We start from the raw sequence: 54,262 nt of genomic DNA, 5'->3' as shown, positions 1-54,262 counted from the left end.
CGAGACTCACGGGGGGAACTTCCTTCGCACGACCGCGATCGATCGCGGCCTGATCTTCGGGGGTGGGTACGCCGGCCTGGAAGGGCGGCATCGGCGGAGTCTAAGCGAGTCCGCACAGATGGAACAACGCCCAGCATCCCACCGGGGTTCCTCCGGGTGCGACCCTCCGCGCCGTCACGCCCCGAAGAGCCCCTGTTGTCCGCTTCCTGGCGCGCCGCCGCCCTGCTGCGGCGGCACGAGGCCGAGGTGGGCCCAGGCCGCGGGCGTCGCCACCCGGCCGCGCGGGGTGCGCGCGAGCAGACCCTCGCGGACCAGGAAGGGCTCGGCCACCTCCTCCACCGTCTCGCGCTCCTCCCCCACCGCGACCGCCAGCGTGGACAGGCCCACCGGGCCCCCGCCGAACAGCTTCAGGAGGGCCTGGAGCACGGCCCGGTCCAGGCGGTCCAGACCGCGCGCGTCGACCTCGTACACCCCGAGGGCCACCGAGGCGATCTCGGGGGTGATGACCCCGTCGGCCTTGACCTGGGCGTAGTCGCGGACGCGGCGCAGCAGCCGGTTGGCGATGCGCGGGGTGCCGCGGGAGCGGCCCGCGATCTCGGCGGCGCCGCCGGAGTCGATCTCCACGTCGAGCAGGCGGGCCGAGCGGTGGATGACCCGCTCCAGCTCGGACGGCTCGTAGAACTCCATGTGCCCGGTGAAGCCGAAGCGGTCGCGCAGCGGGGGCGGCAGCAGACCGGCCCGGGTGGTGGCGCCCACCAGGGTGAAGGGCGGCAGCTCCAGCGGGATGGCGGTGGCGCCGGGGCCCTTGCCGACGATGACGTCGACGCGGAAGTCCTCCATCGCCATGTAGAGCATCTCCTCGGCCGGGCGCGACATCCGGTGGATCTCGTCGAGGAAGAGGACCTCGCCCTCCTGGAGGGAGGAGAGGATCGCGGCGAGGTCGCCCGCGTGCTGGATCGCGGGGCCGCTGGTGATGCGGATCGGGGCGCCCATCTCGGCCGCGATGATCATCGACAGGGTGGTCTTGCCGAGGCCGGGGGCGCCCGAGAGCAGCACGTGGTCGGCGGTGGCACCGCGGGCGCGGGCCGCCCGCAGGACCAGGTCGAGCTGTTCGCGGACCTTCTCCTGGCCGACGAACTCCTCCAGGTCCTTGGGGCGCAGCGCCGCCTCGACGGCGGTGTCCTCGCCGTCGGCGTCGGCCCCGACCAGGCGGTCACCCGCCGTCGCGGACAGATCCGCCGTGTCGGAGCTGTCTTCCCAGTTCATGACGTGTGCCTCGGATCGTGGTCGCGATGGGTGGTGCGGGGGCGGGCTCAGCGGGCGCGGTTGAGGGTCTGCAGGGCGGCCTTCAGGAGCGCGCCGATGTTCGGCTGCTGGGCGGCCTCGGCCTGCGGCGCCACCGCGGCGACCGCCTCGTCGGCCTCGCGGGTCGCGTACCCGAGCCCGATCAGGGCCGCGTGCAGCTGGTCGCGCCAGCCCGAGGTGACCGGGGCGCCGACCGCCGGGGCGGTGCCGACGGGCGCGCCGAGCCGGTCCTTCAGCTCGATGAGGAGCTTCTGGGCGCCCTTCTTGCCGATGCCGGGCACCGCCGTGAGCGCCTTCTCGTCGCCGGTGGCGAAGGCGCGGCGCAGCGCGTCCGGGGTGTGCACGGAGAGCACCGCCTGGGCGAGCCGGGGGCCGACGCCGTTGGCGGTCTGGAGCAGCTCGAAGACCTGCTTCTCGTCGTCGTCGGCGAAGCCGTACAGGGTGAGCGAGTCCTCCCGGACGACCAGGGAGGTGGCGAGCTTGGTGTGCTGGCCGACGCGCAGTTCGGCCAGGGTGTTGGGCGTGCACTGGAGGGCCATGCCGACGCCGCCGACCTCGACCACCGCGGTGTCGGGAGCGAGGGCGGCGACCGGGCCGCTGACGAAGGCGATCATCGGGTGACCTTCCGGACGGAGTGCTGGGCGTGGGCCTGTTGGAGCCGGTTGAGCGCGGGGGCGCGCCAGATGTGGCAGATGGCGAGGGCGAGCGCGTCGGCCGCGTCGGCCGGTCTGGGCGGCGCTGCGAGCCGGAGCAGCCGGGTCACCATGGCGCCGACCTGCGCCTTGTCGGCCCGGCCGCTGCCGGTGACGGCGGCCTTGACCTCGCTGGGGGTGTGCAGGGCCACGGGGATGCCGCGCCGGGAGGCGCACAGCATGGCGACCGCGCTCGCCTGGGCGGTGCCCATCACCGTGCGCACGTTGTGCTGGCTGAACACCCGCTCCACGGCGACGAATTCGGGCCGGTGCGCGTCCAGCCACTCCTCGATGCCGCGCTCGATGGCGACGAGGCGGTGGCCCAACTCGGCGTCCGCCGGGGTCCGTACGACGCCGACGCCGAGCATCGTCAGGGGGCGCCCCGCGACTCCCTCGACGACACCCACGCCGCACCGCGTCAGACCCGGGTCCACCCCAAGTACGCGCACGGCCCCTCCCCTCGGTGATCTTTGACTTCCCGCCAGGCTATCCGCTGCCACTGACAACGGCGGCGGGCCGATGGGACGTGTCCCATCGGCCCGCCGAAACCGCTCGGAGCGCGGCAGCGCTACGCGTCGACCTTCTCCATGACCTCGTCGGAGACGTCGAAGTTGGCGAAGACGTTCTGCACGTCGTCGCTGTCCTCCAGCGCGTCGATCAGCTTGAAGATCTTCCGGGCGCCCTCTTCGTCCAGCTCGACCTGCATGGTCGGGACGAAGTTGGAGTCGGCCGAGTCGTAGTCGATGCCGGCCTCCTGGAGCGCGGTGCGGACCGCGACCAGGTCGGTCGCCTCGGAGATGATCTCGAAGGACTCACCGAGGTCGTTGACTTCCTCCGCACCCGCGTCCAGAACGGCGTCCAGGACGTCGTCCTCGGAGAGCTCGCCCTTGGGCAGGACGATGACGCCCTTGCGGTTGAAGAGGTACGAGACCGAGCCCGGGTCGGCCATGTTGCCGCCGTTGCGGGTCATCGCGACACGTACGTCGGATGCGGCACGGTTGCGGTTGTCGGTGAGGCACTCGATGAGCACCGCGACACCGTTCGGGCCGTAACCCTCGTACATGATCGTCTCGTAGTCGGCGCCGCCCGCCTCAAGACCGGCACCGCGCTTGAGCGCGGAGTCGATGTTCTTGTTGGGCACCGACTGCTTCTTGGCCTTCTGCACGGCGTCGAAGAGCGTCGGGTTGCCGTCGATGTCGGCGCCGCCGGTGCGGGCCGCGACCTCGATGTTCTTGATCAGCTTCGCGAAGAGCTTGCCGCGCTTGGCATCGATCACGGCCTTCTTGTGCTTCGTCGTAGCCCATTTAGAGTGGCCGGACATCTGCCTGTCTCCTTCGCGTAACCCATTCTGCGTCGTTCGGCAGAGATCCTACCGGGACCCGGCCCACCCGTCGCCCGGCCCTCTCGGAGTGCCGGGCGGACGTTCCTCACGCGGCGGCGCGCACCATGTCGACGAACAGCGCGTGCATGCGGTGGTCGCCGGTCAGCTCGGGGTGGAACGAGGTCGCCAGCGCGTTCTTCTGGCGGACGGCGACGATGTGGCCGCCGTGCTCGGCGAGCACCTCGGCCTCGGCGCCGACGGACTCGACCCAGGGGGCGCGGATGAAGACGCCCTCCACGGGGCCCACGCCCGCGACCTCCACGGTCGCCTCGAACGACTCGTTCTGGCGGCCGAAGGCGTTGCGGCGGACGATCATCTCGATGCCGCCGATGGTCTCCTGGCCCGAGCGCGGGTCGAGGATCTTCTCGGCGAGCATGATCAGCCCGGCGCAGGTGCCGTACACGGGCATGCCCGCGCGGACCCGCTCGCGCAGCGGCTCCAGCATGCCGAAGAGCGCGGCGAGCTTGGAGATGGTGGTGGACTCGCCGCCGGGGATGACCAGGCCGTCCACCTCGGCGAGCTCCTCGGGGCGCCGCACCGGCCTGGCCACGGCGTCCGCCGCGGCCAGGGCGATGAGGTGCTCCCGTACGTCGCCCTGGAGGGCCAGGACACCGATCACTGGGGTGTTCATGGGTGACTACCAGCCGCGGTTGGCGTAGCGCTCGGTCTCGGGCAGGGTGTCGCAGTTGATGCCGACCATGGCCTCGCCCAGGTTGCGGGAGGCGTCCGCGATGATCTTCGGGTCGTCGAAGAAGGTGGTGGCCTTCACGATGGCGGCGGCGCGCTTGGCCGGGTCGCCCGACTTGAAGATGCCGGAGCCGACGAAGACGCCCTCGGCGCCGAGCTGGCGCATCAGCGCGGCGTCGGCGGGGGTGGCCACGCCACCGGCCGAGAACAGCACCACGGGGAGCTTGCCGAGCTCGGCGACCTCCTTGACCAGCTCGTAGGGGGCGCGCAGCTCCTTGGCGGCGGCGTACAGCTCGTTGTTGTCGAAGCCGCGCAGCTTGGCGATCTCGTTCTTGATCTGACGCAGGTGGCGGACGGCCTCGACGACGTTGCCGGTGCCGGCCTCGCCCTTGGAGCGGATCATGGCCGCGCCCTCGGCGATGCGGCGCAGGGCCTCGCCCAGGTTGGTGGCACCGCACACGAACGGCGTGGTGAAGGCGAACTTGTCGCTGTGGTTGACCTCGTCGGCCGGGGTGAGGACCTCGGACTCGTCGATGTAGTCGACGCCGAGGGACTGCAGGACCTGGGCCTCGACGAAGTGGCCGATGCGGGACTTGGCCATCACGGGGATGGAGACCGCGCCGATGATCTCCTCGATCATGTTCGGGTCGGACATCCGGGCCACGCCGCCGTCCTTGCGGATGTCGGCCGGAACCCGCTCCAGGGCCATGACGGCGACGGCGCCCGCGTCCTCGGCGATCTTCGCCTGCTCGGCGTTGACCACGTCCATGATCACGCCGCCCTTGAGCTGCTCGGCCATGCCGCGCTTGACGCGCGCGGTGCCGATGGCGGGGCTGTCGGACTGGGGAGTGCTGGAAGACGTGCTGGACACGGAGCGACCTCACGGGGTGAAGAAGGGATTCTGCTGTCCCCGAGAGAACCCTGGCCGACCAGTCCACATCAAGGGCCAATGCGCACCCGGTGGATCGTTTTCGCCGCTCGGCCCGGCGCGGTCGACGCGGGGGTCAGCTGCCGGGGCGGTCGGCGAGCGCGGTCGGAGGCTCGTCGTCCATCTCGAAGGCGAGCGGGAACGGCGCGTGGCCCGCGAGCCGGAACCAGCGCACCGTGCGGTGCGTGCGCAGCGCCCGCGCGGCCCGGACGGCGTCGTTGTGGAAGCGCCGCGCCATCGGCACCCTGCGCACCGCCTGGGCCAGCTCCTCGGCGGCCTCCACGCCGCCCGGCGCCTCCCGTACGGCGTCGACCTGCGCGGGCTCCCCGAAGACCGCCCGCAGCGCCTGGCTGAGCTCGCTCTCGGCGACCTCCCGGTGCTCCTCCTCCGCCTGGCGCGCCGCGTGCGCGGCCTCGTACAGGACGATCGAGGCGGCCGGGTCGAGCACCCCGCTGGTGGCCAGTTCCTGGGTGACCGACGCGCGGCGCAGCAGTTGGGCGTCCAGGGCGGCCCGGGCGGCGTCGATGCGGGCGTGCAGCCGGTCGAGCCGGCCGGCGGTCCAGCTGAGATAGAGGCCGATCGCGACGAGGGCGACGACGATCCAGATGAGGGTTGCGGTCACGGGCCGCAAGGCTACCGGGGTGCTGGGCGGGGCCATCGCGCCCGTTCGCGGCGGGCCGCTTCGGGAAGGCCGGAAACCGTGCGGAAGGCTGGGCCCCGCGGAGCACGCAGTCGAGGGGCAGGGGGAACGGGCCGTGGACGCAGACCGGTTGAGAAGGGCGGGGGGCCGGTCCGGTCCGGGGGCCGCCGTGCGGGGCGGTGACGCGGGACGTCTGATCGCCGGGGCCCTCGGCGGCTCGGACATGCGGGTGGAGCGCGGGCCGGGCTGGGCGCACACCCGGTTCACGGTCGGCGGAGCGGGCGTGCCGCTCGGCGTGGACGTGCTGGCCGACCTTCGCCGCCCACCGGCCACCGTCGCCTTCCTGCTGCCGGGCGGGGGCCTCAACCACGCGGCGGACTTCTTCACGCCGCGCGACCGCAACCTCGCCCACCACCTGCGCGACCACGGCTGTCTCGTGGTGGGCGCCGGCCCGCGCGAGGACCTGGCGTCGGCCGCCGACATCACGGCGCGGTGGGGCCTGGCCGCACACGTCCGCGACGCGCGTTCGGTGATCGACGCCGTGACGGGCGCGCTGCCCCTGCCGTACTGGTTCGTGGGCCATTCGGCCGGGGCGGTGCTGGCCCTGGACCTGGCGTCCCGCGACCCCTCGGACCGGCTGCGGCGCGTGGTCGCGCTCGACACGACGGGCCCGTACGAGGGTGAGCTCGCGGCCCGCGCCGCCCGGGCGCGGGCCGCCTTCCAGGACCTCGTCGACCAGGGCTCCTACGTCAACGACCCAGGTCTGAAAGGGCTGTTGGAGCGCGCCGTGGCCGATCCCGGCGGGGCGAGCGCGGTGCCCCGGCCGCCCGATCCCACCACCCGGTTCACCCATGCGGGGCTCGCGCACTTCGCACTGATCCGCACCGGCTCGCTGCCGGGACCCGCCAACTGGATCTACCGGCAGGGCTTCAGCGCCGGGACGTACGCGTTCGGCGCGACGCCCGCCGACGACCGGTTCGCGCTCACCCGCACCCCGCTCACCGTGTGGGCCCGGGCGGCGGCCGCACTGGGCAGCGGGCTGGTGCCGAACGCGCTGCTGCGCGACCTGATGTCGGTCTGGGCCGACGACGGGAGGGGGTACGCCGTCGACTGGGCGGCGATCCAGGCCGAGGTGGTCTGGGTGAACACGGAGCTCGGCCGGGGCGACCACCCCCGGGGCGCCGAGCTGATCCGGGCCGGCGGCAACGACCGGGTCGGCTTCCGCACGGTGGCGGGGTACGGCCACGGCGACCCGGTGTGGGGCGGGACGGCGGCCACCGATGTGTGGCCGCTGCTCACCGCGCGCTGAGGGGGCGGGGTCAGTCCCGGGCCAGCCCGAACCGCGCCCGGAACCCGGTGCGTTCGTCCGTCGCCACCGCGGCCGCCCCGTGCGTCACCGTCTCGTACACCGCGAGGATGTCCGCGCCGACCGTCGCCCAGTCGAAGCGCCGCACATGGGCCGAGCCGCGTTCGCTCAGGCCCGCGCGGCGGGCCGGGTCGGCGAGCAGGCGGACCGCGGCGGCGGCCAGCGCGTCGGCGTCCTCGTTGGCGAAGAGGTCGCCCGCCGCGCCCTGGTCCAGCACCTGTGCGAAGGCGTCCAGGTCGCTGGCCAGCACCGCGGCCCCCGCCGACAGCGCCTCGACCAGGATGATCCCGAAGCTCTCGCCGCCGGTGTTGGGGGCGACGTACACGTCGACGCTGCGCAGCAGCCGCGCCTTGTCCTCGTCGCTCACCATGCCCAGGAACTCGACCCGCGAGCGCATCTCGGGCGGCAACGACGCCACCGCCTCCTCCTCGTCGCCCCGGCCCGCGACCAGCAGCCGCGTCTCCGGGCGCTCGGCGAGGATCGCGGGGAGCGCCTTCATCAGGACCGGCAGGCCCTTGCGGGGCTCGTCGATGCGGCCGATGAAGCCGAGGGTCTGGCCCTGCCACTCCTTCTTCGGCTCGGCCCGCGCGAAGAAGTCGACGTCGACGCCGTTGGGGATCACCACCGCGTCGCCGCCGAGGTGCTCCACGAGCGTGCGCCGCGCGTACTCGCTGACCGCGATCCGCGCGCTGATCTTCTCCAGGGCGGGCTGGAGGATCGGGTACGCCGCGATCATCGCGCGCGAGCGGGGGTTGGAGGTGTGGAAGGTCGCCACGATGGGGCCCTGCGCCGCCCAGCAGGACAGCAGCCCGAGCGAGGGCGAGGCCGGCTCGTGGATGTGGATCACGTCGAAGGTGCCGTCGTGCAGCCAGCGCCGCACCCGCGCGGCCGACAGGAACCCGAAGTTGAGCCGCGCCACCGAGCCGTTGTACGGGACCGGGACGGCCCGGCCCGCCGAGACGACGTAGGGCGGCAGCGGGGTCTCGTCGTCGGCGGGGGCGAGCACCGACACCTCGTGGCCGAGGCGGATCAGGTGTTCCGCCAGGTCGCGGATGTGGAACTGGACGCCGCCGGGGACGTCCCACGAGTACGGGCAGACGATGCCGATCTTCACGGCCGTCGCTCCTCCAGGTCCGCGAGCCACAGGCGTTGCAGCATGTGCCAGTCCTCCGGGTGGTCGGCGATTCCGGTGGCGAAGGCATCCGCCAGCGCCTGGGTCATCGAGGCCGTTTTGGAGGCCCGGTCGCCCGTCTCGGGCACCTCGACGGGCGGGTGCACCCGGCCCTTCATGACCGGCGACTCGTCGTACCAAAGCGTCACCGGGAGCAGCAGCGCGCCGGTCTGCTGGGCCAGCATCGCCGGTCCCGCGGGCATCCGGGTCGCCTCGCCGAAGAACTTGACCTCGACGCCGGAGGCCGACAGGTCGCGGTCGGCCACCAGGCAGACCAGGCCGCCCGCGCGCAGCCGCCGGGCCAGCGTGCCGAAGGCGGAGCCGCCGGTGTGCGGCAGGACCTCCATGCCGAGGCCCTCGCGGTAGGCGACGAAGCGGTCGTACAGCGTCTCGGGCTTGAGCCGCTCGGCGACCGTGGTGAAGGGCGTGTCCAGCTTGGTGGTGACCCAGGCGCCCGCGAGGTCGTAGTTGCCCATGTGGGGCAGGGCCAGGACGACGCCGCGCCCGGTGGCGAGGCCCTCCGTCAGGTGGTGGACGTCCTGCGGCACGAAGCCGTTCTTCATCCGCTCCTTGCTCCACGCGGGCAGCCGGAAGGACTCCATCCAGTACCGCATGTAGGAGCGCATCCCGGCCCGGGAGAGCTCCGCGAGCCGGTCCGGGGTGGCGTCCGGGACGACCCGCGCCAGATTGGACTCCAGGCGCAGCACGCTCTTGCCGCGCCGCTTCCACACCTGGTCCGCGATGCGCCGGCCGAGCCCGTTCGCGACGGGTTCGGGCAGCTTCTTGACGGTGGACCAGCCAAGGCCGTACAGCGCGTCGGTCAGCCTGTCCTTCATGCGCCCGCCTCGCCCGCGGCCCGCGCGTCGGCCTCGGCGGACTCCCTGCGGACCGTCACCACCCGCTGGATCAGCGTGATCAGGCTGCCGACCGCGACGATCCACAGCGCGATCGGGAGCAGCACCTGGATGCCGGGCACACCGAAGGCGTGCAGCCCGGCCAGGCCCGCGGCGACCAGCGAGATGACGAGCCGCTCGGCGCGCTCGACCAGGCCGTTGACCGCGACGGGCAGCCCGATCGCCTCGCCGCGCGCCTTGGTGTACGAGACCACCTGGCCGCTGGCCAGGCAGAAGATGGCCACCGCGCAGAGAACGTTGTCGTCGCCCCGCCCGGCGTACCAGAGGGCGAAGCCGCCGAAGATCGCGCCGTCGGCGACGCGGTCCAGCGTCGAGTCGAGGAAGGCGCCCCAGCGGCTGGAGATCCCCGCCTGGCGGGCCATGTTGCCGTCGACCAGGTCGGAGAAGACGAACAGGGTGATGACGATCGTGCCCCAGAAGAACTCTCCACGGGGGAAGAAGACCAGCGCACCCGCCATCACTCCGGCCGTACCGATGAGGGTCACGGCGTCGGGGCTCACCCCGCGGCGGAGCAGAAACGCGGCGAACGGTGTGAGGACACGCGTGAAGAATGCACGCGCGTACTTGTTCAGCATGGCCTTCCCGAGGGGTCGGTGTGGCCGCGCGGCCCCTGCTGGCCACCGGCCGACCCATCGTAGCCACGACTGCGGGGCCGCACCGCCGGGCACCCGCCGGGTGACCATCGGGCCACGGTCCGCGTGCGGGCGCGTACGACGTATGGACGCACCGTGACCGGAGTGGAAAGCTCGAATTACCGCGGGCGTCGCAGATGCCGCCTCGGCACGCGGAGTCCGCGTGTCCGCGCCCCCCTCACCACCTCACCGCGCACGAAACCGGGAGGAACGGACATGGGCGACAAGGCGAACGCACACCCCGGGGCCGCCGGCAGGGCCACAGCGGCCGACCACCCCGCATCCGTACGGAACGTGGTGCTGGTCGGCCACAGCGGGTCCGGGAAGACCACCCTGGTGGAAGCGCTCGCGCTGGCGGCGGGGGCCGTCAACCGCGCGGGCCGGGTCGAGGACGGCGGGACCGTCTCCGACTACGACGAGATCGAGCACCGGCAGCAGCGCTCCGTGCAGCTGTCGCTGGTCCCGGTCGAATGGGGTGGTTTCAAGATCAATATCTTGGACACCCCGGGATACGCCGACTTCGTCGGAGAACTCAGGGCCGGTCTGCGGGCAGCGGACGCGGCCCTTTTCGTCGTCTCGGCCGCGGACGGCGTGGACGGCTCGACCCGGATGGTCTGGGACGAGTGCGCGGCCGTCGGGATGCCGCGGGCGATCGTGGTCACGCACCTGGAGGCGGCCCGCGCCGACTTCGAGGCGATGACCGGCATCTGCGCCGAGGCCTTCGGCGGCGACGACCCCGACGCGGTGCTCCCGCTGTACCTGCCGGTGCACGGCGCCGCCGGCCCGGACGGGCACGCGCCGGTGACCGGCCTGATCGGGCTGCTCTCGCAGCGGGTCTTCGACTACGAGTCCGGCGAGCGCAAGGAGACCCAGCCCGACGCGGACCAGCTCCCGCTGATCGAGGAGGCCCGCAACCGGCTCATCGAGGGGATCATCGCCGAGAGCGAGGACGAGACCCTCATGGACCGCTACCTCGGCGGCGAGGACATCGATTTCAAGACGTTGGTCGCCGACCTGGAGCGCGCGGTGGCGCGCGGCACCTTCCACCCGGTGCTCGCCGCGGCCCCGGCCGCCGACGGCGCCAAGCAGGGCCTCGGCACGATCGAGTTGCTCGAACTCGTCACCGGCGGCTTCCCCTCCCCCCTGGAGCGGGCCGCGCCCGACCTCACGACCCCGCAGGGCGCTCCCCGCCCGGCCCCGGCCTGCGCGGTCGAGGGCCCGCTGGTGGCCGAGGTGATCAAGACCTCGTCCGACCCGTACGTGGGCCGGATCAGCCTGGTGCGGGTCTTCTCGGGCACCCTGCGCCCGGACGAGACGGTGCACGTCTCCGGCCACGGCATGGCCGACCGCGGCCACGAGGACCACGACGTCGACGAGCGCATCGGCGCCCTGTCCTCGCCGTTCGGCAAGCAGCAGCGCACGCTGAGCAAGTGCGTCGCGGGCGACCTCGCGTGTGTGGCGAAGCTGTCCAGGGCGGAGACCGGCGACACGCTGTCCGCCAAGGACGACCCGCTCCTGATGGCCCCCTGGGACATGCCCGACCCGCTCCTCCCGCTGGCCATCGAGGCGCACAGCAAGGCCGACGAGGACAAGCTGTCGCAGGGCCTCGCGCGGCTGGTGGCCGAGGACCCGACGATGCGCCTCGAACAGAACCCGCACACCCACCAGCTGGTGCTGTGGTGCCTGGGCGAGGCCCACAAGGAGGTCGCCCTGGAGCGGCTGCGCAGCAGGTACGGCGTCCAGGTCGACGTCGTGCCGCACAAGGTGTCGCTGCGCGAGACGTTCGGTGCGAAGGCGGCCGGGCGCGGCCGGCACGTCAAGCAGTCCGGCGGGCACGGCCAGTTCGCGATCTGCGAGATCGACGTGGAGCCGCTGCCCGCGGGCAGCGGCATCGAGTTCGTGGACAAGGTGGTCGGCGGCTCGGTCCCGCGCCAGTTCATCCCGTCCGTCGAGAAGGGCGTACGGGCCCAGGCGGCGAAGGGCGTGGCGGCGGGGTACCCGCTCGTGGACGTGCGCATCACGCTCCTGGACGGCAAGGCCCACTCGGTGGACTCCTCCGACGCGGCGTTCCAGACCGCGGGCGCGCTCGCGCTGCGCGAGGCCGCCGCCGAGGCCCGCATCCATCTGCTCGAACCGGTCGCCGAGGTCCAGGTCCTGGTCTCCGACGACTACGTGGGTCCGGTGATGAGCGATCTGTCCGGGCGCCGCGGCCGGGTGGTCGGCACCGAACAGGCGGGACCGGGCCGCACCCTGGTGCGCGCCGAGATCCCGGAGATCGAGATCGGCCGGTACGCCCTCGATCTGAGGTCCCTATCGCACGGCACCGGACGGTTCAGCCGCAGCTACGCGCGGCACGAGCCGATGCCGCCACAGCTCGCCGACAAAATTCGCGAACAGGCTGAAGAAGGACGGTAGTTGACAAGTCATCAGAAAGCCGCCTGCCACAATTGTCTTGCGGTGGGCGGCATTCCGATGTCCCCTGACGGGCAGGCTGTGACCCCGATACCCTGTGGTCCCAGCTCAGCAGGTGTGCGGGGTGCGGTGGTCGGGAACAGGCCGCAGAGCGACGGTGTGCGGCGATGGGGGCGGCAGTGACGACGGAAGAGCCATTCTTCGACTTCTTGCCCAGGCCGCAGGTGCCGCTCCAGGGCTCCGCGGGCCAGACGGCGGCGACCCAGGCGCTGGCCTCGGCCGCGTACCGGGACAGCCCGGTCGAGGACATACTCAAGGCCAACGGCGAGTGGCACGAGTCCGAGGTGAAGAAGGGCAAGCTGTCCCTCTTCGAACCCAACCTCGGCGAGGCGTTCTCGCGCGCCGTGCAGTCCCGGATGCTCGGCGCCACCCGCAAGGGCATCGTCCAGTCCTTCGGCATGGAGCCGCAGACCGTGGTCGAGCACTGCCTCGCCTCGATCCGCATCCGCAAGGAGCGCGACACCCGGCTCACCCTGGTCATGGTGGTCTTCGGGCTCCTGTTCCTGCCCGGGCTGCTGATCTGGCTCGGCCTGTTCCAGCTGCGCCGCACCCTGGCCGGGGCCAAGGACCGGCGGGCCGGGGCGATCGGCACGATCCTGCTCGCGGCGGCCGGGATCCTGGCCGTGATCTTCCTGATCAAGCTGCCGTTCCAGGGCGTGCTCGCCCTCTATCTGCGCGCGATGATCGTGGCCCCGATCATCGGCTGGTACTGGGCGAAGGTCATCTGCGAGAAGACCGCACGCGACCTGCGCTCCCGCTGGGACAGCCTGCTCGGCGGCGGCGGCCTCGGCGCCAAGATCCCCGAGGCGGTCCCCAAGAGCTCGGCGGCGGGCTCCGCGGAACAACTGCGCCAGTCCCTGGTCAAGCTGGCCGCCGAGGACCAGAGCAACATCGCCTTCTACGCCGGGCCCAAGGGAATACTGGGCATGGGCACCCGCTGGGGCAGCTGGCAGCTCGCCGAGGAACTGGAGCCCAAGGAAGCGGGCAAGGAGATCCACGGCTTCCGCAGCTGGGACGTCATAAAGGCGATCCAGGACCGGCTGCGCATGCTGGAGCGCGGCCCGCTGCACACCGGCGGCTTCCCCACCCCCTCCATCAGGAACTGGGTGGTCTCGCCCATCGGCGAGGGCGCCAAGGAGGTGTCACGGCCCAGCGGCCAGGACATCGACAACTTCCAGGTGCGCCAGCACGAGATACAGCGGATCTGCAACGAGCAGCAGTTCTCCAGCGGCAACCGGCACTACCTCGGCGTGCAGTTCACGCTCTGGGACGGCCAGCTGGTCATCACCATGATGGTCACCGTCACCGTGCTGCACGAGACGCTGCGGATCGAGGTGACCGGGCACGCGCTCGGTCCGGTGCACGCGCTGTTCACCACCAAGCCCTCGCCCAAGACCAAGGAGGTCGACAAGACCTTCCGGTTCTGGGAGAAGAAGACGGTGCAGCTCCCCCTGGTCGACGCCACCGAGGTGGTGCGCCTGGCCGCGCGGGCCCCGCTGACCTGGTACCCGCCGCTGCTCGACTACCTGGGCGGCAAGATAGCGCTGCCCGAGCCGTTCGGGCTGCGGCACGCCTGGGCCGACAAGCCCTGGCGCCACCGCTTCATGGCCGACGACGCGATGCGCGCCGCCACGCCCGTACTGCGGGTGGTGCACTCCGCGGCCATGAAGGTGCTCGACGAGCACGGAGTGAACACCGACCGCTTCACCAACCGCTCGATGATCCTCAGCGGCATGGTCCAGGACCCGGCGCCGCGCAAGGCGGACCTGTACGACGCGTGAGGACTAGTCCTCGGGCCAGGCGTCGGCCAGCATCTTGCGGGTGTCCGCGAGGAGTTGGGGCAGCACCTTGGTGTGGCCGACGACCGGCATGAAGTTGGTGTCGCCGCCCCAGCGGGGCACGATGTGCTGGTGCAGATGGGCGGCGATCCCGGCACCGGCCACCGTGCCCTGGTTCATCCCGATGTTGAACCCGTGCGCCCCGGAAGCGGCGCGCAGCGCGGTCATGGCCCGCTTGGTGAGCTCGGCGAGTTCGAGCGTCTCGGCCGCGTCCAGCTCGGTGTAGTCGGCGACGTGCCGGTAGGGCACGACCATGAGGTGGCCGCCGTTGTACGGGTAGAGGTTGAGCACCGCGTACACGTGCTCGCCGCGCTTGATGATCAGCCCGTCCTCGTCCGACTTCGCCGGGATCGAGCAGAACGGACACCCGTCGCCGGATCCCGGGCCCGTCGGCTTGTTCTCGCCCTGGATGTAGGCCATCCGGTGGGGCGTCCACAGGCGCTGGAACGCGTCCTGCGTCCCCACTCCGATCTGCTGCTCCGGCTCAGTCGTCATGATGTGCAGCATATGACTTGGGCCGTCCGCGGCGTCGGCGGGGTGGCCGGGACGCGTACGCGCGAGGGCCCCCGGGAAGCGGGGCTTCCCGGGGGCCCGACGCGTACGGCGCAGCTCAGATCTGGGTCCGCTCGGCCACGATCTTCTCGATCTTCGCGATGGCCTCGTCGCGCGGGATGCCGTTCTCCTGCGAGCCGTCGCGGTAGCGGAAGGAGACGGTGCCCGCGTTCATGTCCTCGTCACCGACGATGATCATGAACGGGACCTTCTGCTTCTGCTGGTTGCGGATCTTCTTCTGCATCCGGTCCGAGGAGGCGTCGACCTCGACCCGCAGCCCCTTCTTCCGCGCCTCGGCGGCGAACTCCTGGAGGTAGGGGATGTGGGCGTCGCCGATCGGGATGCCGACCGCCTGGACCGGGGCCAGCCACGCCGGGAAGGCGCCCGCGTAGTGCTCCAGGAGTACCGCGAAGAAGCGCTCGATGGAGCCGAACAGGGCGCGGTGGATCATGACCGGGCGCTGCTTGGTGCCGTCGGGGCCGGTGTACTCCAGGTCGAAGCGCTCCGGCAGGTTGAAGTCGAGCTGGACGGTCGACATCTGCCAGGTGCGGCCGATGGCGTCGCGCGCCTGGACCGAGATCTTCGGGCCGTAGAAGGCCGCGCCGCCCGGGTCGGCGACCAGTTCGAGCCCCTGCTTCTCGGCCACCTTGCGCAGCGTCTCGGTGGCCTCCTCCCAGACCTCGTCCGAGCCGACGAACTTCTCCGGGTCCTTGGTGGAGAGCTCCAGGTAGAAGTCGTTCAGACCGTAGTCGCGGAGCAGGTTCAGGACGAAGGTGAGCGTCCGGTCGAGCTCGTCGGCCATCTGCTCCTTGGTGCAGTAGATGTGCGCGTCGTCCTGCGTGAAGCCGCGGGCCCGGGTCAGACCGTGCACCACGCCCGACTTCTCGTACCGGTACACGGTGCCGAACTCGAAGAGGCGCAGCGGCAGTTCACGGTAGGAACGCCCGCGCGCATCGAAGATCAGGTTGTGCATCGGGCAGTTCATGGGCTTGAGGTAGTAGTCCACGCCCTCGTCGAGCTGCATGGGCGGGTACATGCCGTCGGCGTACCAGTCCAGGTGGCCCGAGGTCTCGAAGAGCTTCCCCTTGGTGGCGTGCGGGGTGTAGACGAACTCGTAGCCCTCCTCCTCGTGCCGGCGGCGCGAGTAGTCCTCCATGACCCGGCGGATGATGCCGCCCTTGGGGTGGAAGACGGCGAGGCCGGAGCCGATCTGCTCCGGGATGGAGAACAGGTCGAGCTCGTTGCCGAGCTTGCGGTGGTCGCGCTTCTCGGCCTCGGCGAGGAACTCCAGGTGCGCCTTCAGCTCGTCCTTGGAGGGCCAGGCGGTGCCGTAGATGCGCTGGAGCATCGGGTTCTTCTCGCTGCCGCGCCAGTAGGCGGCCGCGTTGCGCATCAGCTTGAAGGCCGGGATGTTGCGGGTGGTGGGCAGGTGGGGACCGCGGCAGAGGTCCTTCCAGCACAGGTCACCGGTCTTGGCGTCGAGGTTGTCGTAGATGGTCAGCTCGCCGCCGCCCACCTCGACGTCGGCGCCGTCGTCGGACGAGGCCGAACCCTTGATGCCGATGAGCTCCAGCTTGTACGGCTCGCCCGCGAGCTCCTCGCGCGCGGCCTCGTCGGTGACGACGCGGCGCGAGAAGCGCTGGCCGCGCTTCTGGATCTCCTGCATCTTCTTCTCGATGGCCTTGAGGTCCTCGGGCGTGAACGGCTTCTCGACGTCGAAGTCGTAGTAGAAGCCGTCCCGCACCGGCGGGCCGATGCCCAGCTTGGCCTCGGGGAAGAGCTCCTGGACGGCCTGGGCCATGACGTGCGCGGTGGAGTGGCGCAGGATGTTGAGGCCGTCCTCGGAGGAGATCTCGACGGGCTCGACCTCCTCGCCGTCCTTCACCTCGTAGGCGAGGTCCTTCAGCTCTCCGGCCACGCGGGCCGCGACGATGGTGCGCTCACCGGCGAAGAGCTCGGCGGCCGTAGTGCCCGTCGTCACCACGCGCTCTTCCCGCTCGGAATCGCGTTGGATGATCACACGGACGTCTGACACCGGACTTCTCCTGCCGTAGGGGGGCGCGCAGCGCGTGTCGCGTACGCGAGACGATCCTACCGAGCCGGTGGGGTGGGCCGCGAAACGGATATCGGGCCGCTCAGCCGGCCGCCCCGTCCGGTTCGGCCCCGCAGGCCTCCTCGAAGAAGTCCAGGTTCTCCTGGAGCGACTTCATCAGGCGGTCCCGCTCGGCGTCGTCCACCTGCACCGGCGTCACCTCCCGCGCCTGCGACAGCCTGCGGAACCCTCCCCTGCTCTCCAGCCGCCCCACGACCCGGATCGGCAGCCCGACCAGATGCGCGTGCCCCGCGATGCGGTACGCCTCCTCGTCCAGCTCCATGCGCACGTGCGGCACCTCGGCCCCGGCCAGCACCCGCAGCCGTACGACGCCGCAGCCGCGCGGCCCCGAGCGGCGCAGCCGCACCACGGCGCCGGTGATCCGCACCGGCAGGGACGGCTCGTCACCCAGGTAGCGGGCGCCGGCCGCGCGCAGGGCCGGCAGGTCGCCGGGCGAGAAGTCGACGGGCTCGGGGCGGGCCGCGCACCCGGCGGGCACCCCGGCCGCCGGGGCCCATTCGAGGGCGACCCGCACGCCTTCGGTGCCGCGGACCAGGGCCACCACGGACTCGGTGAGCTCGCGGCTCACCCCCGCCCGCACGGCCGCGTCGAAGGCCTCCATGCCGCCGGTGGTGCGCTGGTAGTCGACCGCGTCCCGCACCGCGTTGAGCGCGGCGTAGAGGCACACGACCGCCGGCCGTCCGGACTCCACCGGCACGAACGCGGTGAGCCCGCCGCCCGGGCCCGGCTCCACCAGGACCCCCTCCAGCGACGCGAGGGCCTGCCGGTGGTGGCGCGCCCCGTGGTACCCGGCGGTCCCGCGCACCGCCAGCGCGCCCGCGAGCAGCATCCGGTGGGCGGCGCCGCGCAGGTGTTCCTGCTCGCTCCAGGAGGCGGTGCCGGCCGGTCCCTCGGGCACCTCGCGCCACCACCGCACCTCGTCGCTGGGCACCGCGAGCGAGACGAGCACCTGGCGCGCGGAGGGCGCGGCGCTGTGGGCGAGCGCGGTCAGCGCCTCGCCGAGCAGGTCCTCGCTGTCGGGGAAGGCCCGGCTCTCGGGGACCAGCAGACTCGTGCCGGCGCCGATCGCGCCGGGCGGCGTCCAGCGCGTGTAGCGCCCCGCCGCTCCCCCGCGTCGCCGCCACCCGTGCCGGTGGAGCAGCGTCCCGAGCACCGCCGGATCCACCTGGCCGGGAACCGGCAGCGTCCCGCCGGTTTCATCGTCCAACCAGCGCATCAGGGTCTCCCTCCCGCCCCGACCCGCGTCATGATCTCGCAGAGCGCGCGGTCGTCGAAGATCCGCGAGGTCGGTATTCGCACCGTGGTCCTGCGCCGGCCGGTCACCGGGTGCCCGGCCAGATTGGTCCAGTAGCAGCAGTGCCGCAGCGCCAGGCGGTCGTGGCCCGCGCGCAGCCACTCGTCCCGGCTCCTCGGCGCCAGCATCACGACCAGGATCTTGTGCACCGACACGGGAGTGCGGGCCAGCTTCACCAAGTGGTCGTTGTCCAGCGTGAAGGAGAAGGCCCCGCCCGGCGGATGCGGCGGAATCTGGTACGTGCACTTGAGCTGCACCTTGATCGTCACTTCGTCGTCGACCGTGTGGCCGGGAGCGCTGTGGCTCACGTGCCAGTCGATCCCGTTGTCCGGAAAGGGCTGCGACAGCGAACACCCCGCTGCCGCCGCCACCGCGTGCAGGTAGCCCACCTGGAGGGTCTCCATGCAGGCGGTGGTGGCGAGCGAGCCGCGCAGCGGTGCGATCCGCTCGGGCAGCAGACCGTGCCCGGGCGCGGCCGGATCGGGCTGCGCGAGCGCCATGGCTGTCGTATGCCTTCCGGAACTGTGCCCAACTTTCCCCGTGACGGCCCGTCAAACCACAGTCCCGTCACCAGTGTTGTCTCCGCACTCGATGCCCCGCAAACGGCGTATGTCGCAAACGGCCCGGGTATCACGGAATCGGGCAGGGGATGCACGCCATCTGCCAGGAGCGCGCGAGGAGTTGAGTAGACATGACGTGCTGGTACGAGGGTCCCCTGGCGGCGTTCGACACGGAGACCACCGGGGTCGACGTCGAGGGGGACCGGATAGTCTCGGCCGCGGTGGTGGTCCAGGACGGTCCGGGCGCCCGGCCGCGGTCGACGCGCTGGCTGGTCAATCCGGGCATATCCGTCCCGGAGGGCGCCACCGCCGTCCACGGTCTGACCGATGAACACCTCCAGCTGAACGGGCGCTGGCCGGCGCCGGTGATGGACGAGATCGCGAAGGCGCTGGCCGAGCAGTGCGCGGCGGGCCGCCCGCTGGTCATCATGAACGCGCCGTTCGACCTGACGCTGCTCGACCGGGAGTTGAGGCGCCACCGCGCCGCGGGCCTGGCCCACTACCTCGGGCAGAACCCGCTGCGGGTGCTGGACCCGCGGGTCCTGGACAAGCATCTGGACCGCTACCGCAAGGGCCGCCGCACCCTCACCGACCTGTGCGAGCACTACGGCGTGACGCTGGAGGGCGCCCATGACGCGGCCGCCGACGCGCTGGCCGCCCTGGAGGTCGTACGGGTCGTGGGGCGCAGGTTCGCGGGGCGTCTGGAGCGGCTCACGCCCACGGAGTTGCACACGCTCCAGGCGACCTGGCACGCGGCCCAGGCGCGCGGTCTCCAGGCGTGGTTCGCCCGGCAGGGCACCCCGGAGCTGGTGGACACCGCGTGGCCCCTGCGGCCCGAACTCCCGGCGGCGGCCTGAGCGTTGCGACGGTTTCGACAGGCGGCCGACAGCAAGAAGGCCGGTCCGTCGATGACGGACCGGCCTATCCCGGTGGGCGATACTGGGTTCGAACCAGTGACCTCTTCGGTGTGAACGAAGCGCTCTCCCACTGAGCTAATCGCCCGGGAACGCACTGAACAATACAGGCCCCGGCGCCCACCTTTCAAACCGCCTTCAGGCGGCGGGCCAGGCCGCGCCTCCCGGACCGCATCATCAGGGCGTGGTTGGCCCGGAACACCGGGCGGCCGGGCACCGCGAGCCATCGCATCAGCGGCTTGCACACCTCAACCTCCTGCTCGTACACGGCCCGCGTGCCGGAGCCGTGCGCGGTCAGCGTCCAGCGCGCCCAGCCGTCGAGATCGCCGCTCAGCTCGACTTCGAGAACCAGGGCCCGAGGATCGCGCCGTCGCTCGCGGCCGGTGACGAACAGGTCGTACGGGACGAGCGAGCGGAGCCGGCTCGTGGCGGTGCGCTCGTCGACGGGGGTGACCTCGCGGACCTCGCGCCACCAGCGGGGGTACTCCTCGGCGCGCTCCAGGACCGCGTACACGGCGGCGGGCGCACGGGGCAGCTCCCAGACGCTGCGGAAGCGGTAGTGGCACCAGTCCATGCCCCCAGTGTGCTGGCACGGGGTGCCGTCGCGGGGCCCGGGTCCGCCGGAACGCCGAAGGCCCCGGAGATCGAGATGATCTCCGAGGCCTTCGGTCCGGGTGGGCGATACTGGGTTCGAACCAGTGACCTCTTCGGTGTGAACGAAGCGCTCTCCCACTGAGCTAATCGCCCGGGCGCACCGCAAACATTACCGCATGTCAGCGGGGCCTTTGACCACGCCGGGTCACTCGTCGACCCGCCACGGCACCACGAGGCCGAACCGCCACGCGCAGCCGCCCACGAGCAGGGCGACGACGGCCAGCCCGACCGCGGTCAAAGCGATGTTGCGGCGCCGCACCTTGGGGTCGAGCGCCTTCCGCGCGGCCTCGGTGACCTTGCGTCTCGTCCAGCGGAGCACGAGCTGGGCCCATGCGAATTCGGTCGCCCAGATCGCCATGCCGCCGAAGATCACCAGCCAGCCGGGGCCGGGCAGCGGGAGCATCACCACACCCGCGGCCACGACCGCGAGCCCCACCACGAAAACACCGACCTGCCAGCCCAGATGCAGCGGCCTGGACGCCTTGACGAAGGCCGGCGCACGCGAGCCGAGGACCGCCGCGGGCCGTTCGTCACTCCCCGTATCCATGCACCCCAAACTACCGGGCCGGTGTCTCGAAACGGGTTCACCGAAATGGACCTATAACCCAAAGTAATAGTCGGCCGTACGAGCTACGTGAAGGCCTGCAAAAAGGTCAGAGGGGTTTACAACGGCACCGTAGGTGGCATGTCGATTTCGCCGACGTGCGAATCCCCGAGCGCACACTGAGCGAAAGGCCCTGGCGCTTATGAACACCACGGTCAGCTGCGAGCTGCACCTGCGCCTCGTTGTGTCGAGCGAGTCCTCACTGCCTGTACCCGCGGGCCTGCGGTATGACACGGCCGATCCCTATGCCGTGCACGCCACCTTCCACACCGGAGCCGAGGAAACCGTCGAGTGGGTCTTCGCTCGCGACCTCCTCGCCGAGGGCCTGCACCGGCCCACCGGAACCGGCGACGTCAGAGTCTGGCCGTCACGCAGTCACGGCCAGGGTGTCGTCTGTATCGCCCTGAGCTCGCCGGAAGGAGAAGCCCTGCTCGAAGCCCCGGCGCGGGCCCTGGAGTCGTTCCTGAAACGGACCGACGCCGCGGTGCCGCCCGGCACCGAGCATCGTCACTTCGATCTCGACACGGAACTCTCGCACATCCTGGCCGAGAACAACTGAGGCCAGGAAGAGAGCCGCACGGCGCCGTCCGACTCGGGGCGACGGCGCCGCGCGGACAACCACATAACGGCAGTCATCGGCGCCGTCCCCCACGAAAGCCGTCGTGGGGGACGGCGCCGGTGCGCCGCGGGGGCGAGCCGCTAGAGTCGGCCAGCATCGACGGGCGCCCGCCCGCGGCAGGCCAGGGAGCGAATCGTGCTGATCCCTCACGACACCCGGATCGCCCTCGACATGGTGGTCGATCTGGTGAACACGGCACCGGAGAGCGAGGCGACCGACCGCCTCGCGGACGTGGACGCGCTGTACCGCTTCGTGCGGGACCACAGCGTGAGCGGCGTGGAGCGGCTCTCCGCCGGTGACCTCCTGGGCGTGCAGGGGGTGCGCGGCCGGTTCGCCGAGATCTTCGCGGCGCCCGACGCCCGCACCGCCGCCGAGCTCGTCAACCAGCTGGTCGCCGCCGCGGGCACCACCCCCCAGCTGACCGACCACGACGGCTACGACTGGCACGTGCACTACTTCGCGCCCGGCGCCTCGGTGGCCGACCACCTGGCCGCGGACGGCGGCATGGCCCTGGCCTTCATCGTCGTCACGGGCGAGCAGGAACGGCTGCGCAGATGCGAGGCGCCGGACTGCGGGCGGGCCTTCGTGGACCTCTCGCGCAACCGCTCCCGCCGCTACTGCGACAGCCGCACCTGCGGGAACCGGCTGCACGTCGCGGCGTACCGGGCGCGGCGCAAGGAAGCCGCGGGCTGAGCCCGCGCGGGGCCCTCACAGCAGGAAGAGATCGTGCACGGCCGCCATGAGCAGCAGGCAGCCGATCACCCCCAGGAAAATCATCAGGGGTGGCTGGGAGAGCGCGAAGAGACAGCCCCGCGCCTGCGGATCGGGCGCGTCCGGCTTGTCGGTCGGTGCAGGGGTGGAGCCCTGGGAAGTGTCCAGCATCTCGGGGCGATGATGACCCAGCCACAGCGCATGGATATACCAACACGCCCATAAGCAGCGGGAGTTCGCCCGATCTTGTAGCGCGCGACGCGAGAAACGCGCGGGGCGCCCGCGCCCGCGCGCGCCCGTCGTCAGCGACCTCAGATGCCGTGCTTCTTGAGGATGGCCTCGATGTCGCTGAAGTCCTCGCCCGCCGCGGGCTTGGCCTTGGCCGCGGGCTGGGCGGCGGGCGTACGGCCCGCACCGAGCGAGGGCGCGGACGCGGTGGGCGCCACCGCCTCGCGCTGGGCCGCGGCCGCGGCCCTGCGTTCCTTGCGGGTGCCGCCGCGGCGCCGCTCGACGGCCCGCGTCGTCATGAACAGCAGCCAGGCGACCCCGAGCAGCCCGAAACCGAGCCACACACTCGGCTTGAAGACGATGCCGGACACCCACTGCACGACACCGGTCAGGACCAGGCCCACGGGGACCAGCGCGTAGGCGGCGATGCGCGTGGCCGTGAGGAAGCGCCTGCGGTACGCCGTGACGGCGGCGATGCCCAGTCCGGCCGCGGAAACGGCGGAGCAGACGGTCTCGGCAAGCATCCGGTTCCTCCAGGCCTGGGGGGTATGGCTTCTTCCATCCTGCACCGGAACCCGCCGTGCGGGCCATGCCCGGCCGTGACCTCAGGGAGATCTCCGGGGCGACCTCCTCCCCAGGTCCCGGTTGCTGGGAGACTGGACCCCATGAGCGACACCACCCCCGGCAGCGCCGCCTCCCCCGTCGTCCTCGACGTGTGGTGCGAGCTGCAGTGCCCCGACTGCCACAGCGCCCTCGACGACATCCGCGCCCTGCGCGCCCGCTACGGCGACCGTCTCGACATCCGGCTGCGGCACTTCCCGCTGGAGAAGCACAAGCACGCCTTCGCCGCCGCCCAGGCCGCCGAGGAGGCCTTCGAGCAGGGTCGGGGCTGGCCGTACGTGGAGGCCGTGCTCGCCCGCACCGAGGCCCTCGCCGAGCGGGGCGAGTCCGTCCTGGTGGAGACGGCGGCCGAACTCGCCCTGGACACCGAGGAGTTCGAGACCGCGCTGATCGACGGGCGGCACATGCTGATCGTCGACGCCGACCAGGCCGAGGGCAAGGCGATCGGCGTGAGCGGCACCCCGACGTACGTCATCGGCGACGAGCGCCTCGACGGCGGCAAGAGCCAGGAGGGGCTGCGCGCCCGCATCGAGGAGATCGCGGACCGGCTGCTCGGCGCCTAGCTCACAGCAGGTGCTTGTAGAGGTGGTATTGGGTGACCCGGTGGCCCATCGACTCGTACAGGCGGAGCGCCGGGGTGTTGCCCGCGAAGACGTGCAGCGCCAGCGTGTCCAGCCCGTCGGCGAGCGCCGCGCCTTCCGCGAGCAGCATGAGTGAGCGGCCGTGGCCCCGGCCGCGGTGCTCCTCGGCGACCTCGACGTCGAAGACGTACGCACCCTCCCTGGGCGCCGCGACCCGGGCCACCCACACGGTGCCGACCGCACTCCCCCGCTCCTCCAGGACCAGGAGGTGGGTCCCGGCGGTGGCGACGCCGTCCGGCAGCAGGGCGCGGTGCTCCGCCGCCGACTTGGCCCGGGCCGCCTCCTCGGGCACGCCCTGCTCGATCCAGCTGCGCGCGTAGCCCTCCACCGCCGCGCTCCGCCACCGCTCGAACTCGTCCGCCCTCATGGGCCGGCCGCTCACTCCGGTAGGCAACTCCGGTGCGGTGGAGGGGAGTTGCTTGACCATGTTGCGGCTGCGCTCCACGTAGCCGAGGGCTTTGGCCATCCGCAGCGCCGCCTGCGCGTCGGCGGGCAGCGCGAGGCGGACCTGGCCGCAGCCCCAGCCGCGCAGCACCTCCTCGGCGGCGAGCGCGGCCACCGTGCCGCGCCCGCGGCCCCGGTCGGCCTCGTCGATGGCGAGCTCCTCGATGCGGCCCACGGCGGGGCCGAACGAGGCGTCGGTGGCGATCCGGATCCGTCCGACGCGTCGGCTGTTCACACACACGTCGTACGTTCGCGACTTGGCGCCGTCGGCGCCCTGCTGGAGCGGCTCGGTCGGCCGAATGGTGGTGGTCATCAAGGCCGTTGTACCGGTCGCGGAGCCGGCCGTCACCAGCTTTACGGGTCGAGATCCGATCCGGCGCGCTCGTCGAAGATCCGCATGGCCTTCGTGGTGACCGGGCCCGGCGCCGTGCTCAACTGCCGCCCGTCGACCCGGTGCACGGCCTGGACGTCGCGCAGCGTGGAGGTCAGGAAGATCTCCTCCGCGCTCTCCAGGACGTCCAGCGGAAGGACGGTCTCGTGGGCGCCGGTCCACTCGACGGCCAGCGCGCGGGTGATCCCGCCCAGGCAGCCGGAGGCGAGCGGCGGGGTGTGCAGCAGGCCGTCGACGACCACGAAGACGTTGGAGCCGGTGCCCTCGCAGAGCTGCCCCGCGGTGTTCGCGAAGAGGGCCTCCGAGGCACCCGCCGCGTGCGCCCGGGCGAGGGCGACGACGTTCTCCGCGTACGACGTGGTCTTGAGGCCGGCGACGGCGCTGTGCTCGTTGCGGGTCCACGGGACGGTGACCACCGCGGTGGTGTCGGGCCTGCGGGCGGTCTCGCCGAGCGCGACGACCAGGGTGGGCCCGGCGTCCCCGCGGTCGGAGCCGAGCGGCGACAGGCCGCCGGTGTAGGTGATCCGCAGCCGACCGAGCGGCACGGGGTTCGCGGCCAGGACGGCCGCGCAGGCGCGCCGCACCTCGTCGAGGTCCGGGTCGGGCAGCCCGAGCCCGCGGGCCGAGCGGGTCAGCCGGTCGAGGTGGCGGGTGAGCGCGAAGGGACGTCCGGCGGTCGCCTTCACCGTCTCGAAGACTCCGTCGCCCACGGTGAGCCCGTGGTCGAGGACGGACACCTGCGCGGCGTCGGCGTCCCGCAGTGCGCCATTGACCCAGATCTGCATTTACGCGGTCCTTCCACTGTGCCCGCTGTGGGCATGTTCGCCCGACGCTACCGCCAGGAGACGCGAGGCCTTCAGCTCGGTCTCCGCCCACTCCCGTTCGGGGTCGGAGCCCCAGGTGATACCCGCTCCGGTGCCGAAGCGCAGCACACCGCGCGCCCGGTCCACCCAGAAGGTCCGTATGCCGACGGCGAGCTCCGCGGTGCCCCGGTCGGCGTCGACCCAGCCGATGCCGCCGCAGTAGGGGCCGCGCGGCGCGGTCTCCAGGGCCTCGATGATCCGCAGGGCGCTGGACTTCGGCGCTCCGGTGACGGAGCCCGGCGGGAAGGTGGCCGCGAGCAGCTCCCGCCACCCGGCGCCCTCGCGCAGCTCGCCGCGCACGGTCGAGACGAGGTGGACGAGGCCGGGGTGCTCCTCGACCGCGCAGAGCTCGGGCACGCTCACCGAGCCGGTGGCACAGACCCGCCCCATGTCGTTGCGGACGAGGTCCACGATCATCACGTTCTCGGCGTGGTCCTTCTCCAGGAGGTCGGCCGCGGTCCGCCCGGTCCCCTTGATCGGCCCGGACTCCACGGTGCGCCCCGTGCGCCGCAGGAAGAGCTCGGGCGAGGCGGTGGCGATCTCCACCCCGTGCGCGGGCAGCCGAATCGTTCCCGCATAGGGCGCCGGGTTGCCGCGGGCGAGCAGCGCGGTCAGCGCGTCCACGTCGGCCGCGGCGGGGTCGGGCAGCGGGGCGGTCAGCACCCGGCAGAGGTTCGCCTGGTAGACCTCGCCGGCCGCGATGTGCTCCCGGATGCGGCGCACCCCCGCCGTGTACGCGGCGCGGTCGAGGGAGGACGTCCAGTCGTGGGCGGCGGGGCCGCGCCAGGCGCCGGGCACGGGCTCGGGCACCGGCCGGGAGCGGACGTCCGCGAAGCGGGCGCAGACGAGGCGGCCTTCGAAGTCCGCGGAGACGGCCCAGAAGCCGGTGGAGTCGAGGGCCTCGGGGTCGCTGGTGACATCACGCAGGTCCGAGGCGACGAGCCGGCCGAAGCGGGCCAGAGGAGCGAGGTCGTGCACGGTTGCGAGTCTAGGGCCGGTGCAGGTGGGGTGCCCCTGAGTGACCTGGAGGCGAACACCCGGCCGCACCCCGGCAGGGGTCCGGACCAGGCGCAACGCAGCACGCTGCACAAACGCGTTTTTGTACTGGCCCGGGAATCCGCTAGAGTTCAACACGTCGCCGGGACGCGCAAGCGAAACGGAAACGACAAGCGGACGTGGCTCAGTTGGTAGAGCATCACCTTGCCAAGGTGAGGGTCGCGAGTTCGAATCTCGTCGTCCGCTCGATGTGGGGGATCTTCCCGACCCCTCATATGCACTCCTGGTGGAGTGGCCGAGAGGCGAGGCAACGGCCTGCAAAGCCGTCTACACGGGTTCAAATCCCGTCTCCACCTCCAAGCGCGATTAGCTCAGCGGGAGAGCGCTTCCCTGACACGGAAGAGGTCACTGGTTCAATCCCAGTATCGCGCACGCAGTAACACGAAGTAACCGGTCCGGTAAGGTTTGGGACCGTCCCGCGCGATTAGCTCAGCGGGAGAGCGCTTCCCTGACACGGAAGAGGTCACTGGTTCAATCCCAGTATCGCGCACCACCCGGAACCCCCGGCCTTCTCGAAGGCCGGGGGTTCTGTCGTTCCGTACCGGAAGAGAGAGCGACGGGAAGACCGCGCCCGGGGCTCTCGCTCCGGCGGGGGTACCCGCCCCGCCGGGCCGAACGCCCGCGCCCGGACGGCCAGTTGGAGCCCCGGGGGGCGAAAAAGGCGTTGCCCGACCGGCTCCCCAGCCGATCGGGCAACGCCTTTTACTGCCGTCCGCCGCACCCCCGTCCCCACGGGGTTGTAATGGCCGGATGTCCCCGACCCGGTCCGCTCTACCGGGTCCGGGGCGCCGCTCAGCGCCCCAGCATCACGCCCACGGACGACGCCTCTGTGACCACCGCGTCCCAGCCGCCGAAGACGACTACGAGCAGGGCCGCCAAGGGGAGGACCATGGCCGTCGCCACCAAGGGGTGACGCGGGCCGGAGGGGCGGGCACCGAACGCGGCGCCGTACGCCCTGCGTCCCTGCGTGCGGATGATCGTCCGCGCAGCCGTGTCCGCCATGGTCCTCTCCTGTTCGCTCATGGAACCGGTCGACAGCGGCGGGTGTCTGACCTCGGGGGACGAGTGCACCACCCGCCGCTTGTCTTCAACAGTAGGGATCCGCGCGGCGCCGGACGTCATGCCCTCGTACCTATCTGCTGGCCTCCCAGGGGATGAGCCGTCACCCCCTCGCCTACTCCCCTGGGTGGAGACCGACCCCCTACGCCTTGGGGTCTTCCCGGAGGGGTCGGCTCTGCGCACGGGACTCCGCCTCCCCCGCGTCCTCCCTGGGGACGGGCTGCTCGACCAGGGCGAGCACCCGGGTGGCCATGAAGCGGGCCGTGCGCACGACGGTGCCGCTGCGCGTGACTTCGCTCACTTCCACCACCCCGCGACGGACCGCCGTCTCCACCCTGCGCCCCGCCCTGCTGGCCACCACTTCGTACGTCCGCGTCGTGTCCCCCGCGTCCACCACTATCTCCACGCGGTCACCCTTCATAGATCCAAACCCCCTTCTGCGACGGACCGTTGAGATCTCGCACGGGTCAGCGCCCCTGGATCCACGGGCTGCTGACCACTCTTCAAGTTTCCCACCCGGCACTGACAATCGGCCGGGCCGCGAGGGCGCGGCCTATGAGCACACCGGGCGACGGGTACGTAAGCTGTGCCACGTCAACAGGACTGGCAGCGGGGATGAAAATGGCGATGATGCGGCTCCGGCGCGAGGACCCGCGTGTCGTCGGCTCGTTCAGGCTCCACCGGCGGCTCGGCGCGGGCGGCATGGGGGTCGTGTACCTCGGCTCCGACCGGCGCGGCCAGCGGGTGGCGCTGAAGGTGATCAGGCCCGACCTCGCCGAGGACCAGGAGTTCCGGTCCCGGTTCGCGCGTGAGGTCTCGGCCGCGCGACGCATCCGGGGCGGTTGCACGGCCCGGCTGGTCGCCGCCGACCTGGAGGCCGAGCGGCCCTGGTTCGCGACGCAGTACGTGCCCGGTCCCTCGCTGCACGACAAGGTCGCCGAGGAAGGACCGCTTGCGGCCGCCGACGCCGCCGCGATCGGGGCCGCGCTGTCCGAGGGGCTCGTGGCGGTGCACGAGGCGGGGGTCGTCCACCGGGACCTCAAGCCGTCCAACATCCTGCTGTCCCCGAAGGGGCCCAGGATCATCGACTTCGGCATCGCCTGGGCCACCGGCGCCTCGACGCTCACCCATGTCGGCACCGCCGTCGGCTCCCCCGGCTTCCTCGCCCCCGAGCAGGTGCGCGGCGCCGCCGTCACCCCGGCCACCGACGTCTTCTCGCTCGGCGCGACGCTGGCCTACGCCGCGATGGGCGACTCGCCCTTCGGGCACGGCAGTTCCGAGGTGATGCTCTACCGCGTGGTGCATGAGGAGGCGCAGCTGCGCGGGGTCCCGGACGCGCTCGCCCCGCTGGTGCGGGCCTGCCTGGCGAAGGACCCGGAGGAGCGGCCCAGCACGCTCCAGCTGTCGATGCGGCTCAAGGAGATCGCGGCCCGGGAGGCCCAGGGCGGTCTGCACGGGCAGGGTCCGGACGTACGGCCTCCGGTTCAGCGCGAGCGCGTCGAGGTCGAGCGGCCCACGGGGCGGCTCGACGACCGTACGCAGCGGTACACCGATGCCGGGCGGGGCACGGGGTCCTCGGCCTCGCGGCCCGGGGCTCGTACGGGGTCCGGTTCGGCGCCGCGCACGGGGGGCTCTCGGCCCGGGGGGCCGCGCAGCGGCGCGTCCCGGCCCGGCCGTCCCGGCACGCGGCCCGGGGCGCGCACCTCGGGCGGGCTGCGGCCCGCCAACCCCCGGCTGCTGCGGCAGCGGCTGACCGTGTTCGTGCTGGTCACCTTGATCGTGCTGCTGGGGATCGCGGCGGTTAAGCAGTTCTGAGGGGCGGGGGGTGGGCGCCTTCGGGGTGTGCGCCTGTCCGTGCGGGGTCCCTTCGGGTCTGTGCGCGTCCGTGCGGGGTCTTTGCACGTCCGTGCGGCGTCTTTGCACGTCCGTGCGGGGTCCGTGCGCGTCCGTGCGGGGCTGGTCGCGCAGTTCCCCGCGCCCCTGGCAGGGTCGGGCGGCGGGGTGTCCGATGGCTCGGCTCATTGCCGCGAGTGTCGTTCTTCGGGTGCGCGTTCGTGCGTGGCTGGTCGCGCAGTTCCCCGCGCCCCTTGTAGGGCGCCCTCCCTGTGCACAAGACCCGGCCCCCACGCCTCCGTAGGGCGCCCTCCCTTTCAACAGGACCCGGTCCGCGCGGTTGCCCCTGTGGGGACGCCCGGCCGGGGCGGGCGGGGCGGTGGTTCAGGGGGTGGGGCGGCCTGTGGCCACCGCGTAGAAGGCGACCGCCGCCGCCGCGCCCACGTTCAGCGAGTCGACGCCGTGGGCCATCGGGATGCGCACCCATTCGTCGGCGGCGACCAGCGCCTGGGTGGAGAGGCCGTCGCCCTCCGCGCCCAGCATGAGGGCCACCTTGTCGAGCTTGTGCGGGGCGGCCTCCTCGATGCTGGAGGCCTTCTCGTCGGGGGTGAGGGCCAGCAGCCGGTAGCCCGCCTCGCGGACCGTCTCCAGGCCCTTGGGCCAGGATTCCAGGCGGGCGTACGGGACCGAGAAGACCGCGCCCATGGAGACCTTCACCGAGCGGCGGTACAGCGGGTCGGCGCAGTCCGGGGAGAGCAGGACGGCGTCCATGCCGAGGGCGGCCGCGCTGCGGAAGATCGCGCCGATGTTGGTGTGGTCGTTGACCGCCTCCATCACCACCACCCGGCGGGCGGTGGTGAGGAGTTCCTCGGCGGCCGGGAGCGGCTTGCGCTGCATGGAGGCGAGCGCCCCGCGGTGCACGTGGTAGCCGGTGACGCGTTCGGCGAGGTCCGGGCTGACCGCGTACACAGGCGCGGGGAGCTCGTCGATGACGTCCCGCATGACGTCGACCCACTTGGCCGACAGGAGCATCGAGCGCATCTCGTAGCCGGCGTCCTTGGCCCGTCTGATGACCTTCTCGCCCTCGGCGATGAAGAGGCCCTCGGCGGGCTCGCGGCGGCGGCGCAGTTCCACGTCGGTCAGGCCCGTGTAGTCGCGGAGGCGGGGGTCGTCGGGGTCCTCGACGGTGATGAGATCGGCCACAGGGTGATACTGCCTTGTCCTGGGAGTGGTGCCAACGGCTGGGACGGTGATCCGTTACCGATGGTTACGGGCGTGGGTCCGGGGCGGTCACGGGCGGGAGTTCACGGCGACGACGTCGCCGATGACGATGACGGCCGGGGGCTTCACTTCCTCGGCCCGGGCGACCTCGCCGACGCTCCCCAGCGTCGCGTCCACGCGGCGCTGGGCCGCGGTGGTGCCTTCCTGGACGAGCGCGACCGGCGTCGCCGGGTCCTTGCCGTACGTGACGAGGGCCTCGGCGATGGCGCCGATCTTGTCGACGCCCATCAGGATCACCAGGGTGCCGCGCAGTCGCGCCAGCGACTCCCAGTCGACCAGGGAGCGCGGGTCGTCCGGCGCCACATGGCCGCTGACCACGGTGAACTCATGGGCCACGCCCCGGTGCGTGACCGGAATGCCGGCCGCGCCCGGCACCGAGATGGAGCTGGAGATGCCCGGCACCACCGTGCAGGTGATCCCGGCGTCGGCGAGCGCCTGGAGCTCCTCCATGCCGCGCCCGAACACGTACGGGTCGCCGCCCTTGAGCCGGACGACCGCCTTGCCCGCCTTGGCGTGCTCGATCAGGGCGTTGTTGATCGCCTCCTGCGCCATGAAGCGGCCGTACGGGATCTTCGCGGCGTCGATGACCTCGACGTGCGGGGGGAGTTCGTCCAGGAGGTCGCGGGGACCGAGCCGGTCGGCGATGACCACGTCCGCCTCGGCGAGCAGCCTGCGGCCGCGCACGGTGATCAGGTCGGGGTCGCCGGGCCCGCCGCCGACCAGCGCGACGCCCGGGGCGCGGGTGCGCTGCTGCGGGGCCACGAGGGTGCCGTCGCGCAGGCCCTCCACGATCGCGTCGCGGATCGCGGCGGAGCGGCGCGGGTCGGGGGTGTCGGTGGTGAGGACGGCGACCGTGACGCCCTCGGAGCGGCCGGTGGCCGGGGTCCAGGCGGTGGCGGCGGTCGCGTCGTCGGAGCGTACGCACCAGACGCGGGTCCGCTCGGCCTCGGCGGAGATGCGCTCGTTGGTCTCGGTGTCGGCCGTGGCCACCAGGGCGTACCAGGCGTCCGCGAGGTCGCCGTCCTGGAAGCGGCGGCGCTCCCAGCGGATCTCGCCCGCGTCCGCCATCGCCTCGACGGAGGGAGTGGCGCTCGGGGAGACCAGGGTGACCTCCGCCCCGGCGGCGATCAGCGCCGGCAGGCGGCGCTGGGCGACCTGGCCGCCGCCGACGACGACGACGCGTCGGCCGGTGAGGCGGAGGCCTACGGGGTACGCGGGGTGTTCGACCATGGCGGCGGTGCTCCTCGGGCGGAGTGACGTGCGGTGAGCCGCTGCGGCGGTGAAGCGGCTGGTGGGAGGGGGTACGCGGTCCCGCGGACAGCCTAAGGGGCGGACGGGTGGTGTGGCACGAGCGGGGGCCGGGGTCAGCGACCCCGGCCCCCGCTCGTGCGTACGGGCTACTTCTCGGTGACGCCCGCCGAGTCGAACGTCGCGACCTCGTGCATCGCGCGGGCCGCGCTCTGCACCACCGGCAGGGCGAGCAGGGCGCCGGTGCCCTCGCCGAGGCGGAGGTCCAGGTCGACCAACGGACGCAGCCCCAGCTTGTTCAGCGCGGCCACGTGGCCCGGCTCGGCGCTGCGGTGGCCCGCGATGCAGGCGGACAGCACCTCGGGGGCGATCGCGCGGGCGACCAGGGCGGCCGCTCCCGTGCTGACGCCGTCGAGGATCACCGGCGTACGCAACGAGGCGCCGCCGAGCAGGAAGCCGACCAGGGCCGCGTGCTCCAGGCCGCCGACCGCGGCGAGGACGCCGATGGGGTCGGCCGGGTCCGGCTGGTGCAGTTCGAGGGCGCGGCGCACGACGTCGACCTTGCGGGCGTGCGTCTCGTCGTTGATGCCGGTGCCGCGGCCGGTGACCTCGGCCGGGTCGACGCCCGTGTAGAGGGAGATGAGGGCGGCCGACACCGTGGTGTTGGCGATGCCCATCTCGCCGGTCAGGAGCGCCTTGTTGCCCGCCGCCACCAGGTCGCGGGCGGTCTCGATGCCGACCTCGATGGCGGCGACGGCCTCCTCGCGGGTCATCGCCGGGCCGGTCGTCATGTCGCCGGTGCCCGCGCGCACCTTGCGGGGCAACAGGCCGGGGGTGGCCGGGAGTTCGGAGGCGACGCCCACGTCGATGACGCAGACCTCGGCGCCCACCTGATTGGCGAAGGCGTTGCAGACCGCTCCCCCACCGAGGAAGTTGGCGACCATCTGGCCGGTGACTTCCTGGGGCCAGGGGGTGACGCCCTGGGCGTGCACCCCGTGGTCACCGGCGAAGATCGCCACGGCGGCGGGCTCCGGGATCGGCGGCGGGCACTTGCGGGACAGGCCGGACAGCTGCGCGGAGATGATCTCCAGCATGCCGAGCGCGCCCGCGGGCTTGGTCATCCGCTTCTGGCGCTCCCAGGCCTCGCCGAGCGCCTTGGCGTCCAGCGGGCGGATGCCCGCCACGGTCTCCTCCAGGAGGTCGTGCGGGTCCTCGCCGGGCAGCGCGCGGCGGCCGTACGTCTCCTCGTGGACGACCCAGGACAGGGGGCGGCGCTTGGACCAGCCCGCCTGCATCAGCTCCGGCTCCTCCGGGAACTCGTCGACGTAGCCGACACAGAGGTAGGCGACGACTTCGAGGTGCTCGGGCAGGCCGAGGGCGCGCACCATCTCGCGCTCGTCGAAGAAGGAGACCCAGCCGACGCCGAGGCCTTCGGCGCGGGCGGCGAGCCACAGGTTCTCGACGGCGAGCGCCGAGGAGTAGGGCGCCATCTGCGGCTGCGTGTAGCGGCCGAGGGTGTGCCGACCGCCCCGGGTCGGGTCCGCGGTTACCACGATGTTGACCGGGGTCTCGAGGATCGCCTCGATCTTCAGTTCCTTGAACTGCTTGGCCCGGCCCTTGGGCAGCGACTTGGCGTAGGCCTCGCGCTGGCGCTGGGCGAGTTCGTGCATGGTGCGGCGGGTCTCGGCGGACCGGATGACCACGAAGTCCCACGGCTGGGAGTGGCCGACGGAGGGCGCGGTGTGGGCCGCCTCCAGGACGCGCAGCAGCACCTCGTGCGGGATGGGGTCGCCGCGGAAGCCGTTGCGGATGTCGCGGCGCTCGCGCATGACGCGGAGCACGGCCTCGCGCTCGGCGTCGTCGTAGCCGGGGGCGGCGGGTGCCTGCTCGGGCGCCTCGATGACCTCGGCGAGCTCCTCGGCCGCGGCGAGCTCCTCGGCCGCGGCGGGCGCCTCGGGCCCGGCCGCGGCGGGTTCCGGGGCGGTGGGCCGCGGCGCGGTGATCACTTCGAGCGGCTCATCGGCCGCGGCGGCCTCGTCGGACGGCGCGGTCCGCGGCGCCTCCTCTGCGGCCGGGGCCGCGGCAGCGACGGGCTGCTCCTGCTGGGGTACGAGCGCGGGCTCGGGCGCCCGGACCGGCTCGGCCACCGGCTGGTCGGCGGCGTGCTCGGGAACGTCCGCCCGCGGCGGCGCCTGCTCCTCGGGCGCGGGCTGCGGTACGGGAACGGCGACGTGCGTGGTCGCCTGGCCGGGCGCCACGACGACCGGGCCGTCCGCGGGCGCGGCGGCCTGGGCGGGCACGGGCTCCGCGACCGTCGGCTGGGCGAGCGGCGCCTCGGCGGCGGGCTCGGCGGCGGCCTGTTCGGCCACGACCGGCTCGGCCGCCACGGGCTCGGCGGCGGCCGGTTCGGGGACGACCGGCTCGGCGGGCGGGGCCGGCTCCACGGCGACCGGTTCCGCGGCCGGGGTCTCGGCGGCCACCGGCTCGACGACGACCGGACCGGCGGGCTCGGCCTGCGCGACCGGCTCCGCCTGGGCCACCGGAGCGGCGGGCTGCGCGGCGGGGGCCACGGGCTGCGCCGCGGCCGGCGCGGGCTCGGGTGCCGGGGCGAGCGGTTCCGCGGCCTGCTGCGGCACGTCCTGAGCCCGGGGCACTCGCGGAACGGACGCGTCCGGCACGGATGCGGCCTGCGCGGGCGCGGTCTGCGCCGGTGCGGCCTGCGCCGGTGCGGGCGCGAGGTGGGGGCCGGTCGGCACGGAGCCCTCGACCGGCACGAACTGGCCCACCGGCTGCGGCTGTCCGGCCTGCTGCTGGGCGTGCGGCGCGGCCTGCTGGGCGACGAGCTGGTCCACGAGGAGGGCGGGCCGGTCCGGCTGCGCCGCGGGCGCGGCCGACTGTTCGGCGGTCCCCGGCTGAACGGCCGGAACCGACGCCTGGACCGCGAACTCCTCCGGGACGACCGTTTCTGCAGGGGGCATGGGTGTGTTGAGGGACGCGTGGGGCGCCGTGCGCTGCTGAGGCGTCCATGCCATGCCGGGCTGCGGCGGCAGCTCGCCGAGGTGCGGCGCGGGCTGCCGCGCCGCGGGCTCCTCACGCGGAACGTCCAGGTACTCGGGTCCGGTGGTCGGCGGGCCCTGGGTGCGCGTCGGCACCGGGTTCGCGGGGGTTCCGGCCGGGCCGCGGTCGGCGAGCGAACGGACGACCCCGGCGGAGGCGTCCGGCACCTGCGGGCCGAGGTGCAGCGGGCGGCGGGGCGGCGGACCGGCCGGCGCCGCGGGCGCCTGCGGAGCCCGTACGCCGCCGAGCTCGACGGAGCCGGTGTCGCGGCCGCCGGTCTCGTGCGCGCCGGGCTCGGCGGGAGCGGGCGCCGGCGGCACCTGGGCCGCGGCGGGGGCGGGCGCCGACTGCGGGTCGATCCAGGCGCCCTGGGCGCCCGGCATCAGGAGCAGATCGTCGTCGTCCGCACCGTTCTCGGAGGGGTCGAGGAAGGTGTAGGCGCCGGGAGCGGGGACGCCCGGCTGTTCCACCATGCCTGCGTTCTCCGGCAGTCCCTCGCCCGGGACCTGGCCGGTGTCAGTCATGCGTACCCCTCGCCCATCTGTAGTGCTCCTTCGGCCTGCGCCCGGGGCCGCACACGCTGGACGCGTGAGGCACCGTCGCTCAGAACGTGTGCGCCGCGCGGTGCGAACGGCCCGCAGGCATCAACGACACCATGCATTGTCGCGGGCCTTCGCCGCCGTGGCGGTCAGTCTCGGCCACGGACCGTGTGGGCTGCGCCACGTTGCGCGTCCCCCGGATGTGCCGTACCGCGAAGGGTGCCAAAGCGGTGCCCTTTTCCGGCCCTTGGCGAGCGGAGCGCCGAACGGCCGGGTGCGGTACAACGATCGGCCAGCCTACCCCCCGCGACGCGCCGGAAGAGTCACAGGGATCTTTCTTTCCGCCTTCCGGAGAGCAGGAAGGCGACCGAGCGTTCGCGCTCCGACCAGGCGCTCGTGTCGAGGTCGACCGATTGGATGAGCGCGCACTCGACCTCGTATCCGCCGGCGCTCAGCGCGGCGCCCACGGCCTCCGCCTCGTCCCGGGTGGCCGCGTGCGTCACGATGCGCTCCGGCCTGCGGTCGGCGCACGCCTCCACGACGGCGGCGCCCCCGCCCCCGACCCGTACGACGTCGGGCTCGGGCAGCGACTCCAGCACGTGCGGGGCCCTGCCGCGGACGGCCTGGACCTGAACTCCGAAGCGGCGGGCGGTGGATTCGGTGCGCGAGCAGGCGTCCGCGCTGTGGTCGACGGCGATGACCGCGGCGCCGAACCGGGCCGCCTCGGCGGACAGGGCGCCGCTGCCGCAGCCGATGTCCCAGACCAGGTCGCCGACGCGCGGCCCGAGCCGGGCGAGTTGGGCGGCGCGCAGCTCGGTGGACTCCCCCGGGCCGAGCGCGGCGCCGTACTCGCGGGCGGGCAGCGCCCAGCCGCGCGGCGCGGACGGGTAGCCGGGCGCGGGTCCGGCGAGCCAGCCGTCGCCCTCGGTCGCTCCGCCGCCGCCCAGGACGATGACGACGTTGGGGTCGCGCCAGGCGTGGTCGGCGGCGTTCTCGGAGGTGAGGACGGTGACCTGTTCGCGGTCGCTGCCGAGCTCCTCGCAGATGACGAAGGTGCGGTGGACGCCTTCGAGGAGCAGCGCGAGTTCGGCGGGTCCGGCGCCGGGCGAGGTGAGGACGGCGACCTTGGGGTGGGCGCGGCAGACGTTGACGGCGCGGCGCAGGGTGCGGGGGTGGGCGACGACGACCTGGGCGTCGTCCCACGGCATCCCGGCCCGCGCGAAGGCGGCCGCGACGGCGGAGACGGCGGGCACGACCTCGACCTCCAGGCCGTGCTCGGGCGCCCTGAGGGTGCGTACGACACCGAAGAAGCCGGGGTCGCCGTCGGCGAGGACGACCGCGCTGCCGCGGTGTCCGGCGATGCGGCGGGCCGCCAGGCTCACGCTGCCGAGCCGGATGCGCTCGGCGCCCGCCGGGACTTCGGGGAGGGCGAGGTGGTGGGCGGCGCCGGCCACCAGGGTGGCCGCGGAGAGGGCGGAGGTGGCCGCGGGGGTGAGGGGCGAGCCGTCCCAGCCGATCACCGTGACGCGGTCGGCCATCTTCGTCAGTCTCCAGGTTTCGTCACAGGTCGGGTCGGGGCGGTCCGGTCCAGGTGCCGGGCCCACCAGTGAGGGTAGCCCCGCACCGTCGGTGCGGCCGGTGGCCGGCGATCAGTTCCAGTCGGTGAAGGAGGCGTAACCGGCGTCCGCGAGCTGGTCGGCGACGCCTTCGAGGTCCTCCGGGAGCAGGCTCCACACGATGAGGTCGGTGCGGATGTCGATCCAGCCGCCGACACCGTCGTCGGGCCGGGTCCGCGCTATCCACGCGTTGCGCAGCACTCCCTCGCTGATGCAGCCGATCTTCTGGGCGACCTGCTGGGAGGCGGTGTTGTCGGCCGCGGTGCGCAGTTCCAGGCGCTCGAACCGCTGGTCCCGGAACAGCCATTGGGCGGCGGCGAGCACGGCCTCGGTGGCGTAGCCCTCGCCGCGCGCCCAGGGCGCCACGACGTAGCCGACCTCGGTGGCCAGGGTGCGCCAGTTGGTGTTCTGGAGGTGGACGATGCCGACGAGGCGCTGGGTGAGGAACTCGGTGACCGCCAGAACGATTCCTCGGCCCTCGGTGCGCTCACGGGGGGCGAGGTGGCGGACCCAGTCCTCGGCGTCGCGGGCCGTGTAGGGGTGGGGCACCGAGGTCCAGGCGACAACCTGCTCGTCGTTCATCATCTCGATGAGCGCGGGGGTGTCGGCATCCTCGAAGGGGCGCAGCACCAGGCGGTCCGTGCTGATGGAGATGTCCGGGAACACCGGAAGGGGGGTAGTCATGTGCCGCTCCATGCCGTGGACCGCCGTGAGGGGCCGCGAAGGCCCGAAGACCCCGTGGCCCGTCAACCTATAAGGACCGTAAAGGCACAGCATGCAGCATCGGGCGCCCGGCGCGCATGGCCGGGTGGCCGATGCGACGAAGGTCCCGGACCCCTGACGGGGTGTCCGGGACCTTCGTCCTGCCGTGCCGCGAGGGCTACTTGGCGGCGCCGAACGCGGGGACGACCGAGCCCGCGTACTTGTCGGTGATGAACTTCTTGACCTCGTCGGAGTTCAGGAGCTTGGCGAGCTTCTGGATGCGCGGGTCGCTCTCGTTGCCCTGCTTGACGGCGAGGAAGTTGGCGTACGGGTTGCCGTCCGCCTTCTCCAGGGCGAGGGCGTCCTTGGACGGCTTCAGGTTGGCCTCGATGGCGTAGTTGCCGTTGATGACCGCGGCGTCCACGTCGTTGAGGGCGCGCGGCAGCGTCGCCGCCTCCAGCTCCTTGAACTTCAGGCCCTTGCTGTCCTTGATGTCGGAGAGCTTGGCGCCGGAGCCCGCACCGTCCTTCAGCGTGATCAGGCCGTTGGCAGCGAGGAGTTGGAGGGCGCGGCCCTCGTTGGTGGTGTCGTTGGGGACGGCGATCGTCTGGCCGGAGGCGATGTCCTTCAGCGACTTGACCTTGTGGGAGTAGAGGCCGAGCGGCTCCAGCTCCACGTTGACGACGGGCACGATGTGGGTGCCGTTCTTCTTGTTGAAGTCGTCCAGGTAGGGCTTGTGCTGGAAGAAGTTGGCGTCGACCTGGCCCTGCTCGGTGGCGGTGTTGGGCAGGACGTAGTCGGTGAACTCCTTCACCTCCAGCTTGAGTCCGGCCTTGGCCGCCAGGTTGTCCTTGACGAACTTGAGGATGTCGGCGTGCGGCGTCGGCGACGCGGCGACGACCAGCGCCTTGGACGGGTCGGCCTTGGCCCCGTCCGCCTTGGCGGCCGGCTTCGGGTCGGAGGAGGAGCCGCACGCGGTGAGGCCGACGGCGAGCGCGGCGGTGGCGAGGGCGGCAGCGGTGATCTTGGTGTTCTTACGCACGAAAAGTGCCTCTTTCCGGTGGTGCGGTGTGACGCCCGGACAAGGAGTTCGGGCCGTTGTGAGGGAAGTTCAGGAGGTCCGGCCGCGGCGGGCGAGCAGGCGCACCACGCCGTCGCCGATCAGCTGGATCACGGTGACGATCACGATCAGCACGGCCACCGTGATGAGCATGAAGTTGGTCTCGAAGCGCTGGTAGCCGTAGGTGATGGCGACCGAGCCGAGGCCGCCGCCGCCGACCGCGCCGGCCAGCGCGGAGTAGCTGACCAGGGTGATCACGGTGGTGGTGATCGCGGAGACGAGGGAGGGCAGGGCCTGCGGGAGCAGCACCTTCCCCACGATGGTGGGGATGCCGCCACCCATGGACTGGACCGCCTCGACGAGCCCGTGGTCGACCTCGCGGACCGCGGTCTCCACGAGCCGCGCGAAGAACGGGATGGCGCCGATGGAGAGCGGCACGATCATGGCGCTGGGGCCGATGAAGGTGCCGACGGCCCAGGTGGTGAAGGGGATCAGGGCGATCAGCAGGATGATGAAGGGCAGCGAGCGGCCGATGTTCACGATCACGCCGATGACCTTGTTCACCGGACGGTTCTGGAGCAGCCCGCCCTTGTCGGTGAGCACGAGCAGCACGCCGAGCGGCAGCCCGAGCCCGATGGTGACGACGGTCGCCCACAGCACCATGTAGAAGCTGTCGTACGTTCCCTGTGACAGCAGCGGCTGCATTTCCGACCAGCTCACTTGGCACCTTCCTCGACCAGGTCGAGCACCTGGCTGTCGTCCACCACGTCCACCTGGAGGCCCTGCTCGCGCAGGAAGCCGACCGGGACGACGTTCTCCTCGTAGCCGCCGGGCAGTTCGATCCGCATCCGGCCGATCTGCTTTCCGGCGACGGTGTCCATGGCGGCACCGAGGATCGAGATGTCGATGTTGTACGTCCGCGACAGCTGGGAGATGACCGGCTGGGTGGCGGCCTCGCCGTGGAAGGTGACGTCGACGACGGTGCGCTCGGGGCCGGTGGCCTCGCCCGTCACCGGGAACAGCTCGGCGGCGAGCTCGGAGCCGGGGGTGGCGAGCAGTTCGCTGACGGTGCCGGACTCGACGACCCGTCCCTTCTTCATCAGCGCGGCCGAGTCGCAGATCGTCTTGACGACGTCCATCTCGTGCGTGATGAGCAGGACGGTGAGGCCGAGCTGCTGGTTGAGGTCGCGAAGCAACTGGAGGATCGAGCGCGTCGTCTCGGGGTCGAGGGCGCTGGTCGCCTCGTCGGACAGCAGCACCTTGGGGTCGCCGGCCAGCGCGCGGGCGATGCCGACGCGCTGCTTCTGGCCGCCGGAGAGCTGGGCCGGATAGGCCTTGGCCTTGTCGGCGAGGCCGACCAGGTCGAGCAGTTCGAGGGCCTTGCGGGAGCGCTCCTTGCCGGAGACGCCGAGGATCTCCAGGGGCAGCTCGATGTTGTCCTGCACGGTGCGCGAGGACAGCAGGTTGAAGTGCTGGAAGACCATGCCGATCCGGGAGCGGGCCCGGCGCAGGTCCTTTCCGGCCCGGCGGCCGCGTCCGGCCAGCGCGGTGAGGTCGACGCCGTCGACGGTCACCGTTCCGGAGGTGGGGCGCTCCAGGAGGTTGACGCAGCGGATGAGGGAGGACTTGCCGGCGCCGCTCTGTCCGATGACGCCGTACACCTCGCCCTCGCGGACGTGCAGGTCGACGCCGTCGAGCGCGGTGATATCTCGTCCGCGCGACTGGTAGACCTTGGTCAGGCCCGTTGTGGTGATCACAGGATTTCCGTCACTGTCGAGTGCGCGGCGCGGGGTATGCCGGGCACGGGGCAAACGTGTTCGGGGCGCGGCTCGGCCTCATCGGTGGATACCGGGGGCACGGTGTGCGCGGGGCAGGCCGAATCCGTAAACGGTGTACGGAATCGGGCGCGGCCGACGGGTCTCGCTTCGGGGCGCGAGGCTCAGGCGGGGGCCCTCAGAAGGCGCACATTCGACACATACAACGAGCACCGGGCGTCGTCATCGCCTCGGTCGCAAGGGTGCGGCTGCTCGTCGTGGTCATGTCGCAAGTAAAGCAGAACCGGTCAGGGACGGATCAGGGATGTCCGAATACCGGACATCCCTGGACCGCCCTACGGACGGACCCACTCCGCCGCGATGATCTCCATGCCACCGGCCGTGGCCTGCGCCGACACGGCCGAGAGGTCCTTCACCACCACGTCGGCCACGGGCTCGCCCGCCCGGCGCGCTGTGGTCAAGGCCACGGTCGTCCTGCCCGCCGCACGGTTCGCGCCGAGCCCCGCCGGAGCGTCGAGGGCTTCGGCATGGATCTTCAGCCCTCCCGGCCCCGCGGGCGGCGGCGGGGGTCGGCGCATCGGGCCTTTCGGCCCGTAATACCCTCGACCCCATGCTCGACGCCCTGACGGTCGCGGTCTCCGCCGCGGCCCTCGCCCTCGCAGCCTGGTGCGGATTCGCCGCCTACCGGGACCAGCCCACCAAGGACTGGCACTTCATCGGCATGGCCGTGGTCACCGTCCTCGCGCTGGCGCAGCTGGTGGTCGGGCTCGTCCAGCTCGGTCGCGGCGAACGGCCCGCGCAGGGCGTCGCGATCTTCGTCGCGTATCTGGCCGGAGCGTTCGCGGCCGTCCCGGCGGCGGGCTTCCTCTCGCTCTCCGAGCGGACCAAGTGGGGTTCGGTGACGGTCTCGGCCGGTGCCGTCGTGCTCGCCGTGCTCGAAGTGCGTCTCTACGACATCTGGGGAGGCTGACCGTGACCGAGTCCGCCACTGACACCACGCCCGCCGAGAAGCTCGGCTCCGGGCCGGGCCGGGTGCTCGTCTGGTTCTACGGGGTGTTCACCGTGGCCGCGGCGTCCCGCTCGATCGTCCAGATGATCCTGGACTTCGGGAAGGCCCCGCTGGCGTACGTCCTGTCCGCGATCGCGGCGTGCGTGTACGGCTTCATCACGTACTCACTGGTGCGCGGCGGCGAGAGGGCCCGCCGGGCAGCGCTGGTGTGCTGCGCGGCGGAGCTCCTCTTCGTCCTGGTCGTCGGCACCTGGACGCTGGCGGACGCCTCCGCCTTCCCCGACGCCACGGTGTGGTCGGACTACGGGATGGGCTACCTCCTCATCCCTGTGATCCTGCCGATCCTCGGCATGCTGTGGCTGCGCCGGGCCAAGCGCTAGCCGTCACGCGCTCGCCGCGAACTCCTGGGGCGCCGCTTCCTTTTCGAGGGTGATCACGGAGAGCCGCGTACTGACCGTCTCGGTGGCCACCGTCGCGTAACCGTGCCTGCGGTACAAGCGCAGGTTCGACTCGCTGCGGTGGCCGGTGAAGAGCCGGAAGCGCTTGGCGGCGAGCTCCGCCGCGAAATGGGCCTCGATGGCGTTCAGGAGCCGGCCGCCCAGGCCGTGTCCCTGCATCCGGGGGTGGACGATGAGCTTGCCGATGCGGCCGGTGCCCGACGCGTCGACACTCCCCCGCACCGACGCGACCACCTCGTCGCCGAGCCGGGCCACCAGGGCGTACCCCGCACAGAGTTCGGCCCGCAGTCCCTCCAGGGTCTGCGTCAGGGGTTCGATCGAGTAGTCGCCGTAGAGCTCGGCCTCGCTCTGGTAGCACAGGTACTGCAACTTCAGTATCTGCTCGGCATCCTGTGCGCCGGCCGCAGAGATGGTCACGCTCATGCCCATGTGTGCATGCCTCTCGCTCAACTGGTCCCCTGGTTGTCTACCGCTCCTTTCCCCCTCGTTCAGGAGCTGCAACCTCCGCCGCCAGCATTCTGCGCAGGCATCCCAGGCATCGGGAACGCATCGGCCCCAGACTCCCCTGTGAGATATCCAACTCCCCTGCGATTTCCCGGTAGGTGGGGTCCTTCGGCGAGAGCAGCGCGGCGAGCAGACGGGGGCAGTTGCCGGGGGTGCGGCCGATCGCCGCGTGCAGGACGCGGCGCCGCTCGGCGGTGATGGCGGCGAGTTCGGGCCCGGGATCCGGGTCGGCGGCGGGCGCGCTGCCGTACGGCCGCTCCTGGCGCCGCAGCCGGCGGGCGCGGCGCGCCTCGGCCCGCACGGCGGCGCGCACCCAGTGCACGGGGTCCGCCGGGTGCTGTTCCAACAGCCTGAGCCAGACGGCCTGTTCGAGATCGGCGGCGTCGACCCCGGTGCCGGGCGCCTCCGCGGCGGCCTCGGCGGCGAGGAGCGGGCTGAGCTCTGTGACGAGATCCATGCCGGGCTGGACGCGCCCGCCGCAGAAGCCGGTTTCCGCGGCGGGCACTTCTCACTCGTACGGGGCGGAAAGGCGGCGGCCCGTCAGCGCCCGCGGAAGTCGGCCGCGGCCAGCAGCGCGGTGTCCGCGTTGTCCGAGAACACCGCGTCGATACCGGTCGCGAAGTACGTCCGGTACGCGCCGAACGCGTCCCCGTAGGCGTTGGGGTCGGCGCCGCGCCGGAAGTCGGCGGGCAGGAAGGTGTTCTCGTTGCGCATCGTGTAGGGGTGCAGGATCAGCCCCTGCGCGTGGGCGTCGCGCACCAGCGTGGTGGGCCGGGTGAGCCTGCCGGACGCGTCCTTCGGAATGATCAGGTCGAGGGTGGGCCCGATGCCCTGGGCGTACGAGGCGATCCACTTCAGGCCCGCGGGCTTGACCAGGTCGTCCACGGTGCGCGGATCGCCGCTCACCACGAAGTCCCACGGCTTGCTGCCCGCGTTGGACAGCAGCACCACCGAAGGCGTGTCGACCAGCCGCGCCAGGCGCTGGATGCTGCTGGGCTCGAACGATTCGAGGAACTGCGGGGAGTCGGCGCGGTGGCGCCCGTAGCGGCGCAGGAGCTGGGCGACCCGGTCCTCCAGGGGCAGGCCGATGCCGCGGAAGTAGGTGGGGTGCTTGGTCTCGGAGTGCAGCCAGATGCGGCGGCCGAGGCGGCGGCCCTGCTCCTGCGCCCAGCGCAGCACCTCCTCGAAGGTGGGCACGTCCCAGCGGCCGTCGTAGAGCGTGTTGTGCTGCCGGTTGCCCGGGATGCGCTCCTTGGCGCGCAGGGTCTTCAGCTCGGCGAGCGTGAAGTCCTCGGTGAACCAGCCCGTGATGGCGGTCCCGTCGACGGTCTTGGTCGTTCTGCGGGAGGCGAACTCGGGGTGGTCGGAGACGTTCGTCGTGGCCGAGATGTCGTTCTCGTGGCGGCACACCAGGTGCCCGTCCTTGGTGGGCACCAGGTCCTGCTCGATGACGTGGGCGCCGAGGTCCAGGGCGTGCTGGTAGGAACCCAGGGTGTGCTCGGGCCGGTATCCGGCGGTGCCGCGGTGTCCGATGACGTACGGGACGGGCAGGTCGCGGTAGGCGGCCCGGCCCCCGCCGTGCCGCTGCGCGGCCGAGGCCGGCGCGCCCGCGAGCCCGGTGGCCGACGCGGCGAGCACGGCCGCGCCCGCCGCCCCCAGCACGCTGCGCCGTCCGGGGCTGATCCGCTCACCCTCAGTCATGAACACTCCTCGGTCATCCGGTTCCACTGGCGATTCCACATGTCCCGCACCTGTCAACGCGGGAGACGAGCGTAGGCGGACCGATCTGAAAAGCGGGATGCTTTGGGGGTACACGAGGACGAAGGCGGGTCGAACCTGGCGCAAACACATGTCAACAGCGCGTATCCACTTCGTGAACCCGATGTGCGATCAGCGGTGACCCGCGAGTATCGTCCTCACCTGCACAGACATCCCACCCCCACCCAAGACGACTCCGGAGGGCCCGTTGTCCCGCTTCGCGCTCATCAAGGCAGTGCTCGGACCGATCATGCGCCTGATGTTCCGCCCACAGGTGGAAGGCGCCGAGAACATCCCGGGCACCGGTCCAGTCATCCTCGCCGGCAACCACGTGACCTTCATCGACTCGATCGTGCTGCCCATCGTCTGCGACCGGCAGGTCTCCTTCATCGGCAAGGACGAGTACGTCACCGGCAAGGGACTCAAGGGCCGCCTGATGGCCTGGTTCTTCACCGGCGTCGGCATGATCCCGGTCGACCGGGACGGCGCCAACGGCGGGGTGGCCGCGCTGATGACCGGCCGCCGCGTCCTGGAGAACGGCCAGATGTTCGGCATCTACCCGGAGGGCACCCGCTCCCCCGACGGCCGCCTGTACCGGGGCCGCACGGGCGTCGCCCGGCTCACCCTGATGACGGGCGCGCCGGTCGTGCCGTTCGCGATGGTCGGCACGGACAAGCTCCAGCCGGGCGGTGCGGGGATGCCGCGCCCCGGCAAGGTGACGGTCCGGTTCGGCGAGCCGATGGAGTTCTCCCGCTACGAGGGCATGGACCGCGACCGGTACGTGCTGCGGGCCGTCACGGACTCGGTGATGGCCGAGGTCATGCGGCTGTCGGGGCAGGAGTACGTGGACATGTACGCCACGAAGGCCAAGGCGGCCTAGCCCCGCTTTCCCCTGCGGGGGCCTGGGCCTGTCTGGCTCACCCCGCGGGGGCCGGCCCGCCGGGGCCCGATTCGCCCCCTGCGGGCCGTGGCCGGTCGCTCGCGCCGTTCCCCGCGCCCCCGGCAGGGCCGCCCCAAACCCCCTGCCAAGGCGAGCCCGTTGCAATCCGGCTCCTGCTCCTGCGGACCGTGGCCAGTCGCTCGCGCCGTTCCCCGCGCCCCCAGCGGGTTCGCCTCAAACCCCCTGCCAAGGCGAGCCCGTTGACACCCGGCTCCTGCTCCTGCGGACCGTGGCCGGTCCGCTCGCGCCGTTCCCCGCGCCCCCAGCAGGGCCGCCCCAAGCCCCCTGCCGGGGTTGGGCTCAGGGGTGTTCCAGGCCTTCGGCCAGTTTCTGGCCGCGCAGGAGGAACCACGCCGCGATCGCCGTCGCGAACAGGACCACCGAGCCGACCGCCGCCGCCGTCTGGAAGCCCTCCGTGAAGGTGTGCCTCGCCGCGGCGAGCAGGGCGTCCGCCTGGCCGGGCGGGAGTTTCGCGGCCGCCTCCACCGCGCCGCCGAGCGAGTCGTGGGCCTCGGCCGCGAGGTCGGCGGGGACGCCCGCCGGGGCGGTGAAGCCCCGGTAGATGCCGGTCACCACCGAGCCGAGCAGCGCGATGCCGAGGGCCGCGCCCAGTTCGTACGCGGTCTCGGAGACCGCCGACGCCGCGCCCGCCTGCTCCTTGGGGACGCTGGAGAGGATCACGTCCGCCGTCACCGTGAAGGCGAGGCCCGCGCCGAGTCCGCCCACGAACAGGGCGATGCCGAGGGAGACGATCCGGGTGTCCGCGCCGAGCGCCACACAGGCGGCCAGCGCGAGGCCCACCGCGCCGAGGCCGCCCGCGACGGCGCTGCGCACCGAGGCGCGGCGGGCGATCGTGCCGGCCGCGAGCCCCGCGCCCACCGCGCCGACGGCGGCGGGCAGTTCGATGAGCCCGGCCTCCAACGGCGAGCGTTCCTGGACCAGTTGGAGGAACTGGGAGAGGAAGAAGACCAGGCCCGACAGGCCGAGGATGGTCAGCAGGTCCGCGAGCACGGCCCCGGAGAAGCCGCGATGGTGGAAGAGCCGGATGTCCAGGAGCGGCGAGGCGAGGGTGCGCTGGCGGCGTACGAACCAGACCAGCGCCGTGATGCCGAGCACGGCCGCCGCCAGGATGTCCCAGCGGAACCCGTTGACCGCGGCTTCCTTCACCGCGTATACGACGGCGACCATGCCGACCAGGGAGAGCCCGACGCTGACGAGGTCCCAGGGGCCCGGGTTCGGGTCGCGCGACTCGGGGAGCAGCTTGATGCCGACCAGGACCAGGACGGCCATGACGGGCAGGTTGATGAGGAAGACCGAGCCCCACCAGAAGTTCTCCAGGAGGAACCCGCCGACCACCGGGCCGACCGCCGCGCCCGCGGAGGCGGCGGCCCCCCAGATGCCGACGGCCAGGCTGCGCTCGCGGGGGTCGTGGAAGATGTTGCGGATCAGGGCGAGCGTGGACGGCATCAGGGTGGCGCCCGCGACGCCGAGCAGGGCCCGGGCCAGGATCATCATCTCGGGGCTGGAGGCGTACGCGTTGAGCACGGACACCGCGCCGAACGCCACGGCCCCCATCAGGAGCAGCTTCTTGCGGCCGATGCGGTCGCCGAGGCTGCCCATCGAGACGAGCAGTCCGGCGATGATGAACGAGTAGACGTCGCCGATCCAGAGCAGCTGGGTGCCGGACGGCTTCAGGTCCTCGCTGAGGAAGGGCGTGGCGAGGCCGAGCACGGTGGCGTCGACGGCCACGAGCAGCACGGCGAGGACGAGGACCGCGAGCGCGAGCCAGCGGCCCATCCGGCCGACGGCGTGGTGCTCCCGCGGTTCGGTTGCGGTCACTTCTCCACGCTCCGCCGTACGCCGCCGAGCAGCAACTCGGCGATCATGTACTGGAAGTCCTTGGCGGCGACCCGGCCGTCCTGCACGGCCCAGGCGCCGGCGCCGACCAGCCCGTACAGGGCCTCGGTGAGCCAGGCGGGGGTGAGGTCGATGCGGAACTCGCCGCGGTCCTGGCCGCGGCGGAAGAGCGCGGAGACACGGGCGTCGATGCGGGCCCAGCCCGCGTTCATCTCCTCGCCCTCGAAGAGCTGGTTCTCGGTGACGAGGAAGGCGAGCAGGCCCGCCACGGGTTCCACCTCGGCGACCATCCGGCGCAGCGCGCCCGAGGCGTCGCCCTCGTCGAGCCGGGCCGCGTCCAGGGCGCTCTCCAGCTCCCGGATACCGAGCTCCTCCAGCGCCCTGACGAGGGCCTCCCGTCCGGCGAAGTGCCGGTGCAGGGTGGCCCGGCCGATGCCCGCGGCGCGGGCGACCTCGTCCATGGTGGCGGTGGCCTTGCGGGTGAGGAGGGCGGCGGCGGTGCGGAGCACCTGGTCTCGGTCCACGGTCATGAGACAACCCTAGCCCCGATGAGACATCAACGTCTCATCGGGGCCAAGGGTGAAGATCGCCTCCGGCGGAGCTACTTCTTTGCGTTCGCCCAGGCGTGCTGGACCGCCAAGTCGGCCTTGACCTCCGCCAGTTGGACGGCCACGGCCGAGGGGGCGGTGCCGCCGCGGCCGTCGCGGGCGGCGAGCGCGCCCGCCACGTCGAGGACCGTACGGACCTCGGGCTTCAAGTGCGGGGAGATCTTCGCGAACTGCTCGTCGGTGAGCTGGTCAAGATCGATGCCGTGCGCCTCGCACTCCTTGACGCACTCCCCGGCGACCTCGTGCGCGACCCGGAACGGCACCCCCTGCTTGACCAGCCACTCGGCGATGTCGGTGGCGAGCGAGAACCCGGCCGGGGCGAGCTCCTCCATCCGTTCCCGGTTGACGGTGAGCGTGGCCATCATCCCGGTGAAGGCGGGCAGCAGCACCTCCAGCTGGTCGCAGGAGTCGAAGACCGGCTCCTTGTCCTCCTGGAGGTCCCGGTTGTAGGCGAGCGGCAGCGCCTTCAGCGTGGCCATCAGGCCGGTGAGGTTGCCGATGAGGCGGCCGGACTTGCCCCGCGCCAGTTCGGCGATGTCCGGGTTCTTCTTCTGCGGCATGATCGAGGAGCCGGTCGAGAAGGCGTCGTGGAGGGTCACGAAGGAGAACTCCTTCGTGTTCCAGATGATGACCTCCTCCGCCATCCGCGAGAGGTTCACGCCGATCATCGCGGTGATGAAGGCGAACTCCGCGACGAAGTCCCGCGAGGCGGTGCCGTCGATCGAGTTGCCCACCGAGCCGCGCTCGAAGCCGAGGTCGGCGGCGACCGCCTCGGGGTCGAGCCCGAGCGAGGAGCCCGCGAGCGCGCCCGAACCGTACGGCGAGACGGCGGTCCGCTCGTCCCACTGGCGCAGCCGTTCGGCGTCCCGGGACAGCGACTGGACGTGGGCCAGCACGTGGTGGGCGAAGAGGACCGGCTGGGCGTGCTGGAGGTGGGTGCGGCCGGGCATGGCGACGTCCGCGTGCGCCTCGGCGAGGCCGACAAGGGCGTCCTGGAGCTCGGCGATCAGGCCGCCGATGATCCGGGCGTGGTCGCGCAGGTACATCCGGAAGAGCGTGGCGACCTGGTCGTTGCGGGAGCGGCCGGCCCGGAGCTTGCCACCGAGGTCGGGTCCGAGGCGCTCGAGCAGGCCCCGCTCCAGGGCGGTGTGCACGTCCTCGTCGGCGATGGTGCCGGCGAAGGAGCCGTCGGCGACGTCGCTTTCGAGCTGGTCCAGGCCCGCGATCATCCGCTGGAGCTCGTCGGCCGTGAGCAGGCCCGCCCTGTGGAGCACCCGGGCGTGCGCGCGGGAGCCGGCGATGTCGTACGGCGCGAGCCGCCAGTCGAAGTGGACCGACGCGGACAGGTTCGCCAGCGCCTCGGCGGGGCCGTCGGCGAACCGGGCGCCCCAGAGCCGGACGTCACCGTTGTTGCTGCTCACAGCTCAAGCTCCTCAGAAGGGATGGATGTGCCACCGCCTCCCCGCCGCGGAGGAGCGGGGAGGCGGCCGTATAACGAGTCGTGCGGACGCGAGGTCGTGGCCGGGCCGGGGCCGGGGTGTGCGGGGATCCTCGGCCGGTACGGGTGGCCCGCGGGCCGAGGAGTCCGGCGAAGCATTCGTTGAGCATAACTATGCAATGACCCGTATGTTTTGTCAATGGACTCCGGGCCCGCCCTCCCCCGTGGGCCCCTGCCCCACCCGGTGAGAACCCCCTGCCGCCACCAGCGTCCGCGGCGGATAATCCGGCCCATGGGAAAGACCTACGAACGCATCGACGGCCGCCTCAGGACCTTCATCGAGGAGCAGCACGTCTTCTTCACCGCCACCGCCCCGCTCGACGGCGAGGGGACCATCAACCTCTCCCCCAAGGGCCTCGCGGGCTCCTTCGCGGTGCTCGACGAGCGGACCGTGGCCTACCTCGACTTCGCCGGGAGCAACGCCGAGACCATCGCCCACCTGCGCGAGAACGGCCGGATCACCCTGATGTGGTGCGCCTTCCAGGGGCCGCCGAACATCGTGCGCGTGCACGGCCGGGGTGAGCCGGTCTTCCGCGACGACCCCCGCTTCGAGGAGCTCGTCGGCCACTTCCCCGCCATCGACCCGGCCCTGCACGGCCTGCGCGCCGTCGTCGTGGTCACCGCCGAACTCGTCCGCGACACCTGCGGGTACGCCGTCCCCTTCATGACGTACGACGAGGACCGCGACCTGCACGCCAAGCGGTTCGCGCGCGAGGACGACGACAGCCTGAGCGCGTACTTCGAGAAGAAGGAGCACGTCGCCACGAGCATCGACGGACTGCCGGGACTGCCGCTTCCGCTGCCCAGGCGCGCGGCCTGACGCACCGTTCGCTCCCGTACGGAGCAATCCGCGCGGCTCCGGGCGGCCGGGCGGGGCGGCGGCGCATACGGTCCGGAGCATGCGCACCGCCGCCCTGCTCCTCGCGTCCCTGCTCGTCCCGCTCGCCTCGCCACCGCACCCCGCGCCGCTGCCCGAACGGATGGCCCGCACCGGTGGCGGCAGTCAGCTGCTCACCGCCGAGGCGCCCGCCACCGGGGCCACCACGGGCAGGCTCACCTGGTGGGACCGGCGCGACGGACGCTGGGTCGCGGTGGGCTCGGCGCCGGCCAGGTTCGGCGCGAAGGGCCTGGTCGAGCAGAACGCGCGCGTCCAGGGCACCGACACGACGCCGACCGGCCTGTTCCCGCTGCCGTACGCCTTCGGGGTCGCGGCCGCGCCCCCCGGCACCCGCTATCCCTACCGGCGCGCCACGGACCGGTCCTGGTGGTGCGAGGACAACGAGTCCCGCGCTTACAACCGCTGGGTGGAGGGCCTGCCCCGGGACTGCCGGGCGAGCGAGGCGGAACATCTGACGGCGTACGCGGACCAGTACGCCCGGGCCATGGTCATCGGCTTCAACTACCGGCGCCCGGTACGCGGCCGGGGCGCCGGGATCTTCCTGCACGTCAACGGGCGCGGCGCGACGGCCGGGTGCGTCTCGGTGCCGGCCGACGCGATGGCCGAGGTACTGGCCTGGGCCGACCCGGCCCGGCGCCCGCACATCGCGATCGGCACCGAGCACGGGCCGACCGCGATCACCCGTTACTGAACCCGCCCGTCACGAGCGGGAGTCGAGGCTTCAGCGGTGGTCGTTCTGGGCCAGCCGCAGCAGATGGTCGGCCAGCGCCTGCCCGCCCGACGGGTCGCGACTGATCAGCATGAGGGTGTCGTCCCCCGCGATCGTGCCGAGGATGTCGTGCAGTTCGGCCTGGTCGATGGCCGAGGCGAGGAACTGCGCGGCACCCGGCGGGGTGCGCAGCACCACCAGGTTGGCGGAGGCCTCGGCGGAGATCAGCAGTTCGGCCGAGAGCCTGCGCATCCGCTCCTCCTTCGCCGACTCGCCAAGGGGCGCCTTCGGCGTGCGGAAGCCGCCCTCGCTGGGCACCGCGTAGATCAGCTCGCCGCCGGTGTTGCGGATCTTCACCGCGCCGAGCTCGTCGAGGTCGCGGGAGAGCGTCGCCTGGGTGACGCTCAGCCCGTCGTCCGCGAGCAGCTTGGCGAGCTGGCTCTGGGACCGCACCGGCTGCCGGTTGAGGATGTCCACGATCCGGCGGTGGCGGGCGGTGCGGGTCTGCGGTACGGCGGGGCCGCCCGGCTCGAAGTCCTGCGCCTCGTCGGTCATCGTCGTCTCATTCTCCGGATCGTCCGTCCCCGCCTGCTGCGTCGAGAACACCGGGCAGGGCCTGGAGGAACGCGTCCGCCTCCGCGTCACCGATGATGAGCGGCGGCATGAGCCGTACGACATCGGGAGCGGGCGCGTTGACCAGGAAGCCGGCATCCTGAGCCGCCTGCTGCACCCGGGGTGCGAGGGGCTCGTTGAGCACGATACCCAGCAGCAGCCCCGCACCACGGACATGGGAGACCAACGGGTGCTCCAGCGCCTCGATTCCGTCCCGCAGCTTCTCACCGGTCCGCTTGACCTGGTCGAGCGCTCCGTCGGCGGACAGCGTGTCGATGACAGCGAGTCCGGCGGCGCAGGCGACCGGGTTCCCGCCGAAGGTCGTGCCGTGCATGCCGGGCTTCAGCAGCTCGGCCGCCGCGCCGAAGGCGACGGTCGCGCCCAGCGGGAGCCCGCCGCCGAGCCCCTTGGCCAGGGTCACGATGTCCGGGTCGACGCCCGTGTGCCGCTGGTGCTCGAACCAGGTGCCGGTCCGGCCGATGCCGGTCTGCACCTCGTCGAGGACGAGCAGCGTCCCGGTGGCGCGGGTGATCTCGCGGGCCGCCTCCAGGTATCCGGCCGGTGGCACGACGACCCCGATCTCGCCCTGGATGGGCTCGATGATCACCAGCGCGGTCTCCTCGGTCACCACCGACCGGAGCGCCTCGGCGTCCCCGTACGGCACGTGCGTGACGTCGCCCGGCAGCGGCCGGAAGGGCTCCTGCTTGCCCGGCTGGCCGGTGAGCGCGAGCGCGCCCATCGTGCGGCCGTGGAAACCGCCGGTGGTGGCGACCATGTGGATGCGCCCGGTGAGCCGCCCGATCTTGAAGGCGCCTTCGTTGGCCTCGGCACCCGAATTGCAGAAGAAAACGCGCCCGGGCCGGCCGAAGAGCTGGATGAGACGTTCGGCGAGCGCCACCGGGGGCTCGGCCACGAACAGGTTCGAGACGTGGCCGAGCGAGGCGATCTGCTGGGTGACGGCCTGCACGACCGCGGGGTGGGCGTGGCCGAGCGCGTTGACCGCGATGCCCCCCACGAAGTCGGCGTACTGGGTGCCGTCGGCGTCCCACACCGTGGCGCCGGCACCGCGTACGAGCGCGAGCTTCGGCGTGCCGTAGTTGTCCGTCATGACGTGCTGCCAGCGCTGTGCGAGCTCCTGGTTGGTCACCGCACTCCCCCTTGTCCGTCCGGTGTGCCCGGTGCGTCGGGCACGACCATCGTGCCGATGCCCTCGTCGGTGAAGATCTCCAGCAGGATCGAGTGCTGGACCCGCCCGTCGATGACGCGCGCGGTGTTGACCCCGTTGCGCACCGCGAACAGGCAGCCCTCCATCTTGGGCACCATGCCGCTGGAGAGCTCGGGCAGCAGCTTCTCCAGCTGACTTGCCGTCAGTTTGCTGATCACGTCGTCGCTGTTGGGCCAGTCCTCGTACAGGCCCTCGACGTCGGTGAGGACCATCAGGGTCTCGGCGCCCAGCGCAGCAGCGAGTGCCGCAGCCGCCGTATCAGCATTGACGTTGTAGACATGTCCGTCGTCCTGGGAACGGGCGATCGAGGAGATGACCGGGATGCGGCCGTCGTCCAGGAGCGCCTGGATGGCGCCCGGGTCGATCGCGGTGATCTGGCCGACCCGGCCGATGTCGACCAGTTCGCCGTCGATTTCCGGGCGGTGCTGGATGGCCGTGATGGTGTGGGCGTCCTCGCCGGTCATGCCGACCGCGAGCGGCCCGTGCTGGTTGAGCAGCCCGACGAGCTCGCGCTGCACCTGCCCGGCGAGCACCATGCGCACCACGTCCATGGCCTCGGGCGTGGTGACCCGAAGACCCGCCTTGAACTCGCTGACCAGGCCGTGCTTGTCGAGCTGCGCGCTGATCTGCGGTCCGCCGCCGTGCACGACGACGGGCTTGAGGCCGGACTGCCGCAGGAACACCACGTCCTGCGCGAAGGCGGCCTTGAGCTCCTCGTCGACCATGGCGTTGCCGCCGAACTTGATGACGACGGTCTTGCCGTGGTGCCGGGTCAGCCAGGGCAGCGCCTCGATGAGGGTCTGGGCCTTGGGCAGTGCGGTGTGTTTACGGGTACTCATGGGCGCGGCCCGTTCCTTGGAAGGGTGGTGGCGGGAGACGGGTGGGCGCTCATGAGCTGTACGCGCTGTTCTCGTGGACGTAGTCGGCGGTGAGGTCGTTGGCCCAGATGACGACGGGCTCGCCGGCCCCGGCGGCGAGGTCGGCGGTGATCCGCACCTCCCGGTAGCGCATGTCGACGAGGTCGCGGTCCTCGCCGACGGAGCCGTTCTTGCAGACCCAGACACCGTTGATCGCGACGTTGAGCCGGTCGGGGTCGAAGGCCGCCTTCGTGGTGCCGATGGCGGAGAGCACCCGGCCCCAGTTGGGGTCCTCGCCGTGGATGGCGCACTTGAGCAGGTTGTTCCGCGCGATGGACCGTCCGACCTCGACGGCGTCGTCCTCGCTCGCCGCGTTGATCACTTCGATGCGGATGTCCTTGGAGGCGCCCTCGGCGTCCCCGATGAGCTGGCGGGCCAGATCGTCGCACACGGCCCGTACGGCCTCGGCGAAGTCCCCGTATTCCGGGACGAGTTGAGAGGCGCCCGAGGCGAGGAGCAGCACGGTGTCGTTGGTGGACATGCAGCCGTCGGAGTCGACCCGGTCGAAGGTCTGCCGCGTGGCGTCGCGCAGCGCCTTGTCGAGCGTGGCCGCGTCGACGTCGGCGTCGGTGGTGAGCACGACCAGCATGGTGGCGAGCCCGGGCGCGAGCATGCCCGCGCCCTTGGCCATGCCGCCCACGGTCCAGCCGTCCTTGGTGACGACGCTGGTCTTGTGCACGGTGTCGGTGGTCTTGATGGCGATGGCGGCCTTCTCGCCGCCGTGCGCGGAGAGCTCGGCGGCCGCCCGCTCGATGCCGGGCAGGAGCTTGTCCATCGGGAGCAGCACGCCGATGAGCCCGGTGGACGC

The 54,262-nt window shown here is 72.2% G+C and carries 55 protein-coding genes, 6 tRNA genes and 1 pseudogene (2 of these 62 running past the window's edge); 17 read left to right on the top strand and 45 right to left on the bottom strand.

All coding sequences use genetic code 11. The features are described from left to right. The 8 genes from yajC to AC07F3_RS24190 form a co-directional block, all read right to left on the bottom strand. A protein-coding gene (gene yajC / locus AC07F3_RS24225) for a preprotein translocase subunit YajC (protein WP_479116530.1) crosses the window boundary here: on the bottom strand, window positions 1–10 show its 5' end (the start). The gene continues 449 nt to the left of window position 1, outside the view; only the first 10 of its 459 coding nucleotides appear in the window; it begins with the start codon at window positions 8–10; its stop codon lies beyond the left edge, outside the window. Between the two features lie 164 nt (window positions 11–174). Next, complete coding sequence (ruvB, locus tag AC07F3_RS24220) at window positions 175–1,266, bottom strand: Holliday junction branch migration DNA helicase RuvB (RefSeq protein ID WP_114038014.1); 1,092 nt, start codon at window positions 1,264–1,266, stop codon at window positions 175–177. Window positions 1,267–1,313: 47 nt separating this feature from the next. After that, window positions 1,314–1,919: a Holliday junction branch migration protein RuvA gene (gene ruvA / locus AC07F3_RS24215; RefSeq protein WP_479116529.1), complete on the bottom strand. Its 606-nt coding sequence runs from the start codon at window positions 1,917–1,919 to the stop codon at window positions 1,314–1,316. Next, entirely contained in the window at window positions 1,916–2,446 is a 531-nt protein-coding gene (gene ruvC / locus AC07F3_RS24210) for a crossover junction endodeoxyribonuclease RuvC (protein WP_479116528.1), read from the bottom strand. Before ruvC ends, ruvA begins: the two co-directional genes overlap by 4 nt. A gap of 119 nt (window positions 2,447–2,565) precedes the next feature. Continuing rightward, a complete protein-coding gene (locus AC07F3_RS24205; RefSeq protein WP_114038011.1) occupies window positions 2,566–3,318 on the bottom strand; it encodes a YebC/PmpR family DNA-binding transcriptional regulator in 753 nt (250 codons plus the stop codon). A gap of 106 nt (window positions 3,319–3,424) precedes the next feature. After that, window positions 3,425–4,009: a pyridoxal 5'-phosphate synthase glutaminase subunit PdxT gene (pdxT, locus tag AC07F3_RS24200; RefSeq protein WP_479116527.1), complete on the bottom strand. Its 585-nt coding sequence runs from the start codon at window positions 4,007–4,009 to the stop codon at window positions 3,425–3,427. A 6-nt stretch (window positions 4,010–4,015) separates the two neighbouring features. Further along, on the bottom strand, window positions 4,016–4,936 hold the full coding sequence (gene pdxS / locus AC07F3_RS24195; RefSeq protein ID WP_479116526.1) for a pyridoxal 5'-phosphate synthase lyase subunit PdxS: 921 nt from the start codon (window positions 4,934–4,936) through the stop codon (window positions 4,016–4,018). Window positions 4,937–5,069: 133 nt separating this feature from the next. Continuing rightward, window positions 5,070–5,615: a LemA family protein gene (locus AC07F3_RS24190; protein WP_114038008.1), complete on the bottom strand. Its 546-nt coding sequence runs from the start codon at window positions 5,613–5,615 to the stop codon at window positions 5,070–5,072. Window positions 5,616–5,802: 187 nt separating this feature from the next. On the opposite strand from AC07F3_RS24190, the gene AC07F3_RS24185 reads away from it, so the two are divergent. Continuing rightward, window positions 5,803–6,942, top strand: coding sequence for an alpha/beta fold hydrolase (locus tag AC07F3_RS24185; protein ID WP_479116525.1), 1,140 nt, complete (start codon window positions 5,803–5,805; stop codon window positions 6,940–6,942). Window positions 6,943–6,952: 10 nt separating this feature from the next. Here AC07F3_RS24185 and AC07F3_RS24180 read toward each other — a convergent pair whose 3' ends face one another. From AC07F3_RS24180 to pgsA, 3 genes are read right to left on the bottom strand one after another with little or no spacing between them, the layout of a single operon-like run. Beyond that, the gene (locus tag AC07F3_RS24180) at window positions 6,953–8,113 is read right to left on the bottom strand and encodes a glycosyltransferase family 4 protein (protein WP_479116524.1); all 1,161 of its coding nucleotides are present in this window, start codon (window positions 8,111–8,113) and stop codon (window positions 6,953–6,955) included. Continuing rightward, entirely contained in the window at window positions 8,110–9,006 is an 897-nt protein-coding gene (locus tag AC07F3_RS24175) for a phosphatidylinositol mannoside acyltransferase (RefSeq protein WP_479116523.1), read from the bottom strand. The genes AC07F3_RS24180 and AC07F3_RS24175 overlap by 4 nt, the downstream gene beginning before the upstream one ends. Then, window positions 9,003–9,659: a phosphatidylinositol phosphate synthase gene (gene pgsA, locus AC07F3_RS24170; RefSeq protein WP_114038005.1), complete on the bottom strand. Its 657-nt coding sequence runs from the start codon at window positions 9,657–9,659 to the stop codon at window positions 9,003–9,005. Before pgsA ends, AC07F3_RS24175 begins: the two co-directional genes overlap by 4 nt. A gap of 273 nt (window positions 9,660–9,932) precedes the next feature. On the opposite strand from pgsA, the gene AC07F3_RS24165 reads away from it, so the two are divergent. Further along, a complete protein-coding gene (locus AC07F3_RS24165; RefSeq protein WP_479116522.1) occupies window positions 9,933–12,131 on the top strand; it encodes an elongation factor G-like protein EF-G2 in 2,199 nt (732 codons plus the stop codon). A 164-nt stretch (window positions 12,132–12,295) separates the two neighbouring features. Further along, the gene (locus AC07F3_RS24160) at window positions 12,296–13,969 is read left to right on the top strand and encodes a hypothetical protein (RefSeq protein ID WP_479116521.1); all 1,674 of its coding nucleotides are present in this window, start codon (window positions 12,296–12,298) and stop codon (window positions 13,967–13,969) included. Window positions 13,970–13,972: 3 nt separating this feature from the next. Here the strand turns inward: AC07F3_RS24160 and AC07F3_RS24155 are convergent, their stop codons facing one another. From AC07F3_RS24155 to AC07F3_RS24140, 4 genes are all read right to left on the bottom strand, one after another. Beyond that, a complete protein-coding gene (locus AC07F3_RS24155) occupies window positions 13,973–14,533 on the bottom strand; it encodes an HIT family protein (protein WP_479116520.1) in 561 nt (186 codons plus the stop codon). Between the two features lie 103 nt (window positions 14,534–14,636). Beyond that, window positions 14,637–16,613 carry a threonine--tRNA ligase gene (gene thrS / locus AC07F3_RS24150; RefSeq protein WP_479116519.1) on the bottom strand — a complete coding sequence of 659 codons (1,977 nt, stop codon included), beginning with the start codon at window positions 16,611–16,613 and terminating at the stop codon, window positions 14,637–14,639. A gap of 100 nt (window positions 16,614–16,713) precedes the next feature. Beyond that, window positions 16,714–17,907, bottom strand: a complete 1,194-nt coding sequence (locus tag AC07F3_RS24145; RefSeq protein WP_479116518.1) for a hypothetical protein — start codon at window positions 17,905–17,907, stop codon at window positions 16,714–16,716. After that, window positions 17,907–18,485, bottom strand: a complete 579-nt coding sequence (locus AC07F3_RS24140; protein ID WP_479116517.1) for a DUF4365 domain-containing protein — start codon at window positions 18,483–18,485, stop codon at window positions 17,907–17,909. The genes AC07F3_RS24145 and AC07F3_RS24140 overlap by 1 nt, the downstream gene beginning before the upstream one ends. A 191-nt stretch (window positions 18,486–18,676) precedes the next feature. On the opposite strand from AC07F3_RS24140, the gene AC07F3_RS24135 reads away from it, so the two are divergent. Further along, the gene (locus AC07F3_RS24135; RefSeq protein ID WP_479116516.1) at window positions 18,677–19,402 is read left to right on the top strand and encodes an exonuclease domain-containing protein; all 726 of its coding nucleotides are present in this window, start codon (window positions 18,677–18,679) and stop codon (window positions 19,400–19,402) included. Window positions 19,403–19,475: 73 nt separating this feature from the next. Here AC07F3_RS24135 and AC07F3_RS24130 read toward each other — a convergent pair. The 4 genes from AC07F3_RS24130 to AC07F3_RS24115 all read right to left on the bottom strand — a co-directional run bounded on the left by AC07F3_RS24130 (window position 19,476) and on the right by AC07F3_RS24115 (window position 20,660). Next, a tRNA-Val gene (locus tag AC07F3_RS24130) sits at window positions 19,476–19,547 on the bottom strand. Window positions 19,548–19,586: 39 nt separating this feature from the next. After that, on the bottom strand, window positions 19,587–20,033 hold the full coding sequence (locus AC07F3_RS24125; RefSeq protein WP_479116515.1) for an SRPBCC family protein: 447 nt from the start codon (window positions 20,031–20,033) through the stop codon (window positions 19,587–19,589). A 101-nt stretch (window positions 20,034–20,134) separates the two neighbouring features. Then, window positions 20,135–20,206 (bottom strand) — tRNA-Val (locus AC07F3_RS24120). A gap of 52 nt (window positions 20,207–20,258) precedes the next feature. Further along, window positions 20,259–20,660, bottom strand: a complete 402-nt coding sequence (locus AC07F3_RS24115) for a TIGR02611 family protein (protein WP_479116514.1) — start codon at window positions 20,658–20,660, stop codon at window positions 20,259–20,261. Between the two features lie 199 nt (window positions 20,661–20,859). Between AC07F3_RS24115 and AC07F3_RS24110 the strand changes: the two genes are divergently transcribed. After that, window positions 20,860–21,276, top strand: a complete 417-nt coding sequence (locus AC07F3_RS24110; RefSeq protein WP_053723613.1) for an SsgA family sporulation/cell division regulator — start codon at window positions 20,860–20,862, stop codon at window positions 21,274–21,276. A 195-nt stretch (window positions 21,277–21,471) separates the two neighbouring features. Next, a complete protein-coding gene (locus tag AC07F3_RS24105) occupies window positions 21,472–22,029 on the top strand; it encodes a CGNR zinc finger domain-containing protein (RefSeq protein ID WP_479116513.1) in 558 nt (185 codons plus the stop codon). Window positions 22,030–22,044: 15 nt separating this feature from the next. On the opposite strand, the gene AC07F3_RS24100 is transcribed toward AC07F3_RS24105, so the two are convergent. Continuing rightward, the gene (locus AC07F3_RS24100) at window positions 22,045–22,218 is read right to left on the bottom strand and encodes a hypothetical protein (RefSeq protein WP_189389718.1); all 174 of its coding nucleotides are present in this window, start codon (window positions 22,216–22,218) and stop codon (window positions 22,045–22,047) included. A gap of 140 nt (window positions 22,219–22,358) precedes the next feature. Further along, complete coding sequence (locus tag AC07F3_RS24095; protein WP_479116512.1) at window positions 22,359–22,799, bottom strand: hypothetical protein; 441 nt, start codon at window positions 22,797–22,799, stop codon at window positions 22,359–22,361. 141 nt (window positions 22,800–22,940) lie between these two features. Here AC07F3_RS24095 and AC07F3_RS24090 point away from each other — a divergent pair, with 141 nt between their 5' ends. After that, entirely contained in the window at window positions 22,941–23,459 is a 519-nt protein-coding gene (locus AC07F3_RS24090; protein WP_479116511.1) for a DsbA family protein, read from the top strand. A 1-nt stretch (window position 23,460) separates the two neighbouring features. Here AC07F3_RS24090 and AC07F3_RS24085 read toward each other — a convergent pair whose 3' ends face one another. From AC07F3_RS24085 to AC07F3_RS24075, 3 genes are read right to left on the bottom strand one after another with little or no spacing between them, the layout of a single operon-like run. Further along, window positions 23,461–24,294 (bottom strand): GNAT family N-acetyltransferase, encoded by an 834-nt coding sequence (locus AC07F3_RS24085; RefSeq protein WP_479116510.1) that lies wholly within the window; start codon window positions 24,292–24,294, stop codon window positions 23,461–23,463. A gap of 41 nt (window positions 24,295–24,335) precedes the next feature. Continuing rightward, complete coding sequence (locus AC07F3_RS24080; RefSeq protein ID WP_479116509.1) at window positions 24,336–25,157, bottom strand: aminotransferase class IV; 822 nt, start codon at window positions 25,155–25,157, stop codon at window positions 24,336–24,338. Further along, the gene (locus AC07F3_RS24075; RefSeq protein ID WP_479116508.1) at window positions 25,158–26,213 is read right to left on the bottom strand and encodes a chorismate-binding protein; all 1,056 of its coding nucleotides are present in this window, start codon (window positions 26,211–26,213) and stop codon (window positions 25,158–25,160) included. 191 nt (window positions 26,214–26,404) lie between these two features. Here AC07F3_RS24075 and AC07F3_RS24070 point away from each other — a divergent pair. The 4 genes from AC07F3_RS24070 to AC07F3_RS24055 all read left to right on the top strand — a co-directional run bounded on the left by AC07F3_RS24070 (window position 26,405) and on the right by AC07F3_RS24055 (window position 26,784). Beyond that, window positions 26,405–26,477, top strand: a tRNA-Gly gene (locus AC07F3_RS24070). Window positions 26,478–26,516: 39 nt separating this feature from the next. Next, window positions 26,517–26,590, top strand: a tRNA-Cys gene (locus tag AC07F3_RS24065). Between the two features lies 1 nt (window position 26,591). Further along, a tRNA-Val gene (locus tag AC07F3_RS24060) sits at window positions 26,592–26,663 on the top strand. Window positions 26,664–26,709: 46 nt separating this feature from the next. Beyond that, window positions 26,710–26,784: transfer RNA gene (locus AC07F3_RS24055), tRNA-Val, on the top strand. 299 nt (window positions 26,785–27,083) lie between these two features. On the opposite strand, the gene AC07F3_RS24050 is transcribed toward AC07F3_RS24055, so the two are convergent. Next, window positions 27,084–27,293 (bottom strand): hypothetical protein, encoded by a 210-nt coding sequence (locus AC07F3_RS24050; RefSeq protein ID WP_479116507.1) that lies wholly within the window; start codon window positions 27,291–27,293, stop codon window positions 27,084–27,086. Window positions 27,294–27,492: 199 nt separating this feature from the next. Next, entirely contained in the window at window positions 27,493–27,771 is a 279-nt protein-coding gene (locus tag AC07F3_RS24045; protein ID WP_479116506.1) for a hypothetical protein, read from the bottom strand. A 200-nt stretch (window positions 27,772–27,971) separates the two neighbouring features. On the opposite strand from AC07F3_RS24045, the gene AC07F3_RS24040 reads away from it, so the two are divergent. After that, window positions 27,972–29,165: a protein kinase domain-containing protein gene (locus tag AC07F3_RS24040; RefSeq protein WP_479116657.1), complete on the top strand. Its 1,194-nt coding sequence runs from the start codon at window positions 27,972–27,974 to the stop codon at window positions 29,163–29,165. A gap of 402 nt (window positions 29,166–29,567) precedes the next feature. On the opposite strand, the gene AC07F3_RS24035 is transcribed toward AC07F3_RS24040, so the two are convergent. The 9 genes and pseudogenes from AC07F3_RS24035 to AC07F3_RS23995 all read right to left on the bottom strand — a co-directional run. Then, on the bottom strand, window positions 29,568–30,386 hold the full coding sequence (locus tag AC07F3_RS24035; RefSeq protein ID WP_479116505.1) for a TrmH family RNA methyltransferase: 819 nt from the start codon (window positions 30,384–30,386) through the stop codon (window positions 29,568–29,570). A gap of 87 nt (window positions 30,387–30,473) precedes the next feature. Beyond that, the gene (gene cobA, locus AC07F3_RS24030; protein ID WP_479116504.1) at window positions 30,474–31,694 is read right to left on the bottom strand and encodes a uroporphyrinogen-III C-methyltransferase; all 1,221 of its coding nucleotides are present in this window, start codon (window positions 31,692–31,694) and stop codon (window positions 30,474–30,476) included. 167 nt (window positions 31,695–31,861) lie between these two features. Next, the gene (cobT, locus tag AC07F3_RS24025) at window positions 31,862–35,293 is read right to left on the bottom strand and encodes a nicotinate-nucleotide--dimethylbenzimidazole phosphoribosyltransferase (protein ID WP_479116503.1); all 3,432 of its coding nucleotides are present in this window, start codon (window positions 35,291–35,293) and stop codon (window positions 31,862–31,864) included. Between the two features lie 338 nt (window positions 35,294–35,631). Then, window positions 35,632–36,846, bottom strand: coding sequence for a precorrin-6y C5,15-methyltransferase (decarboxylating) subunit CbiE (gene cbiE, locus AC07F3_RS24020; protein WP_479116502.1), 1,215 nt, complete (start codon window positions 36,844–36,846; stop codon window positions 35,632–35,634). Window positions 36,847–36,957: 111 nt separating this feature from the next. Then, window positions 36,958–37,620 (bottom strand): GNAT family N-acetyltransferase, encoded by a 663-nt coding sequence (locus tag AC07F3_RS24015; protein ID WP_479116501.1) that lies wholly within the window; start codon window positions 37,618–37,620, stop codon window positions 36,958–36,960. A gap of 184 nt (window positions 37,621–37,804) precedes the next feature. After that, the gene (locus tag AC07F3_RS24010; RefSeq protein WP_479116500.1) at window positions 37,805–38,668 is read right to left on the bottom strand and encodes a MetQ/NlpA family ABC transporter substrate-binding protein; all 864 of its coding nucleotides are present in this window, start codon (window positions 38,666–38,668) and stop codon (window positions 37,805–37,807) included. A 69-nt stretch (window positions 38,669–38,737) separates the two neighbouring features. Continuing rightward, window positions 38,738–39,406 (bottom strand): methionine ABC transporter permease, encoded by a 669-nt coding sequence (locus AC07F3_RS24005; RefSeq protein WP_479116499.1) that lies wholly within the window; start codon window positions 39,404–39,406, stop codon window positions 38,738–38,740. Then, on the bottom strand, window positions 39,403–40,443 hold the full coding sequence (locus AC07F3_RS24000) for a methionine ABC transporter ATP-binding protein (protein ID WP_479116498.1): 1,041 nt from the start codon (window positions 40,441–40,443) through the stop codon (window positions 39,403–39,405). The genes AC07F3_RS24005 and AC07F3_RS24000 overlap by 4 nt, the downstream gene beginning before the upstream one ends. A 353-nt stretch (window positions 40,444–40,796) precedes the next feature. Beyond that, a pseudogene (locus AC07F3_RS23995) lies at window positions 40,797–40,976 on the bottom strand (HAD family hydrolase); the annotation flags it as partial. Between the two features lie 95 nt (window positions 40,977–41,071). Between AC07F3_RS23995 and AC07F3_RS23990 the strand changes: the two are divergent. Together AC07F3_RS23990 and AC07F3_RS23985 are read left to right on the top strand one after the other, a co-directional pair. Next, entirely contained in the window at window positions 41,072–41,431 is a 360-nt protein-coding gene (locus AC07F3_RS23990) for a hypothetical protein (protein WP_479116497.1), read from the top strand. A 2-nt stretch (window positions 41,432–41,433) separates the two neighbouring features. Beyond that, window positions 41,434–41,850, top strand: coding sequence for a hypothetical protein (locus tag AC07F3_RS23985; RefSeq protein WP_479116496.1), 417 nt, complete (start codon window positions 41,434–41,436; stop codon window positions 41,848–41,850). A 3-nt stretch (window positions 41,851–41,853) separates the two neighbouring features. Here AC07F3_RS23985 and AC07F3_RS23980 read toward each other — a convergent pair whose 3' ends face one another. The 3 genes from AC07F3_RS23980 to AC07F3_RS23970 form a co-directional block, all read right to left on the bottom strand. Beyond that, entirely contained in the window at window positions 41,854–42,357 is a 504-nt protein-coding gene (locus AC07F3_RS23980) for a GNAT family N-acetyltransferase (RefSeq protein ID WP_479116656.1), read from the bottom strand. A gap of 37 nt (window positions 42,358–42,394) precedes the next feature. Further along, on the bottom strand, window positions 42,395–42,889 hold the full coding sequence (locus AC07F3_RS23975; protein ID WP_479116655.1) for a sigma-70 RNA polymerase sigma factor region 4 domain-containing protein: 495 nt from the start codon (window positions 42,887–42,889) through the stop codon (window positions 42,395–42,397). 83 nt (window positions 42,890–42,972) lie between these two features. Continuing rightward, window positions 42,973–44,133 (bottom strand): glycerophosphodiester phosphodiesterase, encoded by a 1,161-nt coding sequence (locus tag AC07F3_RS23970; protein WP_479116495.1) that lies wholly within the window; start codon window positions 44,131–44,133, stop codon window positions 42,973–42,975. Between the two features lie 307 nt (window positions 44,134–44,440). On the opposite strand from AC07F3_RS23970, the gene AC07F3_RS23965 reads away from it, so the two are divergent. After that, the gene (locus AC07F3_RS23965) at window positions 44,441–45,070 is read left to right on the top strand and encodes a lysophospholipid acyltransferase family protein (protein WP_393132779.1); all 630 of its coding nucleotides are present in this window, start codon (window positions 44,441–44,443) and stop codon (window positions 45,068–45,070) included. 360 nt (window positions 45,071–45,430) lie between these two features. Here AC07F3_RS23965 and AC07F3_RS23960 read toward each other — a convergent pair whose 3' ends face one another. The 3 genes from AC07F3_RS23960 to argH all read right to left on the bottom strand — a co-directional run bounded on the left by AC07F3_RS23960 (window position 45,431) and on the right by argH (window position 49,016). Continuing rightward, window positions 45,431–46,927, bottom strand: a complete 1,497-nt coding sequence (locus AC07F3_RS23960; protein WP_479116654.1) for an MFS transporter — start codon at window positions 46,925–46,927, stop codon at window positions 45,431–45,433. Between the two features lie 38 nt (window positions 46,928–46,965). After that, window positions 46,966–47,517 (bottom strand): TetR/AcrR family transcriptional regulator, encoded by a 552-nt coding sequence (locus AC07F3_RS23955; protein ID WP_479116494.1) that lies wholly within the window; start codon window positions 47,515–47,517, stop codon window positions 46,966–46,968. Between the two features lie 71 nt (window positions 47,518–47,588). Then, window positions 47,589–49,016: an argininosuccinate lyase gene (gene argH / locus AC07F3_RS23950; RefSeq protein ID WP_479116493.1), complete on the bottom strand. Its 1,428-nt coding sequence runs from the start codon at window positions 49,014–49,016 to the stop codon at window positions 47,589–47,591. A gap of 309 nt (window positions 49,017–49,325) precedes the next feature. On the opposite strand from argH, the gene AC07F3_RS23945 reads away from it, so the two are divergent. Together AC07F3_RS23945 and AC07F3_RS23940 are read left to right on the top strand one after the other, a co-directional pair. Continuing rightward, window positions 49,326–49,913 carry a pyridoxamine 5'-phosphate oxidase family protein gene (locus tag AC07F3_RS23945; RefSeq protein WP_479116492.1) on the top strand — a complete coding sequence of 196 codons (588 nt, stop codon included), beginning with the start codon at window positions 49,326–49,328 and terminating at the stop codon, window positions 49,911–49,913. A gap of 79 nt (window positions 49,914–49,992) precedes the next feature. Further along, window positions 49,993–50,682 (top strand): L,D-transpeptidase family protein, encoded by a 690-nt coding sequence (locus AC07F3_RS23940; RefSeq protein WP_479116491.1) that lies wholly within the window; start codon window positions 49,993–49,995, stop codon window positions 50,680–50,682. 30 nt (window positions 50,683–50,712) lie between these two features. Here AC07F3_RS23940 and AC07F3_RS23935 read toward each other — a convergent pair whose 3' ends face one another. The 4 genes in view from AC07F3_RS23935 to argJ are tightly spaced (at most 49 nt apart) and all read right to left on the bottom strand, a layout consistent with a single transcriptional unit that may run on beyond the window. Then, the gene (locus AC07F3_RS23935) at window positions 50,713–51,255 is read right to left on the bottom strand and encodes an arginine repressor (RefSeq protein ID WP_053723584.1); all 543 of its coding nucleotides are present in this window, start codon (window positions 51,253–51,255) and stop codon (window positions 50,713–50,715) included. Between the two features lie 7 nt (window positions 51,256–51,262). Next, complete coding sequence (locus tag AC07F3_RS23930) at window positions 51,263–52,420, bottom strand: acetylornithine transaminase (protein WP_479116653.1); 1,158 nt, start codon at window positions 52,418–52,420, stop codon at window positions 51,263–51,265. Window positions 52,421–52,455: 35 nt separating this feature from the next. Continuing rightward, entirely contained in the window at window positions 52,456–53,376 is a 921-nt protein-coding gene (gene argB, locus AC07F3_RS23925; RefSeq protein ID WP_479116490.1) for an acetylglutamate kinase, read from the bottom strand. A gap of 49 nt (window positions 53,377–53,425) precedes the next feature. Beyond that, window positions 53,426–54,262: the 3' portion of a bifunctional glutamate N-acetyltransferase/amino-acid acetyltransferase ArgJ gene (gene argJ, locus AC07F3_RS23920; protein ID WP_479116489.1), read on the bottom strand. It continues 321 nt past the right edge of the window; the window shows 837 of its 1,158 coding nt (coding positions 322–1,158); the start codon falls outside the window, past its right edge; it ends in the stop codon at window positions 53,426–53,428.

The sequence above is a fragment of the Streptomyces sp. NPDC045846 genome, assembly GCF_056431605.1.
Note: the sequence above shows the minus strand (reverse complement) of the source record. Positions and strands in the feature narration are given on the sequence as shown.

Bases quoted from the DNA above. Each gene is read 5' to 3' on its own strand.
- AC07F3_RS24115 (WP_479116514.1), bottom strand. From the start codon at position 20,660: ATGGATACGGGGAGTGACGAACGGCCCGCGGCGGTCCTCGGCTCGCGT.
- cbiE (WP_479116502.1), bottom strand. From the start codon at position 36,846: ATGGCCGACCGCGTCACGGTGATCGGCTGGGACGGCTCGCCCCTCACC.
- AC07F3_RS24160 (WP_479116521.1), top strand. From the start codon at position 12,296: ATGGGGGCGGCAGTGACGACGGAAGAGCCATTCTTCGACTTCTTGCCC.
- AC07F3_RS24015 (WP_479116501.1), bottom strand. From the start codon at position 37,620: ATGGAGCGGCACATGACTACCCCCCTTCCGGTGTTCCCGGACATCTCC.
- AC07F3_RS24135 (WP_479116516.1), top strand. From the start codon at position 18,677: ATGACGTGCTGGTACGAGGGTCCCCTGGCGGCGTTCGACACGGAGACC.
- AC07F3_RS24080 (WP_479116509.1), bottom strand. From the start codon at position 25,157: ATGCAGATCTGGGTCAATGGCGCACTGCGGGACGCCGACGCCGCGCAG.
- AC07F3_RS24175 (WP_479116523.1), bottom strand. From the start codon at position 9,006: ATGAAGGACAGGCTGACCGACGCGCTGTACGGCCTTGGCTGGTCCACC.
- AC07F3_RS24145 (WP_479116518.1), bottom strand. From the start codon at position 17,907: ATGCGCTGGTTGGACGATGAAACCGGCGGGACGCTGCCGGTTCCCGGC.
- AC07F3_RS24090 (WP_479116511.1), top strand. From the start codon at position 22,941: ATGAGCGACACCACCCCCGGCAGCGCCGCCTCCCCCGTCGTCCTCGAC.
- pgsA (WP_114038005.1), bottom strand. From the start codon at position 9,659: ATGCTGAACAAGTACGCGCGTGCATTCTTCACGCGTGTCCTCACACCG.
- AC07F3_RS24095 (WP_479116512.1), bottom strand. From the start codon at position 22,799: ATGCTTGCCGAGACCGTCTGCTCCGCCGTTTCCGCGGCCGGACTGGGC.
- AC07F3_RS24040 (WP_479116657.1), top strand. From the start codon at position 27,972: ATGGCGATGATGCGGCTCCGGCGCGAGGACCCGCGTGTCGTCGGCTCG.
- AC07F3_RS23930 (WP_479116653.1), bottom strand. From the start codon at position 52,420: ATGACGGACAACTACGGCACGCCGAAGCTCGCGCTCGTACGCGGTGCC.
- AC07F3_RS23990 (WP_479116497.1), top strand. From the start codon at position 41,072: ATGCTCGACGCCCTGACGGTCGCGGTCTCCGCCGCGGCCCTCGCCCTC.
- AC07F3_RS23975 (WP_479116655.1), bottom strand. From the start codon at position 42,889: ATGGATCTCGTCACAGAGCTCAGCCCGCTCCTCGCCGCCGAGGCCGCC.
- AC07F3_RS23980 (WP_479116656.1), bottom strand. From the start codon at position 42,357: ATGGGCATGAGCGTGACCATCTCTGCGGCCGGCGCACAGGATGCCGAG.
- AC07F3_RS23960 (WP_479116654.1), bottom strand. From the start codon at position 46,927: ATGGGCCGCTGGCTCGCGCTCGCGGTCCTCGTCCTCGCCGTGCTGCTC.
- pdxT (WP_479116527.1), bottom strand. From the start codon at position 4,009: ATGAACACCCCAGTGATCGGTGTCCTGGCCCTCCAGGGCGACGTACGG.
- AC07F3_RS23940 (WP_479116491.1), top strand. From the start codon at position 49,993: ATGCGCACCGCCGCCCTGCTCCTCGCGTCCCTGCTCGTCCCGCTCGCC.
- AC07F3_RS24050 (WP_479116507.1), bottom strand. From the start codon at position 27,293: ATGGCGGACACGGCTGCGCGGACGATCATCCGCACGCAGGGACGCAGG.
- AC07F3_RS24140 (WP_479116517.1), bottom strand. From the start codon at position 18,485: ATGGCGCTCGCGCAGCCCGATCCGGCCGCGCCCGGGCACGGTCTGCTG.
- AC07F3_RS23935 (WP_053723584.1), bottom strand. From the start codon at position 51,255: ATGACCGACGAGGCGCAGGACTTCGAGCCGGGCGGCCCCGCCGTACCG.
- AC07F3_RS24110 (WP_053723613.1), top strand. From the start codon at position 20,860: ATGAACACCACGGTCAGCTGCGAGCTGCACCTGCGCCTCGTTGTGTCG.
- argB (WP_479116490.1), bottom strand. From the start codon at position 53,376: ATGAGTACCCGTAAACACACCGCACTGCCCAAGGCCCAGACCCTCATC.
- AC07F3_RS23970 (WP_479116495.1), bottom strand. From the start codon at position 44,133: ATGACTGAGGGTGAGCGGATCAGCCCCGGACGGCGCAGCGTGCTGGGG.
- AC07F3_RS24165 (WP_479116522.1), top strand. From the start codon at position 9,933: ATGGGCGACAAGGCGAACGCACACCCCGGGGCCGCCGGCAGGGCCACA.
- AC07F3_RS23955 (WP_479116494.1), bottom strand. From the start codon at position 47,517: ATGACCGTGGACCGAGACCAGGTGCTCCGCACCGCCGCCGCCCTCCTC.
- AC07F3_RS24100 (WP_189389718.1), bottom strand. From the start codon at position 22,218: ATGCTGGACACTTCCCAGGGCTCCACCCCTGCACCGACCGACAAGCCG.
- AC07F3_RS24045 (WP_479116506.1), bottom strand. From the start codon at position 27,771: ATGAAGGGTGACCGCGTGGAGATAGTGGTGGACGCGGGGGACACGACG.
- AC07F3_RS24125 (WP_479116515.1), bottom strand. From the start codon at position 20,033: ATGGACTGGTGCCACTACCGCTTCCGCAGCGTCTGGGAGCTGCCCCGT.
- AC07F3_RS24085 (WP_479116510.1), bottom strand. From the start codon at position 24,294: ATGACCACCACCATTCGGCCGACCGAGCCGCTCCAGCAGGGCGCCGAC.
- cobA (WP_479116504.1), bottom strand. From the start codon at position 31,694: ATGGTCGAACACCCCGCGTACCCCGTAGGCCTCCGCCTCACCGGCCGA.
- AC07F3_RS24155 (WP_479116520.1), bottom strand. From the start codon at position 14,533: ATGCTGCACATCATGACGACTGAGCCGGAGCAGCAGATCGGAGTGGGG.
- AC07F3_RS23945 (WP_479116492.1), top strand. From the start codon at position 49,326: ATGGGAAAGACCTACGAACGCATCGACGGCCGCCTCAGGACCTTCATC.
- AC07F3_RS24205 (WP_114038011.1), bottom strand. From the start codon at position 3,318: ATGTCCGGCCACTCTAAATGGGCTACGACGAAGCACAAGAAGGCCGTG.
- AC07F3_RS23965 (WP_393132779.1), top strand. From the start codon at position 44,441: ATGCGCCTGATGTTCCGCCCACAGGTGGAAGGCGCCGAGAACATCCCG.
- cobT (WP_479116503.1), bottom strand. From the start codon at position 35,293: ATGACTGACACCGGCCAGGTCCCGGGCGAGGGACTGCCGGAGAACGCA.
- ruvA (WP_479116529.1), bottom strand. From the start codon at position 1,919: ATGATCGCCTTCGTCAGCGGCCCGGTCGCCGCCCTCGCTCCCGACACC.
- ruvB (WP_114038014.1), bottom strand. From the start codon at position 1,266: ATGAACTGGGAAGACAGCTCCGACACGGCGGATCTGTCCGCGACGGCG.